The organism is Novosphingobium sp. fls2-241-R2A-195 (assembly GCF_030209485.1).
In the GTDB taxonomy this organism is placed as follows: domain Bacteria; phylum Pseudomonadota; class Alphaproteobacteria; order Sphingomonadales; family Sphingomonadaceae; genus Novosphingobium; species Novosphingobium resinovorum.
Map to the genome: position 1 here is coordinate 1 of NZ_JARVRY010000032.1, position 57,671 is coordinate 57,671.

Below are 57,671 nucleotides of genomic sequence, written 5' to 3' on the forward strand. Positions count from 1 at the left end.
GTCTTCTCGGCGGCGTGACTGGCGGCGGCGGCACGGGCGATGTCCTTGCTCCGGTGACTGGCGTGGTCGGGGGTCTTCTCGGCGGCGTGACTGGCGGCGGCGGCACGGGCGATGTCCTTGCTCCGGTGACCGGAGTGGTCGGCGGTTTGCTCGGAGGCACTGGCACCGGCGGCTCGGGCGCAGCAGGCCTGCTCGCTCCCGTAACCGGGGTCGTGGGCAGCTTAGTGGGCGCCACCGGGTCCGGTACAGGCACTGGCACCGTCCTCGCTCCGGTCACTGGACTGATCGGGGGGCTGCTGGGGGGCGGCACGGGCAACTGAACTGAGGCCGGCGTGTCCACCGCCTTGTTGCCCTCCCCCTGGTTGGACACGCCGCAGCCCGACCTCGGATAACGAGGTGGGGGGAGGGGACGGCCCTTGCCGTGGGTCGTCCCCTCTAACTGCCGAATAAAAGAGAAGGACCTTGTGATGAGAACTAACGGGCAACAGTCAGCACGCGAATTGCTGCATACCGCGCAACGGATGCTTGAAGACGAACATGCATTCGCCGCAGCAGCGATGGTCGAAGGCGCCATCGACTGCCTCGAACACGGCACTTTTCCATCGATTGCAGCGCGCTCGCCGGCGCGTCGCTTTGGCCATGCACTGCGAGCGACTTCATATCGCAGTTGTGCTTAAGCAGGTAGCGGAAGCGCCGCTATCATGGGTCTGGTGATAACTTTTCGATTTCTAACAATGTTTATGGCTCGTTATTGATTTGGAAACGTAATGCCACCTAAGTGAATGTAATTAGACCCGGGCCGATGATGTTCGGGCTTCAGGTGAGAGAAGCTGATGGGAAACGATCAAGCTTTGGTATTGCTGATCGACGACGTGAGCGCGATCGTCGAGGAACTGCTGACGTTCATGGCGCTGCATGACATATGCGCCGTCGGCGTCGAGGATCTCGATCAGGCGATGGTGATGCTCGAACGTCACGCGTCGATCCGTGTGTTGGCTTGCGACGTGCGGTTAGGGGGCGAGTCCGGATTGTCGATCGTATCGCGTATCCGTGCGCATGCCGAGTTGAGCGAGCGTGAATTTCGCTATCTTTTCATAACCGGCGATCAGCTTCGTCCGGACCCCGACCTGGCGTTGCCACATCATCTGGTGCTCACCAAGCCGGTGCAGCCGCAACTGCTCATCAGTACGCTCACCGCTATGCTCGACGCCGGCAATGAAGTGCATGAAAACGCGGAAGGCTTCGAATGAAACCGAACGAGATCACCCAGCGCGATGTCGAGAACTGGGGCCGATGCACGCCGACAAGCCAGCTTTGCCGTGACACGGACGGCACTGCGCATCGGGCCGGTTGCGGGATCGACCCGGCCGGTGTCGAGCAATTGTTCGAGACGATCGCCGCCAAGGCGCGTCTTGCCGATCTTGGTGAGCAAAGTTCGGAACTGGCGCATGAACTGCGCCAGCCACTATTTTCCATCGCGATCGCCAACGAAAACCTGCGTCTACTGCTCGAGCGCAACGATGGTATGCAGCCACAACTCGCCAAGGCGATCGAACGGATCGCCGAGCAGGTGCAGAGGGCGCAGACAATCATCGATCATACGCTGGATTATGCCTCCGGCAACAGCAGGGGCGTGGTCAGCGCAGACTTCGGTGTGGCTGCCCGCGATGCGGTGCGGTTCCTGAGACCACTGTTCGAGAAGGCCAACATCAGGGTCGAGCAATGCCGGACGCCGATTCCCGCGAACGTGGGCTTGTGCCAGATCGAGGCGGAACAGGTGCTCGTCAACATTCTGCGCAACGCGGCGGAGAGCATCGAAGCGCGCCGGGAGGCGGGCTGGCGGGGTGTGGGACGCATTGCGATCCGTCTCTCGATCGAGGGAGAGGCACTGCGTTGCATAATTTCCGACAACGGGGCCGGACTGTCGCGAGAGCAGGCAAGGGCCGCCTTCCAGCAGTTCTTCACTACCAAACCACGTAATGGAACGGGCCTGGGCCTGCACATCTGCCGCCAGGTGCTGGGCAAGATCGGCGGCGTCGTCGAACTGTCGCCGGGCGATGTCGAAGGCGCGTGCGTGAAGATCGAACTGCCGCTATTGGTGGTAGGCTGATACCCGATCAGATGTCGTCGCGGCCGAGGCGGATTACGAAGCGCAGCGGTTTACGGTTATGTAGCACGCAGCGAAATTCGCTCGATGCTTCCTGAGCGACCTGTTCGACCAGCCAGAGTGTGGCGCCGTCGATCGTGCGCGCGGGCATGGGGTTCGCGTTCTCGTCCATGCAATCGACGGTAATCACGACGTGGGCGGGCGTGATGCTCGCGTTGAGCAGGACTTCGCCTTTGTGCTTGCTTCCGTCCTTGCCGAAGAAGCTGGAAAAAGCGCTGAGCAGAGCCGCTACCGCCATCATCTGCAGCGCACCGTACTGTCCGGGTACGAGGTAATCGAGGCCCGTCCCGCGCAAGTGGACTGCAACTCCGTGGTGTCGCACGTTGGATCGAGTGGTCGCGATCGCGCATTCCAGTGCGTTTTGGACGGTCAGCGCGCCGTCGCCTTCGCGACCGTCTCGGCCGAACCAGCGGAACAGGCTGAGGATGTGGGCGGCGCCTTCGGTATGGGTGGCGATACGGGCCACGCGCTCGTGGATCTGCTGGCGGTTGACCTCATCGATGTCGAGATGGCTGACGATGTAGTCCATGTTGGCGTTTGCCATCGATATGACGTTCAGCGGTTGGGCAAGGTCGTGCAGCATCCCGCTGGCGATGCGGCCGAGAAGGAGATCGCGGGTGACTTCGGCCATGCCGCCTTCGCCCCATGCAAGGAGCCTTGCATCGACCATTGCAAGATGACGGGCAATTCCTGCGCCGATGAACGCCGCGCATAATGCGGAAAGAATACCCAGCGTAGGGCCAAGAATCGGCCCTGCAAAGAAGTAGGCAAACAGACACAAGGCTCCCACCGTCATGGCAGCAGGCCACGACCAGCGGGGAACGCGCAGCAAAGTCGTCGTCAGTCGCCGGGGCAGCAGCGCGGCGCAGGACACCAGCACGAGGTCGGCCCAGAACATCGGCGATCCCGCAGCTTCGCCAGCCGGCAAGGCTCCGATCGCCAGTAACACTGCTGTCACGAGCGACAGGCGCGGCCTGTGCAAGACGTATAACGCGCCTGAAGACGCGGCTGAGATCACCCCGGCGCCGGGCGAATGGGGTGCGACGAGCCCAAGGGTAAGCGCTGCCAGCGCCGTTGTCGCGGCGTAGAGACGGGTCCCGTCGCTCCATCTGCGGGCCTTGCGGGACCGTTTGGTATCTCGTTCGTCCGCGTGTGCCTTCGCGTTGTCGCCGATCGCTTCCTGAACGGGGATCACTGGGTGCCCCTCTTTGATGCTGCGTTGTTCACAATGTGTGCCTCATCGTCATAGTGAGGGTCGGGAAGCGCGATCGGCGTTTCGGTTCCTGCCCTCTCATGCAAGCAAGTCCAAGCCTCTGTTGAGGAATTCGTTTGCAGAGTCCCGCAATGTCCTTGACGACGATGTGTCGGAGCATGGTCGGTCAGGACGGTCTTGAACATGTGTTCCTATTGCCTCGACTATCGACGCAAGTCACGAAAAGAACCGAAGTGAGGGTTACTTCCTGTTCATCCATTGCGGGTGATCTCCCGAATTACAGGGATGTTGCACCGCGCACTTGTGCGCAGGCCTGCAGGGAGCGACCAACTGCGGAAATCCGGGCATGCCGATCCCCTCGCATCGGCTCCTTCTCCATGATGGACTGAATTCGGCACAGGTTACCATTCACAAATGGAAGTGAACCTGTCCCGGCAAGGAACGGTTCACAATTTTCGCGGGGTGCAGGGGCAGCACTCCGTTTGCGTAAGCGCAATGGCAAAGGGGAATTGCATGCGCCTGGGTTCAAAAGCGAAGCTGACGATCACTGTCGGGCTCGTTGCGGCCGCAACGTTCGGTTTCCTGGGTGTCAGGGAACTGGGGCGTTCGGCCACCCCGCGCGGCGCGTCGGGGCCGGTGCGGGGGCTGGCAGCGGGATCGACGCAGGCTGAAGGTGCCATCCTCGCTGTTGCCACGCGCGACGTGAAGATCGGAGAGACGATCACGGCGGACATGATCCGCAATGCCTCTCTCGACCCCTCCCGTGTTCCCGGCGCGGCTACCCCCGCCGAAGTCGTCGGCCGGGTTGCTACCCGCGACATCCGGGCCAATACTCCGATCCCGCGCGAGGCGCTGCAGCAGGAAGGCAAGCTGGCGATCCGCGTGCCGGTCGGCATGCGTGCGATCAGCATCGACACGACCGCGGAGATCGCAGTGGCCGGCCTCGTCCGTCCGGGCGACCGGGTCGACGTGCAGGTGGTCTATCCCGGCGAGGATGCGATTGCAGGCGCGCGTGGCAACGGCCGCAGCCGGTCTACCACGCTGTTGCAGATGGTGCCGGTGCTGGCGGTGGGCGAAGTCGTCGTCGGTGCTCCGGTCAAGGACGGGGTGACGGGCGCGGTATCCGCGCCGCCGCCTCCCGCGCGCAACCTGACGCTGGCCCTCGATCCGCAGCAGGTGTCCGAACTCTCGCTCGCGAAGAGCACCGGCGCGCTCTACCTCTCGCTGCGCAATCCCGAGGACAAGCAGGAAGTCGCGACGGCGCAGGTCGCATCCATTCTCGAGGCTCCTTCGGCGGCGGCAAGGCCGACGCCGGCGTTTGCCGCCGCGCCTCCCCCTCGCGCGGCGGCAGCGCCTCCTGCCAGGACGGTACAGCCACGCCGCGCTCCCGCCCCCCATGCGATCGAGCTGGTGGTCGGCGGCAATCGCGAAACGATCTATTCGGGGAGTGGCGCACAATGAGGGCGCAGTATGCAAGCGGCCTGCTGGCCTGCGTCGCCGCGATGGCGCCGGCTATCGCAAGCGCGCAGGATCAACGTACGCTTCAGATCGACGAGGCGCAGACCCTGCGCTTCACCCGCTCGATCGCTCGCATCGAGGTCAACCGCGACAACGTGATTGCCGTCTCTGCGCCGACCTCGCAGTCGTTGCGGGTCAGCGGGCAAGGCGCGGGTGATGCGGCACTCAGTGTCTACGCGGCGGATGGCTCGATGATCGGGGAGACGCAGTTCCACGTCGATCCGCCGGCCCCCACGTATGCGAGCGCCAACGGACCGCTGCGTGCAGGCGAGAAGGTGGTCGCCGTCGACGTCCAGTTCGCGGCGGTATCCTCCTCGACGCTCAAGGCGCTTGGCTTCAGCTTCGCCAAGCTCTCGGGCGACATTCAGGGCGCGCTGATCCCGTCGAGCAGCCTCAACGGCTATTCGTTCAACGGCTCGGGGGCGAGCGGTAATGCAACGCCCGGTCTCAGCATCGATGCCTCGGCGCCGATCCAGAGCGCGTTCAACTTGTTTCTGAGCAGCCGCAACCGCGGCATCGGCGCGGTGCTTTCCGCATTGTCCTCGAACGGGCTTTCGCAGCTTCTGGCGCAGCCGACGCTGCTGGTGCGCTCGGGCGAGAAGGCGAGCTTCCTGGCGGGCGGCGAGTTTCCCGTGCCTGTACCGCAATCGACCGGCGGCAACGGCAACACGATCTCCATCCAGTACAAGGAATTCGGCGTGCGCCTATCGGTGACGCCCTATGTCCTGAGCGAGAATAGCATCGTCTTGAAGCTGGCGCCCGAAGTCAGCGAGCTTGACTACAACAACGGCGTCCAGCTGCAGGGCTATACGGTGCCAGGCATCCGCCGCCGTTCGACCGAGACGACGGTGGAGCTGGGCAGCGGCCAGAGCTTCGTGATCGCCGGGCTCAACTATTCGAACAGCTCTGTCACCAAGGACAAGGTGCCGTTCCTCGGCGATCTGCCGGTCCTGGGTGCCTTCTTCAAGCGACAGCAGAACCAGAAGGAGCGTCAGGAGCTGATCATCGTTGCCACGCCTCGCCTAGTCGAGCCTGAGGCGGTGAAGCCGATACTGGCTACTGCCGACAAGCCGGTGGATCCCGGGATCGGGCAGATGATCGTCGGGAACGACGGCGTCGAACAGGGCATCCGGACCTTTGGCGTGGTGAGGCGCTGACATGGCACGCATCCATCTTCTTTCCATCGACCGCGCCCTCGCGCAGCGCATCTCAGACGCGATGGGCGCACACGTGGCGGTCGAAATGGTACAGTCGCTCGACGGCGCCGAGTTCGACGGGCCTGGCATCGTCGTCATCGACCATGCCTCGATCCCCGCGGAGCGCGCCATGGCCTCGGTCATCGCCGAGGTCTCGCAGGCGGCGGCCGGACGTTCGATCGTGTTGGCGACTGAGGACATGTACGCGGGCCACGTGCTCCAGGCGATCCGCTCGGGCGCGGCCGACGTGATGCCGCGCGGCGCGGTGGCGGCGGAAGTCAGCGAGATCCTCTCGCGCGTGCTCAACACGTCGTTGACGAGCCACGGGCGGCTCGGGCGCTTCACATTGGTCCTCGGCACCGACCGCGATGCAACGGCGGTGGTAGCGACTGATATGGCGTTGGCGCATTGCCTCGACGGCACTTCGACGCTGCTGATCGACTGCACCCTGCCGACCAGTACGGCCGAGGCCTATCTCGACCTCAAGGTGGATTACGGGATCGCTTCGGCCATATCCGACATCGACCGCATGGATGCCAGCCTGCTCGGTGACGCGCTGGCCCATCACGATCGCTCCGGCCTGTCGTTGCTGACGCTCGACGGCGGCACCGGCGCGGAGCCCGTAGGCATTGGTCCGGCCGACATCGTCGGGCTGATCCAGCTTCTGCGCACCAGTTGCGGCCATGTCGTTCTGTGCGGTGGATCGCTGCGCAACGGCGGCCTGCTGCGCGAACTCGCCTCGCAGGCGCAGAGCGTCGAGGTGGTCTGCAGCCAGTCGATCCGTGAACTCGACTCCACCCGCCGCCTGCTCGACCGCGTGGCGATGGACACTGCGAGCGCGCAGCGGCTGCGACTGCTGGTGTGGGAGCACGACCCGCGCATCCTGCTCGACGGTCGCCGTATCGCCGATACGCTCGACATCGACACTGTGCTCGGCGTGCCGGTGGACCATGTGAGCCAGAGCAATGCGCTCAACGCGGGCCGTCCGCTGATGATGGAGCGCGACGGGGGCAGCTATGCCCAGGCGATCCGCCGCGCCTGCGGGATTTCGACGCAGGCCAAGAGCACGAACTTCGGCATCGACCGCATGCGCCGCGCCATCCTGCGTTCGGTGGAGCGTAGCGCATGAGCCTGCTCACCAACGACTTCGTGCCCGAGGAAGCGCTGACCGAGCCCCGCCGCAAAGCGCCGATCGCGCAGCCGGCCGCCCAGCGGATGAGCGACAGCTATCAGGCGGTCAAGGCACTCACCTGCGCGCAAGTGATCGAGCAGCTCGAGACGCAGGGCATCACCGCCGAATCCCTCGACCGACGTACGCTGCGGCAGGAGATCGAGCAGGTCATCAGCAGCCGCAGCCGCCGCGGCCAGCTTGCGCTCAACAGCGCCGAGCGGTTGCTGCTGATCGAGGATATCGAGGACGAGGTGGTCGGCCTCGGCCCGCTCGCGCCTTTGCTGCGCGATGCGAGCATCGACGACATCATCGTCAACGGCGCCAACACCATCTACGCCGAGCGCGCGGGCATCCTGGAGCGGGTCGAGACCCGTTTCCGCGACGACGCGCACCTGATGAACATCATCCAGCGCATCGTCGGCCCGATCGGCCGCCGCGTGGACGAGGCGACGCCTTTCGTCGATGCACGCCTCGCCGACGGTTCGCGCGTCAACATCGTCATCCCGCCGATCGCGCTCGACGGCCCGCTGGTTTCGATCCGCAAGTTCCGGCTCCAGGCGCTGAGCATCGAGGACTGCGTCGCGGGCGGCGTGATGAGCCCGGCGATGGCCGCGTTCCTGACCAGCGCCGTGCGCTCGCGGCTCAACATCCTGATCTGCGGCGGCACCGGCGCGGGCAAGTCGACCCTGCTCAACGTGCTGTCGAGCTGCATCAGCAACAAGGAACGTCTCGTCACCATCGAGGACGCGGCCGAACTGCAGTTACGGCAGGAGCACGTCGTCCGCCTCGAAACTCGCCCCCCCAACGTCGATGGCAGCCGCGAGGTCAGCGCACGCGACCTCGTGCGCAATGCGCTGCGCATGCGTCCCGACCGCATCATCCTGGGCGAAGTGCGCGGGGTAGAGGCGGTGGAAATGTTGCAGGCGATGTCCACCGGTCATGACGGCTCGATGGCGACGCTGCACGCCAACACGCCGCGCGATGCGCTATCCCGTCTGGAGATGTTGCTCGGCTTCGCGGGCCAGCAGAACGACGTGCGCGCGGTTCGCCGCTTCGTCGCCAATTCGATCCACGCGATCGTCAACATCCAGCGCCTCGCCAACGGTTCGCGCCGGATTACCTCGGTCGCCGAAGTGACCGGCGTGGAGGGCGAGGCCTATACGCTCAACGAACTGTTCCATTTCGAGGAGCAGCCGCCGATGTCGGGCGAGGGGCTGCACCGTACCTTGTCGCCGCGCCCCTACCATGCCGCGCGGCTCAAGGACTACGCCAGCCCGGTCGTGGACAAGGATGGCCCGGCATGGTGAAGGGCGGCGCCTATCTCCTGCTGGCGCTGCTGATCGTCGGCGCGGTTGCGTGGCAGTGGTTTGCCCAGCGCATGCGGGACCGTGTGACGCTCGACCGCCGGCTGGAGGCCATCGCTTCGCCCGGGAAGATAATCGTCCGGCCGCTGGTGGCGGTGACGGTGCCTGAGCGCATTGCGCCACTGCTCGCGCAGGCGCAGGTCGAACTGACGGTGCCTGCGCTCCAGACCCTGATCGGCGTCATGTTGGTGCTCACGCTTATCGTGCTGCTGCTGTTCGGCCCTGCCGCTGCACTGGTGCTGATCGTGGGCGTGCCGATGCTGGCGCTGTCCTGGCTGAAGGGCCGCGCGCGCAAGCGGGTGGACGCGCTGACCGAAGCGTTGCCGCTCTATCTCGACGGGGTGCGCCAGCTTCAGTCGGTGGGCAATTCGCTTTCTCAGGCCCTGACGCGCGCGCTGGCGGATGCGCCCGAGGCGGTGGCCAGCTACTTCGCGCCGGTCGGGCGGCGCCTGGCGATGGGTGCTCCGGTCGCGGAAACCGTGCAGCACCTCGCCGACCGTTTGCGGATTCCGGAAGTCTCGATGATCGCCGCGGCCATCCGCACGAACTTGCGCTACGGCGGATCGATCGCGACGGTATTCGGCAACCTTGCCAATATCCTGCGTGAGCGCGTTCGCATCCGCCGCGATCTGCAGGCTGCGACGTCGGAAGCGAAAGTCAGCGCGCGGGTGCTGATCGCGATGCCGCTGCTGGCGATGACGCTGCTGGTGGCGATGAACCGGGCCTACATCGATTTCTTCATCTCCGATCCGCGCGGGCGCAACATGTCGATGGTCGCGATCGGGCTGGAATTCATCGGCATCATGATAATCCGCCGGATGATGAGGCTGTCGTTCTGATGGCCGGGTTCCTCGCCTCGATCTCGCTCATCGCGGCCGTCTCGGGCCTCGCCGTGGCGCTGATCGGGCTGCGCTGGCTGCAGACCGACGCGCGGCTGCGTGCGCGGGTCGATGGCAAGGCGACGTCCGGGACCTCAGGCGCCGCCGCAGGGCGCAACTGGCGCACGATGCGCGCACCCCGCGCGCTGCTGGCGCAAGGGCGTGACAAGGCCGAGATCGAGAAGCGCCTGCGCGCGGCAGGCTATTTCGAGGCGGGTGCGCTCGATGTCTTCGTGGCGCTGCGTCTGGGTGCGACGCTGGCGGTCATGGTCGCATCGATGGCGACCTGCTTTGTGGTCACCGGCAATCCGCTCAAGCCGATCTTCCCGACTTTCGCGCTGACCGGGCTTACCTATATCGGCGCCAAGTACGCGCTGCAGATGCGCGCCGCCTCGCGTGAGCGGATACTGACGGCGGAATTCCCGTTCCTGCTCGACCTGATGCTGATGATGCTGGAAAGCGGCGTCTCGCTCGACCAGTGCTTCCGCGGCATCGCCCGCGACGAGCAGGTGGCAGTGCCCAACCACGCCCGGCTGGTCGCGATGCTGGTCGATGATCTCGACCGGGGGCAGGACTATCAGGTCGCGTTCGACCGCTGGGCCACGCGTGTCGGCGTCAGCGGCGCGCGCGAACTGGCGGCGCTGTTCCGCCAGTCGCTGTTCCAGGGCATGGAACTGGTGCCTGCCCTGCGCGAATATATCCGCGAGTTCTCGCAGCGCCGCGTCGCCCGCGCCCGCGAGGCCATCGGCAAGATCACCGTGCGCATGGTCGTGCTCATGCTGGTGTTCTTCATGCCTGCGCTCTTCATCGTCCTGGCGGGGCCGCCGGTCGCCGCTATCCTCGACACGCTGCGGAGTTCCGGGAAATGATCCGTCATCTGTTGCCCGCGACTGTGTTCCTTTTCGCCGCCGGCCCCGCTTTCGCAGCCGATCGCGCTGCCGAAGTGCAGGAGGAAACCTCCACCCGCACCTTGTACCTGACGCTGATCCAGCAGGCGCGCGCGGACGGCCGTGCCCGCGCCGCGCTGGCCTATCTCGACGATTTCGACCGCAAGCATCCCGACGATCCGCAGGCCCGTGTCCTGCGCGTCAACTGCCTGCTGGACCTCGGGCAAGTCGATGCCGCGCGCACGGCGCTGGGGCGCATTCCGGGTAACGATCGCAGCGGCGCCGCGCTTGCCGTGCGGGGCCATGTGCTGGCCGCCGAAGGACAGTGGCTGCAGGCGGTGACGCAATACGCGGCGGCGTCGCAGGCCAGCCCCGCCGATGCCTTCATCACCAATGCACTTGGCTATGCGCGCCTGCGCGCTGGGCAGACCGCCGAGGCGGTCGAGACGCTGCGCGCGGCTCACGACCTTGCGCCGGGTGATGAAGTGGTGCGCAACAACCTCATCCTCGCGCTCACTCTCAACGGGCGGCTGGGCGAAGCTGACGCGCTGCTTTCCGGCATGACGGACACCAAGGCCAAGTCGCAGCTGCGCCAGCAGGTGGCGGGCGAGGCAGCGCGGATCGCGGCGGCAGGCAGCGGCATCAAGGTGGCCGGGTCATGAGCCGTCTAAGAGCAACCATCCGCCGTCTGCGGCGGGACGAGCGCGGCGTGGTGGCGCCCGCCGTGGCCGTGCTGGGCGTGCCCCTGCTCCTCTCGGCCGGTCTCGCGCTCGATGTAGCGCTTTACTACAGCGGCAATCGCGAACTGCGCATTGCGACCGAGGCGGCAGCACTTGCGGCTTCCATGCGGCCGGATGATGCCCGCTCGCTGGCCGAGACTTACCTTCAGCACAACGGTTACGATCCTTCGGTAATTCGCAACGTCGAAATCGGTTACTACTGCGCGAACGACGACAGAAAAGCGGCGGACAACGCCGGTTCGCGCTTCTTCCTTCCGGGCGCCCTGCCTGCCGATTGTGCCGGCAGCGCGGTACGCCCCAATGCAGTCCGCGTGACCACGAGCAAGGGTAGCCGCCAGTTCCTGACCGGTGTGCTGGGGGACATGAGCCCGATTCCCGAGCTCGCCGCCACCGCCAGCGCGGCGCGCATCGACGAGGCCGGGATTTCTGCCACATCCGGCCTGCTCGACGTCAGTACCATGGGCGTCGGCGGGCTGCTGCACGCGGTCAACGGCGTGCTTGGCGGCCTGCTCGGCATCTCGCTGAACTTGTCTTCATCGCAGATCGAGGCGCTGCTCGGCGGCAATGTCGATGCCGGGCTGTTCTTCGACGAATTGGCCGAGCGTTCGGGCTTCACCGGTACTTACGGCGATCTCGTCAAGGGGACTTACGACTTGCGCGACATCGTCGCGGCCGCGGCCGAGGCGGCTGGCCCGGGCGATACGCGCAATGCCCTGAACGCCTTCAACAGCTTCGTGCCGGGCGGCCACCGGGTGCCGCTGCGGGGACTGTTCAAGGTCGGCGTGTGGCGCAACATGAAGGTGGGCGAAGCGGACGTGGCGCCTGCGCTCCGTGCGGGACTCAATGCCTACCAGTTGATCAGCTACGCGGTGCAGGACGATCCCGCCGCGCTCGATCTTTCGCAGGTCATCGCCGCCGTGTCTCCTCCGCCACTGCTGACCGGCAGCCAGGTGACGATTGCCGCCGCAGCGTCGGGGCCAGTCAACCGTCCGCGCTTTTCGTTTGGCCCGGCAGGTGAGACCGAGGTGGGCACCTCGATGCTGCGGCTCAAGGTACAGGTGACGCTGCTCAACCTGCCGCTTAACATTGCGCGCGCGAACGTTCCGGTGATCATCGACATCCAGTCGGCCGACGGTTCGATCGACCGCATCGACTGCGCGCCGGGGGTGGACCAGCAGACGAACACCACGGTGCGCGTCGTCGGCCACTCGGCGCTTGTCAGCGCCTATATCGGCGACATGCCGGGCTGGGCGATGGACAAGCCGCTGCTGCCGATCAAGGCATCGGATATTACCAAGACCGAGATCGTACACGCAGGTATCCCGATCAAACTGCCGCTGCTGACCCAACTCGTCGACGTGACGATCAAGGGCCGCGCGATCGCCGAGCCGGTGCTGGGCGGCGAACCCCAAGGTAACACGCTGGTCTTCGGGCCGGGCACGATCGGCGGTCCCACTCGGGCCGGTATCCCGCAATCGGTGCTCAACGGCGCGCGCGTAGGCAATACCGTGCAGGGTCTCGTCAACAGTCTCACGGGGCCGGGCGGGCTGGAGATCAACTGTCTGCTTGGGCTTTGCTCGCTGGTACAGCCGCTGCTCGACAGCCAGTTGATTCCGGCCGTTACCCAGCCCGTCACTGGCATCGTCACCGCCGTCGTCGATCCGCTGCTCACCAATGTCCTCGTGGCCCTCGGCATACAGCTGGGTCACGGCACCTTTTGGGTGGGCGGTGTGCGCTGCGGAGTGCCGGTGCTGATCTAATCGCAATGCATGGCGCCACGGGAGCCCCTCCGCTCCCCGGTCGCCTCTTCAACACGGAGGGAAATGGGGAGTGTAACTATGATGAATTCGATCCTTAATCTCGTGACCCGCCTGCGCACCGATGAGCGCGGCCTGACTGCAGTTGAATACGCGGTGCTGGGCGGCATCGTAGTGGCCGCGATCGTCGCAATTGGTTCGCAGTTCAACGACGACCTCTCGGCCGCGTTCACCAACCTGTTCAACCAGACCTGATCGGGGAGGTTGTGCCATGCGCATGACGGCAAGGACACCGCTCCGACTGCTGAAGTGCGAAAAGGGCCTAGCGGCGCTGGAGTTCGCCCTCCTAGCTCCGGCGCTGCTTGCCCTGGTGTTCGGAGTGATCGTCTATTCGATCTACTTCACGGCGCTGATCGGCGTGAGGCAGGCGGCGGCCGAGGGGGCGAGGGCGGCAGTCGCCGGCCTGTCCCTCAGCGAGCGGGTCACGCTCGCGCAGGACCGTGCGCAGGCGGTGATCGACAATTACGGGTCGCTGCTTGGCGGCAAGTCGCAGCCGCAGATCACAGCGGGGGTGGGCGATACCAGCGGCACGTTCCGGGTGGAGGTGCGCTACGACATGAGCGGGAGTCCGATCATGAAGTACGGAGCCTTCGTGCCGCTTCCCGACAGCAACGTCGAAGCCAACGTGACGGTGACCAACGGAGGATACTGACATGGAAGCTGCAGGATATTTCTATCTTGCCTTTCTACTGCTCGCACTGATCCCGGTAGTGGTCCTTCCCTGGGAGGGAAGGACCACGCCGGACTGGCTCTATATCGTGCTGGCCACGTTCGGATTGCTTGGAGCCACGGCTTTCGGCGGCGTTCCAGGACTGGTCCGGGCCTGCGCGGCAGGCGCAGGAAGCCTGGCGGTCGCGAGTCTCGCGGTGGCTCTGCTGCGGGCATATACCGGCGCTCGCGTGCTCACCGGAGGCCAGATCAAGCTACTGGCGGCAGGGGCGACGTGGCTTGGCCTTGCCGGAACCTTCGCCATGGTCACGGTGGCGCTACTTACCCTTTTCGCCCTGGCGGCATTCCAGAAAGCGGGCGCCGTGCGACGGCGGCCTGATGCATCGGCAATTTTAGCGGTAGCAATCGTGTCGGTTGCCATGCAACAACATCTGCCGGGAATGTGACAGGGCGTTCTGTAGAAAATAACGGAATTGGAAGAAGCGATGCCGAAGAATTGGCGGATACGCATTGGGGCGCTTCTTGGTCCACAGACTACTGAATCAGAAGACGACGGTGCGGAGATCTCGCAAGGAGCAACGCGTATGTCTGAAATTCCCTCGGCAATGGAAGCCGGCGTGTTTCGGCAGGTATCGCCGGTACTTGTCGTCGATGACGATACCGACTGGGGCATGGAATGCGCCTTCGCGCTGCGGCAGATGGGATACGAGCCTTTCGTCGCTTCGAACGCGGATGAAGCGCAGACGCTGTTTCGAGCGCATGACATTTCGATTGCGATCGTCGACTACAACTTGCCCGGGTTGGACGGCATCGCCTTGATTCGCGAGCTTTCGCTTTACGCTGAAGAGCATGAGCGCCAGTTGCGCTTCATCATCGCGACGGGCCATGCCACCAAGGACGTAGCCATCGACGCGATGCGTGCTTCGGCTGCAGACTTTCTGGAAAAGCCGATCAGCCCCGTCGATCTGCGTCGTGCCCTTCAGCGCGTGCAGGGGCTTCCCGAGGCTGTTGGCGAACGCAAGGTGCTGCTGGACAGGATGTCGCAGCTTAGCGGCGAATTGCAACGTCTGGCGGGGCTGATCGATGAGCCCGTGCCTCCGGCGTTTCGCGATCGAGCGGCGGAAAGCAGCGTTCCCCCAGTCAGCGCCGAGGCCGTGGAGCCAGTCCACTTGCGCCAGTTCATCAAGGATCTGCTGCGCAAGGAAAGCAAGCGGCGGGAGATCGGCGGCGGTGAACTCTTCGGCGATCCGACCTGGGCGATGCTGCTCGATCTGCTGCTGGCCAAGATCGAGGCGAGGCGTGTGTCGGTATCCAGTGCCTGCATCGCTTCCGGCGCCCCGATGAGCACGGCTCTCCGTCTGGTCCGCCGCCTGGTCGATGAGGACGTCCTATGCCGACTGCCGGATGAGCAGGACAAGCGCCGACATTTCCTGGTCATCAACTCAAGGTTCGAGCAACCACTGATGAACTATCTGACGGAGCAACTGCGCAGCGGGGGCTAGAGCATTTTCTCATCAGGCGGAATTATTTAATGTATCAGAAAATACGTTAAAACAATAATTTAGAAAAGTTTCGCCGACGCAGTCAGGTCGCGAATTGCCGCAGGATGGCAGCGTCGGCTGAACGTACCACGGTTCGGCTCTCAGATGGCGATGCTGACGTGCCTTGTCGCACGGTCAATAGTAAAGCCGAAATCTCCGGCGTTCGACTTGCAACCCAGCCAGTCGGCGTCCGGACGTTCCCAATCCTCGACGCTCATCGGGTCGCCATCGCGGGTCTGCCAGACTACCGGTTCGGGGAACCGCTCGAACAGCGCGCGTCTGGCCGCTCTTGCGGCGGACAAGGTGACGACATGGTCTTCCAGTCCTTTGTCGCGGGCTTCCCAGTCGATCCAGCCGATCGCGTTGTCCTGACAATAGGCGTTATTGTTGCCGTACTGGGTGCGTCCGAACTCATCCCCGGCGGTCAGCATTATCGTACCTGTCGATGCGAACAGGGTGCCAAGCAGGGCTTCGAGATCGCGACGCCGGGCCTGTGCGATCGTCAGATCCTCGGTCGCCCCTTCGACGCCGTTGTTCCAGCTGAAGTTCTCACCGTGGCCGTCGCGGTTGTCCTCGCCGTTAGCCTCGTTGTGGCGATGCTCGTACGCCACCGTATCGGCCAGTGTGAACCCGTCATGCGCTGCGAGGAAGTTGATCGAGCGACAGCCTTCGGCCGGCGATTGCGGGCCGAAGATGTCGGTTGATCCCGCCAGGCGCGTGGCCAGTATGCCGATGGCGGTGTCGCCTTTCCAGAAGCGGCGCACGTCGTCGCGAAAACGGTCGTTCCACTCGAGCCAGGTGGCGGGGAACTGCCCGAGCTGATAGCCGCCGGGGCCAATGTCCCAGGGTTCGGCGATCAGGACCCGGTCGCCGAGCACCGGGTCGCGGGCAATCTCGGCGAAGATCGGCGCGGCGGGATCGAAGCCGGGGCCGCGGGCCATGATCGGAGCGAGGTCGAAACGAAACCCGTCGATGCCGCAACGTTCGACGAAATGCCGCATCGTGTCGAGCGTCAGCCGCCGCACGGCGGGATTGGCGAAATCGAGTGTGTTCCCGCAACCGGTATCGTTGATGAGCTGACCGCTGGGGGCGTGCGCATACATTGCATCATCAAGACCGCGCAACGACAGGACGCCGCCGTGAATATCGCTCTCGCCGGAGTGGTTGAACACAAGATCCAACAACACGCCGATCCCCGCGTCATGGAGCGCCGCAACGGTCCGGCGCAATTCTTCTACGCCACCGGGGCAGAGGCCGGGATCGAGCGCCATCATCGCGACCGGGTTGTAGCCCCAGGAATTGACCAGCCCGAGCGGAGGCAGGTGCCGTTCGTCGACCCAGGCGACGATCGGCATCAGTTCCACGGCGGTAACGTTGAGCTTGGCGAGGTGCGCCAGCACGGCCGGATGCGCGAGTGCGGCTACGGTCCCGCGCAGGACCTCGGGCACTTCGGGGTGAAGCATCGTGAAAGCGCGGACGTTAAGCTCGTAGATTAGCCCGCCGCGCGCGAAGCGGGGTGCTTCTGTTGGTCCGGCAGGGTTAGGCTCGGGGACGACTGCGCGCGGAACGATGTCGGCGGTATCTTCCCCCAACGCAGCGAGGCGCGGGCTCTGCACGAAGCGGCGGTCGAGCTCGACGGCGTAGGGGTCCACAAGCAGCTTGGCCGGATCGAACCAATGCCCTTCCATTGGTGCCCAGCGGCCCTCCGCGCGATAGCCGTAATGCGTGCCGGAAAGGTCGCCTGGCAGCGTGAGCGTCCAGTCTGCGGCAGTTCTCACCATTCGATGGCGGGTTTCCCGTTCTCCGTCGAAGAGGCAGAGCCAGAGCGCCTCGGCCCGGGGAGAGCGCACGGTAAAGCAGGTTTCGCCCGCCTCCACCCGGGCGCCGAGGGGCTTCATGCCGCCAGCGTGCGATAGAGGTCGGCGTAGGCCTTGCCGCTGGCCTGCCATGAAAAGTCGCTCTTCATCGCATTCTTCTGGAGGCGTTCCCACACTTCGGGCTGGGCGTGCAGTTGGACGGTGCGGGTGATCGCGGCGGCGAGGGCATCATAGTCGACGCCGTCGAACTGGATGCCGGTGGCGCAGCCTGCGGCCAGAGCGGCCGGATTCGCGTCGATCACGGTGTCCGCCAGCCCTCCGGTACGCGCGACGACCGGCAGGCAGCCATAGGCAAGGCCGTAGAGCTGCGTCAGGCCGCAAGGCTCGAAGCGCGAGGGGATGAGGATCGCGTCGCCGCCCGCCTGCATGCGGTGGGAGAGGGCTTCGTCGTAGCCGATGCGGATGCCGACGCGGCCGGGATGGCGGGCGGCGCCTTCGATCAGGGCGCGCTCCAGCGCAGCGTCGCCGGAGCCCAGAAGTGCCAGTCTTCCGCCGATTCCGACGAGGTGGTCGAGGATGTCCGGGAGGACGTCCATGCCCTTCTGCCAGGTAAGGCGGGTGACGACGATGAAGATCGGGCCGTCGCCTTCTTCGATGCCGAATTCGGCCTCCAGGGCGCGTTTGTTGGCGCGGCGTTTGTCCAGCGTGCGGTGGCTGTAGGGGGCCGCCAAAGCCGCGTCGGAGGCCGGATTCCACACGTTTGCGTCGATGCCGTTGAGGATGCCGTGAACCGCCGCGCCGCGCTCCACGATCAGCCCTTCGAGGCCCATTCCGAACACGGTGGAGCGGATTTCGCGGGCATATGTCGGGCTGACGGTGGTGATCGCATCGGCGCTGGAGAGGCCCGCTTTCAGCATTCCCAAGCCGCCGTGGTATTCGACCCCGTCGAGTGCCCAAGCGCTCTCAGGAAGTTCAATGCGATCAAAGACTTCCGGCGCGAACCAGCCCTGAAAAGCCATGTTGTGGATGGTGATGACCGAACGGCACTCAGCGGCACTCAGCGGCACGTAACGCAGGTATGCGGGCGCCATGGCGGCCTGCCAGTCGTGCGCATGGAGCACATCGAAGCCCTGTGGCTTGCCCCGCTTGACGATCACCCCGCCTGCGATCTCGGCAGCGGCTTTTCCGAGAGCGGCGAAGCGCTGCCAGTTGTCCGCCCAGTCGATCCCGGCAGCGTCGGAGTAAGGGCCCCCCTCCCGCGAATAGAGAGCGGGGGCATCGAGCACCAGCAGCGGGTGGCCATCGGGCAAGCTGCCCGCCAGCAGCCGCGCCGGGGTGCCGAGCAGCGCGTCCCATGCGTGGACCACCTTGGGCCGCCGTCCCAACGCCGCCAGCACCGAGGGGTAGCCGGGCAGCAGCGTGGTCATCTCCACCCCGTGCGGGGCGAGGGCGCCGGGCAGCGCGCCCGCGACGTCGGCAAGGCCGCCGGTCTTGACCAGCGGCACCGCCTCGGAGGCAACGGACAGGACTTTCAGCGAGGTCACGGTTTCACCATCACAGTTTCACCATCACAGGCCCAGCCGGTCGATCATCGGCTTGGTGATCAGGCATACGCCGTTCTCGGTGCGGCGGAAGCGGCGGGCGTCGAGTTCGGGGTCCTCGCCGACGACCAGCCCCTCGGGGATGCGCACGCCGGAATCGACGATCACGCGCTTGAGCTGGGCGCTGCGGCCGATGTTGCAATAGGGCAGGATCACGCCCTCTTCCACGCTGGAGAAGCTGCCCATCTTCACGCCCGTCATCAGCAGAGAGCGCCGGGCCAGAGCGCCCGAGACGATGCAGTCGTTCGAGATCAGCGACGAGATCGCATGGCCCCGCCGCCCGTCTTCGTCATGGACGAACTTGGCCGGCGCGGCGACCACCGAGTCCGACCAGATCGGCCATTCGCGGTCGTACATGTCGAGCTTGGGCACGGTGTCGGTAAGGTCGAGGTTGGCGTCGAAATAGGCGTCGAGGGTGCCCGCGTCGCGCCAGTATTCCTCGATCTCCTCGGCCGCACGGATGCAGCTGTTGGTGAAGCGATGGGCCTGCGCTTTGCCGTGCTTGACGATGTAGGGGATGATGTCGCCGCCGAAATCGCGCTTGCTGTCGGGGTCGGCGGCGTCGCGGCGCAGCTGCTCGAACAGGAAATCCGTGTTGAACACGTAGATGCCCATAGAGGCCAGCGCCATGTCCTCCTGCCCCGGAATGCCCGGCGGATCGGCGGGCTTCTCGACGAAGGCGGTGATGCGGTCCTCGGCATCGACGTGCATGACGCCGAAGGCCACCGCTTCCATGCGCGGCACCACGAGGCAGCCCACGGTCACGTCCGCACCCGAGTTGACGTGCTCCTGCAGCATCAGCTCATAGTCCATCTTGTAGACGTGGTCGCCCGCCAGGATAACCATGTACTTGGGCGCGTGCGGCTGGATGATGTCGATGTTCTGGTAGACCGCGTCGGCGGTGCCTTCGTACCACAGCAGCTCGGAAATGCGCTGGCTGGCGGGGAGGATGTCGAAGCTCTCGTTACGCTCGGGGCGCATGAAGTTCCACGCGCGCTGCATGTGGCGGATCAGGCTATGCGCCTTGTACTGCGTGGCGACGCCGATGCGGCGGATGCCCGAGTTGATCGCGTTCGACAGTGCGAAGTCGATGATCCGGGCCTTGCCGCCGAAGTAGACGGCGGGCTTGGCGCGATTGTCGGTCAGCTCCCTCAGGCGGCTGCCTCGTCCGCCGGCCAGGACATAGGCCATGGCATCGCGCGCGAGCGGCGAGCCGGAAGCTGGTCTCATTTCGTGTCTCTCCGTAGTTATGTGTCTGATTGGAAACTTGATGAGGTAATTCAGGGTATTCCCGCATCAGCCCCCTCGCTCGTCATTGCGAGCGCAGCGAAGCAATCCAGGGCGGCGTAAAACGGCCCTGGATTGCTTCGCTGCGCTCGCAATGACGAACAGGTGAGGCGGGTTCATCGTCTTATCCGGCGTATTCGAGCATGATCGTGGCCAATGGCGGCAAGGTTACCGTCGCCTGCCCGTCCAACGCCTTCACCTGACCGAGGTTGCCCTTGCCGGTGCCGCCGTAGTGGACGGAATCGCTGTTGAGCACTTCGCTCCACTTGCCGTCGATCGGCAGGGGGATGCGATACCCGACGCGCATCGTGGGCGTCATGTTGGCGATCACCGCGACAGGCTTCGCCCCCGGTGCCTTGCGCAGCCAGGCGAAGACGCAGTTCTCCTTGTCGTCGACGATCAGCCACTCGAAGCCCTCGGGATCGCAATCCCCCGCGTGAAGCGCGGGCTTGGTGCGATAGAGGCGGTTGAGGTCCTTCACCAGATTGCGCACGCCTTCGTGCGCGGGGGCATCGCGCAAGTCCCAGTCGAGCGCGCGCTCCTCGCTCCATTCGCGGCGCTGGGCGAATTCCTGCCCCATGAACAGCAGCTTCTTGCCCGGATAGGCCCACATGAAGGCGTAGTAGGCGCGCAGGTTCGCGAACTTCTGCCAGTCGTCGCCGCTCATCTTGCCCAGCAACGAGCCCTTGCCGTGAACCACTTCGTCATGGCTGAGCGGCAGGACGTAGTTTTCCGAGAAGGCGTAGACGAGGCCGAAGGTCAGGTCTTCATGGTGATACTTCCGATGCACGGAATCGCGCGCCATGTAGCGCAGCGTGTCGTGCATGAAGCCCATGTTCCACTTGAACCCGAAGCCCAGCGCGGTCTCGCGCCCCTTACCGTCGCCTTCGTAGGCGGGCTGGGTGACGCCGGGCCATGCCGTCGATTCCTCGGCGATGGTCATGAAGCCGGGGTGCTCGCGGTAGACGGCGCGGTTGACTTCGCGCAGGAATTCCACCGCCTCCCAGTTCTCGCGGCCACCGTCCTGATTGGCGATCCACTCGCCCGCCTTGCGCGAGTAGTCGCGGTAGAGCATCGAGGCGACGGCATCCACGCGCAGCCCGTCGACGTGGTAGCGCTCGGCCCAGAACAGCGCGTTGTTGAGCAGGAAGCTGGCGACCTCGCGGCGGCCGAAGTTGTAGATCAGCGTGCCCCAGTCGGGCTGCTGGCCCAGCTTCGGGTCGGCATGTTCGTAAAGCGCGGTGCCGTCGAAGCGGCAGAGGCCGTGCTCGTCCTTGGGGAAGTGCGCGGGCACCCAGTCGAGCAGGACGCCGATGCCCGCCCGGTGCGCGCCGTCGACGAAGCGGGCGAAGCCGGCGGGCTCCCCGAAGCGCGAAGTCGGGGCGTAGAGGCCGGTCGTCTGGTAACCCCACGAAGGATCGTAGGGGTGCTCGCTGATCGGCAGGAACTCGATATGGGTAAAGCCCATCTCGACCACGTAGGGGATCAGTTCGTCGGCCAGCGCATCCCAGTCGAGGAACCAGTTCCAGCGGTCGCGCTTCCACGAACCGGGGTGGACCTCGTAGATCGAGACCGGCACCTTGCGGGCGTCGACGGTGGCCCAGTGCTCGCGGTGGGCCTTGTCGCCCCAGTCGAGCTTGGCCGGAACGGCGGTGACCGAGGCGTTGTCCGGCCGGATTTCCGACATAAAGGCGAAGGGATCGGCTTTCAGCGGCTGCACCATGCCGTCGGCGCCGACCACGTGGTACTTGTAGGCGCGGTAATCGCCGATGTCGGGGATGAAGATTTCCCACACGCCGATATCGGCGCGGGCGCGCATGACGTGGCGCTTGGCGTCCCAGTCGTTGAAGTCACCCACCACGCTGACCTGCCGGGCGTTGGGCGCCCAGACCGCGAAGTGGACGCCGTGTGCGCCCTCATGCTCGATCAGGTGCGCGCCCAGCTTGTCGAACAGGCGGTAATGCGTGCCTTGCGCGATCAGCAGGTCGTCCACCGGGCCGAGCACCGGGCCGAAGGTATATGGGTCGGTTACAAGCCAGTCATGCCCGTGCGCTGTGCAGCGGTAGCGGATCGGCTGCGGCTTGATACGTAGCCGTCCTTCGAACAGGTAGCGCGGATCGACCTTGTCGAGCTTGCCGAGCCAGTGACCGTCGAGGCTGAACGCCTCGACGGTCTCGGCGCCCGGAAGGATCGCCCTCAGGTGCGTCCCGTCCGGCCCGGCATGGGTGCCGAGCAGCGAGAACGGATCTGCGTTGGTTCCTAGAAGCAGGGATTCGAGAGCGCTTTCCGTTGGCTTCACAGAACTTTCCAGATGTCCTTGGCGTACTCGGAGATAGTACGGTCCGAGGAGAACCAACCGACGTTGGCGATGTTCCGGATTGCCGAGGCGCGCCAGCCCGCCTTGTTCTCCCACCGCGCGTCGACTTCGCGCTGGGCGGCGGTGTAGCTGTCGAAATCGGCGGCGCACATGAACCAGTCATGCTCGTAGATGCCGTTGACCAGCCCTTCGTAGCGGTGCGGATCGTCGTGCGAGAACACGCCCGAGGCGATGGCCGACAGGGCCTGCCCCAGCTCGCGCGATTCCTCGATGATGGCGCGGGGGTTGTAGCCCTCGGCACGCTTGGCGGCGACTTCCTCGGCGGTGAGGCCGAAGATGACGATGTTCTCGTCGCCGACGTGTTCCTTGATCTCGACGTTGGCGCCGTCGAGCGTGCCGATCGTCAGCGCGCCGTTGAGGGCGAATTTCATGTTGCCCGTGCCCGAGGCTTCCATGCCCGCGGTCGAGATCTGTTCCGACAGGTCGGCGGCGGGGATGATCCGCTCGGCCAGGCTGACATTGTAGTTGGGCACGTAGACGACCTTGAGCAGCCCGCCCACCGAGGGGTCGGAATTGACGCGCCGGGCGATGTCGTTGGCCAGTTTGATGATGAGCTTGGCGTTGTGATAGCTCGACGCCGCCTTGCCGCCGAAGATCTTGACGCGCGGCACCCAGTCGCGCTCCGGGTGGCTGCGGATCTGGTCGTAGAGCGCGACCGTCTCGATCAGGTTGAGCAGCTGGCGCTTGTATTCGTGGATGCGCTTGATCTGGACGTCGAACATCGCGTCGGGATCGAGGCGGATGCCCATCGTGCGCTTGATGTAGTCCGCCAGCGCGACCTTGTTCGATCGCTTGACCTCGGCGATGCGCTCACCCAGCGCGGCGTCGTCCGCCAGCGGGTTGAGGTCGGACAGCTTCGCCGCGTCGTCCAGGAATTCAGGGCCGATGGCGTCCCTGATGACCTTGGTGAGCCCGGGATTGCATTGCTGCAGCCAGCGGCGCGGGGTGACGCCGTTGGTCTTGTTGTTGATCCGGCTCGGGTAGAGCGCGTGGAGATCGGCGAAGACCGTCTCCTTCATCAGATCGGTATGCAGCGCGGCCACGCCGTTGATCGAGTGCGCGCCCACGAACGCGAGGTTCGCCATGCGCACGCGGCGCTCCCCGCTCTCGTCGATGAGGCTGATCGCGGCGATCTGCGCGTCGGTCAGGCCCGCCTTGCGCGCTTCGCGCAGGACGCGGCTGTTGATCGCGTAGATGATCTGCATGTGGCGCGGCAGCAGGCGCTCGAACAGCGGCAGCGGCCAGGTTTCCAGCGCCTCGGGCAGAAGGGTGTGGTTGGTGTAGGAGATGGTCTTCTTGGTGACCTCCCACGCCTCGTTGAACTCCAGCCCTTCGAGGTCGACCAGAACGCGCATCAGTTCGGCGACGGCGACCGAGGGATGCGTGTCGTTGAGCTGGATCGCGGCCTTGTCCGGCAGCGTGCGGATATCGCCCTCGTACTGGACGTGGCGGCGCACGATGTCCTGGATCGAGGCGGCGGTGAAGAAATACTCCTGCCGCAGCCGCAGTTCCTGGCCCGCCGGGCTGGAGTCGGCCGGATAGAGCACGCGCACCAGCGCCTCGGCCCGCACCTTCTCCGCCAGCGCGCCGAAGTGGTCGCCGGCGTTAAAGGCGTCGAGCTTCAGCGGGTCGATCGGGTTGGCGGTCCACAGCCGCAGCGTGTTGACGCGCTTGCCGCGCCAGCCGACCACCGGGGTATCGACGGCGGTGGCGTCCACTTCCTCGGCCGCGTTCCACATGACACCGTCGCCCTTGGCCACGACCTCGCCGCCGAAGCCGATGCGGTAGGTGCTCTCCAGCCGCTCGAACTCCCAGGGATTGCCGTGAGCGAGCCAGGTCTCGGGCAGTTCGACCTGCCAGCCGTCGTCGATGCGCTGGCGGAACATGCCGTTCACGTAGCGGATGCCGTAGCCGTAAGCCGGAATGTCGAGCGTCGCGAGGCTCTCCATGAAGCACGCCGCCAGACGCCCGAGGCCGCCGTTGCCGAGCGCCGCGTCGGGCTCCAGCTCCTCCAGTTCGGCAAGGTCGAGGCCGAAGGAGGCGAGGGCCTTCTCCATGTCGCGCGTGACGCCCAGGTTCGAGAGCGCGTCGCGCAGCAGGCGACCGATCAGGAACTCCATCGAGAGGTAGTAGACGCGCTTGCCGCCCGCCTCGTACGTCCGCTGGGTCGATTCGATCCATGCGTCGATGATGTGATCGCGCAAGGTCAGGATCGAGGATGCGTACCAGTCATGCTGCTTGGCCGCGCGCTGATCCTTGCCGATGCGGCGACGCAGGACGCGCAGGATGTCCTTTTCCATCTGCGAGACGGCGTCTTGCTTGATGTCGGACACGGGTTCGCTGGCCATGAGCACACTCCATAGCAGGCCATGCCGACGTACCGAATACGGCTCGACGGGACGGGCCGGTTGATGCCAGGACGAAGGCGACGCCCCCTTCCCGTTCCTAAGGAGTAATGGCTAGCACAGGCTTGCGATGCGGCAAGAGAGATTGTGCAGTGCGGCAATGATTTTCCTGCCCGGGAAAGACCGGAGCCGCGCAAGGCAGCCCCGGCCTCCTGCATGGACCTAGCGGTCCTCCTCCCAGGTGCAGTCCTTGATCTCGATGCCGAGGTCGGCGACCAGCTTGCGCATGCCGAGGACGTCGAACAGCACTTCGCCCTCGCCGATACGGCGGCGGAACTCGACCTCGTTGGCTGCGCGGGCCTCGGCATTCGTGACGGCCAGTTCCAGCAGCGCGCGCGGGATCACCAGAACGCCGTCCGAATCGCCGACGATCAGGTCGCCCGGCTCCACCAGCACGCCATCGACCACGATCGGCACGTTGACCGCCGCCGGGCCGCGCTTCTTGGGGTGTTCGGGAGAGACGGCGGTAGACCAGACCGGATAGCCGAGGTCCCGGATCGCATCGACGTCGCGCGTGGCGCCATGGACGACGGTGCCGACGAGGCCCTTCTTCTGCGCGAACGTGCAAGCAACGTCGCCCCACAGCGCGCCCTGATGCCCGCCACCGTTGGTCAGGACCAGCACGTCGCCCGCCTCGGCGGTATAAAGTGCGGCATGGATGGCGAGGTTGTCGCCCGGGAAATTCCACGCCGTCACCGCCGGACCGCAGACCTTCTGGCCGGGCGCGATGGGGACCATGGCCGGGCTCATCAGGCACATGCGCCCGGCGATCTCGCCAAGGCCTTCGTGCAGGTCGGCGATGCCGAACTTCGCGGCGCGGGCGATGAGCGCCGGGTCGGGGCGGTGCACCCTGGCATAGATCACGGACTTGGTGGGCACGGTCACGGCAGAACCTCCGGGTTGAGCAGGGTGGCGGGGACTTCGCCCCGGCTGACGGTGTCGATGACGGCGGCGACATGAAGCGCCATGTCCTTCATCCCCGCCTCGGTCACGCCCGCGACGTGGGGCGAGAGCAGGCAGTTGGAGAGGCCGAACAACGGGTGGTCGGCAGCGGGCGGTTCGGCCTCGAACACGTCGATACCCGCGCCCGCGATCTGGCCGCAGCGCAGCGCCTCGGCCAGCGCTGCCTCGTTGACGATCCCTCCGCGAGAGCAGTTCACCAGCAGCGCGTGCGGCTTCATCATGCCCAGCTCGACGGTATCGATGAGGTTGCGGGTGCCCTCGGTCAGGGGCACGTGAATGGATACGATGTCGCAGCCGAGCACGCCCGTCAGGTCTGCCGGTTCGACACCTGCGGCGCGCACTTCAGCATCGGACACCACAGGATCAAAGGCCAGCACCTCACACCCGAACCCGGCGCCGCAGATCTTGGCGACTTGCCGGGCGATCCGGCCGAAGCCGATCAGACCGACGCGGGCACCGGTGAGGTCGCCGAGGCGGATGCCCCATCGTTCGTCCCAGCGCCCCTCGCGCACGAGGGCATCCATGTCGCGCGTGCGGCGCAGCAGGCCGAGCATCAGCGAAACCGAGCCCTCTGCCACGGCGGTGGAGTTGTTGCCGCCCGGCGTGTTGGCGACCATCACCCCTTGCTGGGTAGCGGCAGGAATGGCGATGTTGTCCACCCCCGCGCCATGCTTCACGATGGCCTTGAGGCCGCGCATCGCGCCGAAGATATCCGGCCCCAGCGGGCTGGTGCGGATGACGAGCACGGTCGTTTCGGCCACGCTGGGATCGTCGAGTCCGATGACATCATGCGCCGCCGCGATGCGCTCCATTCCTGACGGATGGATCGGATCGACGATGCAGACGCGCTCTCGGGAGGGGGTAGGAGTGTCCTTGGACATTGTTCTTGATGTATACCATCGGGGCGATTTTGGAGGGCCTGACGGTGAAAGGCCTTTGGCTTAGGGTCAAGCTGCAATACGGTTGGCGGCCTATAACATGTATCCGATCCGGGCACTTCCCGTCCGGGCGATCAATCGAAGGAGAGGACGATGTTCGCCGCCCCGCCCGCCGTCACCGCGGAAGTGTTCTGCCGTATTCCCGACAAGTTCCGCCGCTTCGGCGAAAGTACGCAGTGGGCGCAGGTCCAGCTTCACGGCGCCGCCGCGCCGGTGTTCCTCGAAGGCCCGGTCTTCGATGCGGCGGGCAACCTGTGGGTCACCGACATTCCCTGGGGGCGACTGTTCCGGATCAGCCCGGATGGTGAATGTGAAGTCGGCTTCGAATACGACGGCCAGCCCAACGGCATGAAATTCCTGAGCGACGGGCGCCTGCTGGTGGCCGATCACCACAAGGGCATGGTCATCTGCGACCCTGCCAGCGGCAAGGCGGAGACGTGGTTCGACCGCTATCTGCTCGAACCGTTCCTGGGCTGCAACGACCTGACGATCGCGAAGAACGGCGACATCTGGTTCACCGATCAGGGTCAGTCGGGCTGGCAGAACCCCAACGGCCGCCTGTTCCGCGTCCGCGCCGGGACCGGGCGGCTGGAATTGATGCTGGACGGCATTCCCAGCCCCAACGGCCTCGTGCTCAACAAGGCGGGGACCGCGCTTTACCTTGCCGTGACGCGCGCCAATGCGGTGTGGCGTTGTCCTCTCGTCAATGCCACGGGTAATGAAGGAGGCGAGGTGATCTCCAAGGTCGGGACCTATATCCAGCTTTCCGGCGGCTCCGGTCCGGACGGGCTGACCATCGACGAGAACGACAACCTCGTCGTCTGCCATGTCGGCTTCGGCGCGGTGTGGCTGTTCTCCGACCGGGGCGAGCCGATGCTGCGGATCGATGTTCCGGAAGGGCGCTACACCACCAACGCGGCCTACGGCGGGCCTGGGAACAGGTGGCTGTTCTTCACGGAATCGAGCACCGGAACGGTCTACAAGGTCGAGATGCCGGTAGCCGGGCGGGAGATCTACGAGGCAACGATTTAAAGATCCTCCCCGAGCTTGCTCGGGGAGGGGGACCGCCGCCGCAGGCGGTGGTGGAGGGGGAGAGTTCGAACATTCCCCCTCCGTCAGCCCTGACGGGCTGCCACCTCCCCGAGACAAGCTCGGGGACAAATTAGGCGGCTGTCAGGCCTGCCGCCGCAATCCCCGCGAAGGCCGCTTCCTCATCCTTGTCCGAGAGGTCGCCGCTCACGCCGACCGCGCCGAGCAGCGCGCCCGCCTCGTCACGCACCAGCACGCCGCCTGCCGCCGGGATCAGCTTGCCGTGCCACGCGGCCGACAGCGCCGCCATGAATTGCGGGCGTTCCGCCGCCATGTCGCCGAGCTTGCGGCTGGACACGCCCATCGCCAGCGCGCCCGCTGCCTTGCCTGCGGCAATGTCGGGGCGGCCGTAGCCCGAGCCGTCCTCGCGCTCCATCGCGACGAGGTGGCCGCCGGCGTCGAGCACCACGACGGTCAGCGGATTGAGCCCCATTTCGCGCCCCTTGGCACGAGTGGCGGCGATAAGGCTGCGGGACTGGTCGAGGGTAATCATGCGCACAGGTTCTCCTGAATCGGTGGGCGAACCTTGGGGAAGGCGGCCCCTGCCTGCCCGTCCTGCGCGGCTTTTACAAGCGCCCGCTCACTCCGCTGCGAGCGGCATCGCCCCGCCGTCGCCGATCAGGTGCCCGTAGCGCAGCAGGCTGGTGCGGGTGCGGCGGATGTGCATGACGAGGGCGGCCTGCGCGGTCTCGACCTCGCGCTTGGCGATGGCGTCGTAGAGCAGCTGGTGCTCCAGATCGTGCGTGCGTCCACCCGGGCTTTTCGCTCCCGGCGTGGCGCTCGCCGCTGCCCCTGACATCGCCAGCTTCATGTAGGCGCGGCGATAGCTTTGCGTCGTGTCCCAGACGCGCTCGACGATCTGCGCGAGCAATGGCGTCGAGTGGCGGCGATAGGTGATCCAGTGGAATTCGCGGCCGAGCGCGATCGCTTCGTCGATGTCGGCGGTCTGCTCGTTGCGCTCCATGACGGCGCGCAGGTCGGCGAGGTCGGCTTCGGTCAGGTGCGGGACGCTGTCGGCAAGGAGCAGCGGCTCTATCCTTTCGCGGATTTCGTAAGATACCTCGAGGTCGCGGCGCGTCAGGCTGGTGACCCGCGCGCCCGCATTCGCGCGCATGGTGACCAGCCCGCGCGCCTCGAGGATGCGCAAGGCATCGCGCACCGGAATGCGGCTGGTGGCCAGTTCGTCTGCCAGTTCGTCCTGCTTGATCCGTGCACCGGGAGGCAGTGCTCCCGATAGGATACGTTCGGCTAGAATATCGGCGACGCGCTGGCTGGCGACGCCCTGGGGAACGGTAAGGTCTCTGGTCATGGCGTCGCTTCGCGTTTTGGATACGATCAGCGGCATAGACCGTTACGAAGGGGGCGCAAAGAGGTACGTGACGGCGCTCAAGAGAGATGAAGTCGCGAAGGGAGGACGGCGTAGACGTCGCCGCGTCGTCCTCCCTGCGCCGTCCTCCCTGTCTTTCGGGATCAGAACATGGTTCGCAGGCCGAACACCACGTTGCGCCCGCGTAGCGGGGAGGCGTCCTTGATGAAGGATGCGTGGTTGAAGGCGAGGGCATTCGTCAGGTTGGTGCCGCGCACATAGAGTTCGGCCGACTGCTCGCCGAGAGCCAGCTTGTAGGAGACTGTGGCGTTGACCATGTCGTAACCCGGCGTGCGCGTCTCGTAGGAGGAGATGCGGCTCTGCTCGAAGACGCGAAAGTATTCTGCGTTCACGGCGAAGCCCGCCACCGCGACGTCGCCGCGCGCGCCGAGACGTCCCGCCGGGATGCGGGGCAGGTTACCGCCTTCATCCTTGAACTTCGCGCGCACGTAATCGCCGAAAACGGCAAGCCCGATGGTCGGCGAGAACTGATGGTGGACCTCGCCGTCGATGCCGGTGAAGGTGGCGTCGTGCGCGGTGTACCTGATGAGGCGGAAGTCCTCGAAGCGGTCCAGCGTCTCGGCGTAGATGTAGCCGTCGAAGTCCTGGTGATAGGCGCCCAGCGTGAAGTGCGTGTCGCCCAGCGACTTGCGCAGGGTCACGTCGATGGAGTGTGCCGTTTCCTTGCCCAGCGTCGCGTCGCCCAGTTCATAGGTATTGGTCGCAAGGTGCACGCCGCGCGCGAACAGTTCCTGTGCCATCGGCGCACGTTGCGACCGGGCGAGCGAGAGCGCGACCGAATAACCGTTGCCGGCTTCCCAGATTGCCGCGCCGGAGAGCGAGAACGGATTGTGCTCGGCGCGGCGGTTCAGCGTCGTCTCGATCCTCTGCCACTCCTGCCGCACGGCGCCTTCGAAGCGGACGGGACCGAACTGGAGCGTTTCGAAGAGGAACAGGCCGGTGTTCGTCGTCTTGCTCTCGGGCAGATAGGCCTCGGTGCCGATGGCGCTGAAGTCGCTCCGGGCGTGCTGGACGCCGAAAGTGCCGCGAAGTCCCGCCAGCGGCTTGTGCGTCAGTTCAAGGCGGACATCGTGCGCCTTGTTGCGGAAAGTCGTCGCGACCTCGTCATGTTCCAGTTCCTCGTGGCGGTACGTGGTCATGCCCGCGCGGAAGCGCACCCGCTCGAAACCGGGAAGCGGCTCTTCGTAGTCGCTGCGGATGTCGATTCGCTCGCTGCGCAGGCGCACGTAGGGCACTTCGTCATGGCCCTCTTCGTCGTGGTCGTGGTCGTGATCGTGGCCATCATCGTGATCGGCGTGGTCATCGTGGCCGCCGCAGTGGAGGCTGGCGCCGTGCGGGTGGCAGTCCTCGTAGTCGTGGCTGTGGCCGGGCAGTCCGTATTCGCTGGCCTGCCGGGTATAGGCTGCGCCGATATATCCCCGCTCGCCGACCCAGGCGCCGCCGACGGACCACGTCGAGGTGTCGTTGTAGGAGCCGTCGACGCGACGGTCGCCGAAGCGCGAGGGAACGCGATAGTCGTCGCTGGAACGGGCGACGCCTTCCACGCGAACGGCGAAGTTGCCGATGGCGCCGGTCATGCCGCCCACCAGTGACTGTTCGTTGTCCGCCGTGCCGAGACGCGCTTCCGCGACCGCTGCGACGCCATTGGCCGGCAGGGCCGTGGGAATCCTGCTGTCGAGCACGTTAACCGCGCCGCCGATCGCACCGCCGCCGTAAAGCAGCGTCGCCGGTCCGCGCAGAACCTCGATTCCGCGCATCAGCAGCGGCTCGGCCACGACCGCATGATCCGGAGAGACCTGCGAGGCGTCCTGGATCTGCGAGGCGTCGGACAGGACCTGCACGCGCGGCGCGGTCTGGCCGCGGATGACCGGGCGGCTCGCACCGCCGCCGAAGTTGTCGAAGTTGACGCCGGGCTGCCCGGCCAGCGTCTCTCCCAGCGTCGCCTGACGGCGGTGGACAAGCTCGTCTCCGCCCAGCGTCAGGACCGGCGTGACGGTCTCGTCCGCGCGCTGCTGCAGCGCCGTCGCCGTGACCACGATGTCATCGGCGCGGTGCGCCTTCGTCGATTGCGCGAGGGCTGCCGGAGCGACGATGCAAGCGGTCGCGACCGAGGCCAGAAGTATTCCGTGTTTCATGCCGAATTGTCCCCTCTAGGCTTGAGGGGTGGCCGTTAGATCATAATGAGATGATATAACATTATATTTATATTTCAAAAAGTTTCCGGCGGCATCGGCGAGGGCAGGGCCGGGAAGGGCAGATCCAGAACCAGCAGCAGGCGCGATATGCCCGTTCCGGCGATCGGCGGCGAGCGATGGAGGATCGCCGGTTCTTCGGCCCAGATACGGCCCTTGAACAGTCCGAGGTTCCCTGCACGCAATCGCCTGACGGATGCGTCCTGTCCACAGGCCACTTCGATCCACTCCGTGCCGGGTTCGGTAAGGGGTATGATCATCCGCGCCCGGACGTTGTCCATGTGGAACTTGCGGCAGGCATCGGTCTCGACGATCTCCAGCCGTATGCGGACTGCGTCGCTTTGCATGATGCGGGCGAACAGGCGTGCCTGGGTGCTGATCTCTTCTGCAAGCGTGGCGGCGCGCCCATCGTCCGGGTAGCCCGCATCCCGCAGCGCGGCGGGGATGGACACAGTCAGGTCTACGACCGGAAAAGTCTCCTGCAGATCGTCGATTTCGTCGAGGTCGAGCGCATCGAGCCAGTCGAGCGACGCCGGCCGCGCGCGCTGCCACAAGGCGAGGTGGACGGCCTCGTCGTGGATGCAGTCCAGCACCAGCGGGATTTCGGCCGCGATCCATGCCGCTCGTGGGTGCGACAAAGAACCGCAGGGCATTGCGCTTTCGTCGGCGCCGGGCGAGACAGGAATGTTCATGGCTGGGATGTGCGTGACCCCTGGTCTCTCGGTTCAGGCCGGCGGTCGTTCCCGATGCCTGACCGGTTTTCCGGGGCGACGTGGCCGTCGCCCCGGAAGGTGATCCGTCGGAAGCCGGTTTTTAGAAGCTGACCCGCGCGCTGACGCGGATGTCCCGCCCGGCGAGCATCGAATAGTCCTTGAGGAACGACGATGCCCGGCGTGCCACGACGTCGAAGATGTTGTTCGCCGACAAGGCGAAGCTGAGTGGACGTTCGTTGCCCCAGGGACGGATGTTCACTTCGGCGTTGACCATAGTGTAGCCCGGCGTGCTCGTCTCGAATTCGGACGTGCGGTCCTGCTTGGTGACGCGCTCTACTTCGCCGCGGATGTCGAACTTGGGCGCCTGATAGCTCAGCCCGCCCAGAACGCGCAGCGGCGGTATGCGCGGCGCGGGGCCGACGCCGCTGATCTGGGCGTGGACATAGTCGCCCAGCGCATCGGCCACCACCTTGCCGTCGCCGAACCGGGCGAGGGTGAATGACCCCTGCGCCTCGAAGCCGTAGTAACGCGCGTCGGTCTGGCGGAACTGGTAGACGGGAAGGCCATCCTCTTCCGCGCCGGTCAGGTCCTCGTAAATGAAATTCGAGAACCAGGTGTGATAGGCCGATGCCTCGAAGGTGTAGTTCTCGCCGCTGCCGCGCAGGATCGCCTCGATGCTGTTGGCCTTCTCCAGTTTGAAGTCGGGGTTGCCGACCTCGTAGGCCTGTGTGCCTGCGTGCGGGCCATTGGCGAAGATTTCCTCCGCCGCCGGTGCGCGTTCCGTGTGCGAAAGGTTGAGGCCGACGCGCCAGTTGTCGCTGAGGCCGTAGGATGCGCCCAGCGAGCCGGAGAACGCATCGTAGCTGCGGCTGCCGTCGAAGAACTGTTCCTGATCGCTCAGGGGGCTCGCGGACAGATAGGTGTGCTCGTAGCGGCCACCGGCCTCGAACTTGAGCGCGCCGTAGTCAAGCTGCTGGAGCGTGAAGAGGCCGATCTGGGTGGTGGTGTTCTTGGGCAGGAAGGCTTCGTCGCCGATGACGTTGAAGTCACGGTTGTAGAACTGCAGGCCGGTGACGCCGTGCCAGGCGCCGTGCTTCGCCTGCGTGAATTCGAGGCGGCCTTCCATGCCCTTGTTGTAGAACGCGGTGCCGACCGAACCGTCTTCCTCCAGTTCGGCGTGCGTGTAATCGGCATAACCGAGGCGCAGCGATACCTTGTCCAGCACATTGCCGTCGCCGTCGAGTTCGGCGCGCATGTCGATGCGGTCCTGCTTCAGGCTGAGGCGGGGCGCCTCCTGTTCGTCGCCCGGCTGGGTGGCGAAGCGGATCGGTACGCCGTAAAGGCTGTCGTAGTGGCTGTACGACACGCCGATGTTGCCGCCGGTGCCGATGTAGGCAAGGCCGGCCCCGGCTGTCCAGGTCTTCGACGCCGAATTCGGCAGCTTGCCGTTCACGGCAGCGTTGGCGGCGTAGTCGATCGTTTCCTCGCCATCTGCCGGCTCTTCGGCAGGCAGCAGGCTCGTTGCGCGGGCCTGTTCGCGCAGTGCCGGGGTGAGGGCGTGGCCGCCGATCCGCACGTTGTCGCTCTTCAGGTAGCTGCCGTCGGCATGGGCGACCCAGCCGCCGTCGGGGCCGTTGCTCAGGGGTACGTCCACCGAGGCCGAGCCCGAGCGCTCATTGGAGGCAGATCCATAAGTGCCCATGGCATCGACATGGACCGCCTCGTCCGGGACCGAAGTGGGAATCCGCTTGTCGATCACGTTCACGACGCCGCCGATCGCCGATGAACCGTACAGCAGCGACTGCGGCCCACGCAGCACCTCGATGCGCTCTGCCAGCAGCGGATTGACGACGGCGGCGTGATCGACGGACGTGTTGGAGACGTCGATCGAACCGAGGCCGTTGGTCAGCACGCGCACGCGCTCGCCCTGAAGACCGCGCAGCACCGGACGCGAGGCGCTGGGGCCGAAGGACGTGGCCGAGACACCGGGTTGATGCTCCAGGGTCTCGCCGATCGAGGGACGCATCGCCTGCGCCAGATCTTTGCCCTGCACTACCGCGACGCTCGACAACATGTCCTGGCGGCGGGTGGACAGCACGCCGGTCACGACGATCTCCGACCCTGCCGACTGATGATAGGTGTCGGTGCCCGAACTGGCGGTCTGCGTAGGCGCCGGTTGCGTCTGGGCGATGGCAGGGGAGGCGAGAACAGCCAATGCGCAGCCGGAAAGAAGCTGGAGTTTCATTCGGTTGGGTTCCTGAAAGGACATGATGTAACGTATCTCTGCTCGTCAACGGGCGACCCGAAGGACGATGACGCACCGCACCTAATGGATTTCAGGAGATGTTACAACATCATTTCCGGAAGATTGCCGATCGGTGTTCTTGCCGGGAGCCCGAGCCCGGATTCCGACCCTAGAACGCGGCCATCGAAAGTGAGGCTCGAACCAGGTCGGGCACCGAGCGCAGGGCCATCTTGCGCATCAGGCTGGAGCGGTGGAGCTTGACGGTGATCTCGCTGATCTCCAGTTCCCAGGCGATCTGCTTGTTCATCAACCCCCGTACGACGCCCTCCATAACCTGCCGCTCGCGTGGGGTGAGGGTGCCGAAACGTTGCGAAATGGCCTGGTTTCGCCGAGCGACCGAGCGCCGCTCGGTGTCGATTTCCAGCGCGTGCTCGACGGCGCCCAGCAGGTCGTGCTCGTCATAGGGGCGGGGCAGAAAGTCCACCGCCCCCGCTTTGATCGCGCGTACCGAGAGCGGCACGTCGGCATCGTCGGTCAGGAAAATGACGGGAATGGGCTCGCCGCGGCCCTTGAGGCGCTCAATCAGTTCGAGGCCGTCGATGGTGGGCATGCGTACCTCCGCGACGATGCAGCACGGCGCTTCGGGCAGCGCCGCGTCGAGCAAGGCTCCAGCCCAGGCGAAAGTCTCGACGACATGGCCCTCCGCGTCCAGCAGGGCGTGCAGCCTCGACCGGGCCTCGCCGTCGGCATCGACGATCAAAACCTTGCCGGGGCGGGCGTGGTCGTCGGCGGGATTGCGCGTCGGCTGGTTGGTGGGATGGATCATTGCTCAACTCCTTCTGGCGGAGCGGGAATGATGCAAAGTGCACACAACCGGCAATCCCCTCTTTCGGGGGGCTTTCCCCCGAGCGCCCTGCCGGATTACACGCATCACATGGACAACAGCGATTTTCAGGCCACTATCCGCATCGCCGTGGTCGATGACCACCCGCTGCTGCGTGATGGGATCGTCGCCGTCTTCGCGACCCAGCCCGATCTGGAACTGATCGCGGTGGGCGAGGATGGCGAGGCGGCGGTGCGCATCTATCGCGAGGCGCGCCCCGATATCCTGCTGCTCGACCTGCAGATGCCCAATGTCGACGGGGTGGAGGCGATGACGCGCATCCTCGCCGAATTTCCCGAGGCGCGCATCCTGGTGCTCACGACCTATTCGGGCGATGGCCGCGCGACGCAGGCGATCAAGGCGGGGGCCTCGGGATACCTGCTCAAGAACAGCCTGCGGACCGAACTGCTCGATGCGATCCGCTCGGTCCATCGGGGCGGCACGCACTTCGACAGGCAGGTGTTCGGCGCCGCCGACCGCGAGGCCAAGCGCCTGACCGCGCGCGAGAGCGACGTGCTGGAACTGGCGGCGGCGGGCAATTCCAACAAGCAGATCGCGGCGCGGCTGTCACTGTCCGAGGACACGGTGAAAGGCTATATGAAGGCGATCTTCGCGCGGCTCGGCGCGATGGACCGCACGCATGCCGTGGCGATCGCCGTGCGCAACGGGCTGATCGAGCTTTAGATTCTCCCCCTCGTCATTGCGAGCGAAGCGAAGCAATCCAGGGCGGTTTACCTGGCCCTGGATTGCTTCGCTTCGCTCGCAATGACGAAAGAGGTGCGGGTAAAGCCATCAGCGATACGCGATCTTCGCGGGCAGGCTCAGCCGGATCGAGGTGCCCTGCCCCGCCGCATTGGCGATCGCGAAGGCGCCGCCCAGCCGCTCGATCCGCTCGCGCATGCCGGTGAGGCCGAAGTGTCCCTCTCGCCCGCCGGCTGCGCGCACGTCTTCGGGCAGGCCGACGCCGTCGTCCACCACCCGCAGCGAAAGCCGGTCGCGGCCGTGGTGTATCTCCACCCGCACCATGCCTGCCCGGGCATGCTTTACCGCATTGGCCAGCGCCTCGCCCACCGCGAGTTCCAGTTCCTCGGCGACCGGAGCGCCGACCAGCCGTTCGGGGCCGTCGACCTTGACCTCCCACGGCAGGGTATCGCCCACCACGCGTGCGGCGCAGGCGCGCAGGGTTTCGGCGATGCACTTGGGCTCGGCATCCTCGCGCAGGCCCCGCACGCGCTCGCGGCCGTGGAGCAGGACGTCGTCGGCACGCTCCAGCGCTTCCTCGATGGCGGCGTGGGCAGGGGTGCCCGGCGTGGTCAGGTGCAGCACCGTCTGGAAGCGCAGCATCAGGCCCTGGAAGCCCTGCAGCAGCGTATCGTGCAAGTCCTGTGCGATGCGCTCGCGTTCGGCCACGCGTTCCTCGATGCGGTCGCGCAGGGACTGCATGGCGGCGCGCATGCGCCAGCGAAACAGCGCGTAGCCACCCAGCACCGCCGCCGCCAGCACCGCGAGGCGGAACCACGCGGTCTGCCAGAAATGCGGGGCGATGACGAAAGTGGCGGTCGCTTCCCGCTTCGCCCACGGCCCGTCGCCGGTGGCGGCGGTGACGTGGAAGCGGTACGTACCGGGGCCGAGCCCCGCGTAATCGACGCGGCGGCGCCCCTGCGCCTCCACCCAGTTCTCGTCCATCCCGTCGAGCCGGTAGCGATAGCGGTTGTTCTCCGCATCGGCGAGGCCGAGGCCGACGTAGGACAGGCTGACGCGCGTGGTGCCCGCAGGCAGGCGCGTGTTCGCGAGCGGATAGGCGTGGCCGTCCACTTCCAGCCCGGTGACCGCGATCGGCATGTCGGTCCGGCGCGGAGCGATACGCGAGGGATCGACCTGCACCACTCCGGTGCTGGTGACGAACCACAGCCGTCCTTGTGCATCGACGGCGGCGTCGTTGGCGGAGTAGGATTCGGTGCGCGCGCGGATCACGCCGCTCTGGCCGAAGCGGGCGAGCGGGATCGGCGTGCCGGGCTTCGCGAAAGCCGCATCGAGGTCCGCCTCGGCCACGCGGATGATGCCGCCTGACGAGATCAGCCAGTAATGCCCGGCGACGCGCACGATGCCCATCACCCCTGCCAGCCACGGATACGTCCGCGCGCTCAGTTGCTGCGCGCGGCGGCCGTCGTAGCGGGCGAGGCCCGCCTCGCCGCCGATCCATGTCTCGCCGTCCATCTGCTTGAGCATGCGCACGAAGCCGACGCCGCCCTTGCTGCCTGCGCCGTCGCCTTCGGGCCAGATGGGCGTAGTCTTGCCGTCATGGACGCGGGCAAGCAGGCGCAGCGGCTGGTTGACGATGAAGGTATTGGGCCCCGGCGCGATGAAGGTCGTAGCGGGCGGCAGGCGCTCGTCCTTGGTCCAGCGGGTGCCGTCGAGCCGGAACATGCCGGAGGCCGATACCGATTCCCACAGCCGTCCCTGCGGATCGGAGGCGCAGGCCTGGGCGAACTGGCGCTCATGCTCCAGCGGACCGACGATCCGCGTCACGGCGGCGCCGCGCACGAGATATTCGTTCTTGTACGTGAGCACATAGGCGCCGACGCCCGAAACCGAGCAGACCTCGGAAACCAGCCCCGACCGCAGGATCAGCTGCGCCTTGCCATCGACGATGCGGTAGAGGCCCTCGTCCCCGCCGATGTAGAGAGAGCCGTCCGGGCCGGTGGCGATGCCGGTGCGCACTCCCTTGATGGCGGCGTAGCGCACCACCGGCGTACGCACGAAGCGGTGAAGGCCGTCCGGCGCGCCGCCCCAGATGGTGCCCTCGCCGTCGCGCATCAGGGTGAACATGCCGACGGGATAGGTGTGCGCCTGTTCCATGCTCAGCGCGCCGCGCGGCACGGTCGCGAGGCCCGAAGCATTGCCGGCGATCCACAGCAGGTCATCGTCGTCGAACAGCATCTCGCGCCAGCCGTCGCCGCCGTTCAGCGGCTCGCCGAAACCGACGCCGGTTTCCGCAAAACCCTTCGCGATCAGGCGCTGGAGGCCGTCGCTCGAATAGAACCACATCGCGCCGGTGCGGTCCTCGCGGAAGGCAGGGCCGAGGTTCATGAGCGCGGGCACCGTTTCCAGCTTGCGGCTGCCGGGGGCCAGACGGCGCAAGTCGGGATTGGAGGCGATCCAGATGGCGCCGTTGCTCTGGCGGTACATGCGCAGCAGCGGGCCGTCGACGTCGATCACGTCCCAGCGGCCGTTCACCCAATGGCGCAGCTGCGAGCCGAAGCCGCTCCAGGTGGAAACCCAGATCGAGCCGTCAGGCGCGGCGATGATGTCGGTGATGCGCCCGCGCGGCTTTTCCGGGTTGGCGCCGCGCAAGTGCCCATCCCTGAGCCGGGCGATGCCGCCGAAGGCATAGCCCACCCATAGGCTGCCGTCCGGCCCTGCAGCCAGCGCGGTGACCTGCCGGGCGCGGAAGTTGTCGAAGTCCTCGGGCTCGACGCGCAGGAAGTTCAATCCGTCGAAGCGGTAGAGCCCGTCGCCCGAGCCGAGCCACAGGAACCCGTCGCGGGTGCGGGCGATGGCGCGGATATCGGGCGGGGCGCCGTCCGCCAGCGACCAGTAGCGGCTGGCGTAGCCGGGGATCTCGGTCGCGGGCGAGGCCAGCAGCGCGGGCGCGCAGAGGCTCGCGCCGATGAGGGCAGCGATGGCGCGGAAAAGCGGGCGGGCGACACGGACGGGACGCATCGCCCGCGCATTGCATGCGCCCGCGCGGGCGACAAGGTAACCTTTCGTTTGTCTTCCCAAGGTTCGTCATTGCGAGCGTAGCGAAGCAATCCAGGGCAGTCTTGAACCGCCCTGGATTGCTTCGCTGCGCTCGCAATGACGAGGTGTTGTCAGGGCCGGTGCGGCGTGGTGGCGGCGGGGTCGCGAAGGAACACCAGCGTGCCGCCCAGTACGATGGCTCCGGCCAGCGTGAGCGGCAAAGCCAGCCCGCCGTGCATAAGCAGCAGCGCGCCGACCGCCGCGCCCGCGAAGATCGAGAGCACCGCGCCGAAGCGGCGGGCGAAGTTGGGGGTGCGCCCGCCGACCTGATCGGCCGCGATGCCGGTGATGGTCAGGGTCAGCACGGTGGTCGTCAGGTCCGGCACCTTGAGCTGGCGCACGGTGGCGTTGCGCAGGCCCATCGCGAAGCCGGTCAGGGCGATCACCGCCATCACGCCCGCTTTGGGTGCCTGCGCGGCAACGTCGATGTCGAGCGCGATCAGCGCCGCGATCCACAGCAGCGCGGCCTCGGCGACGGCGGCCCACATCAGCCAGCGGCCGAGCGCTCGCTCGACATGCGCGCGGGCGAGGTGCCCGGCGCCCCAGGCCCCCGCCATGAACGCGAGAAGCGCGAGCACCGAGGGGATCACCTTGAACCCCGGCGTCCCCGCAGCGGCAAAGCCGAGGAACACCACATTGCCGGTCATGTTGGCGGTGAAGACCTTGCCCAGCCCCAGCACCGAGGCTGCGTCGACAAGGCCGGTCGTGGCCGAGAGCAGCAAGAGCAGGCATGGGAGCAGGGTGGACTTGGGGGGAACGGAAGCGGGGGGCGGGGTAGACATGATGCGATCTCCTGAGTGATGCGAAAGGGTCTACCGGGTGAAGACCTGTCGGTTTATCCGAATAAATTGGTTCGTTACGTTCGATGATCTGGAAAAGATCTCAGAACCGGAAATTGCTTTCGAGGCCCAGCATGTGGATGGTCTTGGTGGTGCCGGTGTCGCGGATGAAGGCCCCCGGCGCGAAGGCGGAGACCGACATCGACAGCTCCAGTTCCGCCGTCGCCTGCCAGGCCAGCGTGGCTTCTACTTCCTTGCCGATGAATCGGGCGCGACTGTCTCCGGCGGCGCGCACGAGGTTGCCGGGAATGTCGTAGATCCCGTCTTGCCGCGACTGGCGCCAGTAGGCCGCCGCCGCCACGCCCGCCGAGACCGTGGGCGCCAGTTGCAGCCCGATCGCCGGATGCAGGTTCATGATGTTGTACGGGCCGACCGGCGAGAGTTCGCCGAAGTACTTGCCCTTTGGAAACAGCGCGTTGAATGTGCCGAGCCGGGTGTCGGCGGGGTCATGGTCGCCGCTCACCACGTTGGCGCGCAAGGTCAGGTCGGGCGAGAGCGGCAGGTCGGGGAAAGCGCGGCCGAACTCGGTGCCCACCGTCCAGGCGGAAATCGAACCGCCTCCTGAACCCTTGGCAAAACGGCCGAACTGATAGGCGCCCTCAACGTTCCAGTGCCAGTCGCCGCGCTTCGCGTGCCAGCGTGCGCCGAGGGTGTGGCGCGTCTCGCCGCCTTGCCGCTCTCCCCAGCGCGCGGCGTCGTTGCGGTAGCCGAGATAATAGAGGTCCAGTTCGGGCATGGCTGCATAGGCGCCCCACAGTGCCTTCCGCGAGGAAGTGCGGTCGTCGAAGCTACCCTTGCCGGGCTGGACCGGGCGCACCGCCAGCAGGCTGACTTTCGCCGTTCCCACCGTCACGTTGGCGCGGAGCCCGTCGAAGGCCAGCGGCACGTTGGGGCCGTAGCGCGTGCCGACCAGCCGCTCGGTGCCGAGCGAGAGCATCTGCCGCCCGGCGCGCAGGGTGACGGGGCCGAGGTCGGCCTCGACGAAGCCCTGCAGCAGGTCGACGCCGGTCCCGTCCACCGGCCCGGGCGAGGGCGCGACACTGACCGAGGTGGCGAGGATCGGCTGGGCGAAGGCGCGCAGCTTGCCGACGTGGAGGTCCGCGTAAGGCAGCGCGCGCAGCCAGACATAGCTGTCGTTCGGCGCGTCGGCGCTGCCCCACAGGTTGTTTTCGTAGTTCTCGCTGCGGGCGCGCAGTTCGATGCCGGTGGAGAGCCAGATGTCGTCAGCCAGAGGGATGTACTTGAAAGGGCCGGTCCAGTGGTGATCGCGCTTTTCGGCGCTTTCGAGGTCGGACCAGTCCTCGTCGTAGCGGGTGATCGTGAGGGTCGGGGCCTCCCATGCCTCCTTCGGCGCGGCGAGGGCGGCATGGGGCAGCAGCGCGCCCACCGCCGTTGCCGCAAGCGAAGCGAGGCTGCAAAGCCTAGGCATCGCCCTGCCCCCTGCGCGCCAGCACCGCGACCAGCACGAAGCCGCCGACGAGGCCCATGTGCTCGAAGAAGGCGTTCATCGCGCCGAAGCGCTCCGGTCCTTCGGGCATGGTCCAGAAGGCGTTCGCCACCAGCGCGGCGAAGAACGTGAACACGCCGAGCATCCCCGCGCCCAGCCAGACCAGACGGCCCAAGAGGATCAGCAGCGGGCCGACCAGTTCGACCGCGATGGTCAGCGCCGCCCACAGCGCGGGCGGGGTCAGGCCGAAGTGGGCCTGCTCCGCCAGCGCCGAGGGCCAGTCGCCCAGCTTGGTCACGCCGCCTACGAGGTAGGCGCTCACCAGCGCGAGGCGGGCGAGGAAGGCGGTGGGAGTGAAGTCCAGCACTGCCCCGACGAATGAAGGCGTGCGGTTCATCGGGGGCAGGCTGGCCATGGCTCAGGCTCCCTGATGGATCTCGGCGACGTAGCCGCCGGGGAAGCGCACGATGGCGGTCTGGCGCTTGCCGACCTCGAAGGGCGCGACGAGGGTTTCGACGCCTGCCGCCGTGGCCTTCGCCAGCGTGGCGGAAAGGTCGCTCACCGCGTAGCCGGTCATGTCGCGGCCATAGGGCCAGGGCAGCTGCCCGTCCGAGACGAAGACCACCATCCTGCCGTAGCCGCTCTCGATCGAGACGCGGCGCACGGTCTTGCCGGGCTCGCCGATCTCGGCGCCGGAGGCGGCCTTGTCGTCGGCGATGATCTTGCCTTTGGCGTAGCCGGTCCAACTCTTGACGAAGGCGTCGGCGGCGTCGGGCGTCAGGTAGACGCGGTTTTCGGGCACGGTGGTCAGCGGCGCGTAGTTCGGCTTGGCGGTGTGCCAGTAGATCTGCATGTTCACGCCGCCCGGCCACTGGACCACGGAATCGCGGCCGATGGGATCGGGGAAGGTGGCGATGCGGCGTACCGCGCCGTGCTTCACGGCCGAGGCCACCGCCGCGTCGATGTCGGTGACGAGGTAGCCGGTCCGCTCGTCGCCGAAGGGATAGGGGATCGGCGTTTTGAAGCCGAACACCGAGACGGTGCCCGAAGGCGTCAGCACCAGCTGCGATTTGGTGAGGCTCTTGGTGGGCGTCACCTGGAATTCGCCCTGCTTGCTGGTGGTGCCGCCGAAAGTGGCGACGAAGCTGGAAACGAAGGTGTCGAACTGCTCCTGCGGCACGTAGACGTGGGTGGTGTCGTACTGCGGGCCGACCGAATAGTCGGCGGTCTCGGCAGCATGGGCCGGGGCCGCAGTGAGGACGGCGGCGGCGATCAGGAAGGTGAAGCGCTTCATCGGGGATGCTCCTTTTTCGATACGAGTTTCCCCACCCCGCTCGTCCTGAGCTTGTCGAAGGACGCGGGCGCTGCGCTGTGGTCCTTCGACAAGCTCAGGACGAGCGGAGGTGGGTGTATTCGTCATCGCGAGGCCCGAAGGGCCGTGGCGATCCAGAGGTCGGGGCGCTGCTCTGGATTGCTTCGCCACGCTCGCAATGACGGGGGGTAGGTATATTCGCAGCGTTACGTCATACCGCCCAGCAGCCGCAGCCGAGCGATCCCCAGAACGTCTGGACATCGGCGGCGGGGACGTTGGCCCCGAGCGCAGCCGCATGGTCGTGGCCGTGGACGCCGCAGGAACTGGCGCAGCCGCAGGCCGAGGCCAGCTTCTGCTTCGCTTCGGGCGTCTGGTAATAGCCGCCGAAGGTGGCGACCGGCGACCAGTCCGGCATCGGACGCGGCAGCTGCGGCGCGAGCGGGGCGAAGTCGCCGTCGCCGTGAACCACCTTGCCGCCCAGCATCGTCAGGATCGAGCGGATGTGGACGATCTGGTTGTCCGGCACGGCGAAGTAGTCGTCCGAGAGCAGTGCGAGGTCGGCCAGCTGGCCTGCCTTGATCTGGCCCTTCTTGCCCACTTCGGTGGAGAACCAGGTGTTCTCGTGCGTCCACATGCGCAGCGCCTTCTCGCGGCTGACGCGGTTGTCGCCGCGATAGAGCGAAAGGCCGCCCACGGTGCGCCCCGTCACTAGCCACGAGAGCGAAACCCACGGGTTGTAGCTGGCGACGCGGGTGGCGTCGGTGCCTGCGCCCACCGGGATGCCGGCGGCGATCATGCGGGCGATCGGCGGGGTGCGCTCGGCCGCCTTGGCGCCGTAGCGTTCGACGAAGTATTCGCCCTGATAGGCCATGCGGTGCTGGACGGCGATGCCGCCGCCGAGCGCCGCGATGCGGTCGATATTGCGGTCGCTGATGGTTTCGGCGTGGTCGAAGAACCAGTTGATGCCCTGCAGCGGGATATCGGCGTTGACCTTCTCGTAGACGTCGAGCGCGCGGCCGATCGTCTCGTCATAGGTCGCGTGGAGGCGCCAAGGCCAGCGGTTTTCCGCCAGCAGGCGGATGACGGGTTCGAGGTCGCCCTCCATGCTCGGCGCCATGTCCGGGCGGGGCTGGCGGAAGTCCTCGAAGTCGGCGGCGGAATAGACGAGCATCTCGCCCGCGCCGTTGTGGCGATAGGTGTCGTCGCCCTGGCCCGGCGTGACCTGCTTGGCCCACCCGGCGAAGTCGGCGAGTTCCTCCTTCGGCTTCTGGGTGAACAGGTTGTAGCTGATGCGGACGGTCAGTTGGTCGTCCTGATGCAGCTTCTCGATGATGTCGTAGTCGTCGGGATAGTTCTGGAAGCCGCCGCCCGCGTCGATCACGCCGGTGACGCCCAGCGCGTTGACCTCGCGCATGAAGTGGCGGGTGGAATTGAGCTGGTATTCGGGCGGCAGCTTGGGGCCCTTGGCCAGCGTCGAATAGAGGATCGTCGCATTGGGCTGGGCCAGCAGCAGGCCGGTGGGATTACCCTGGCTGTCGCGCATGATCTCGCCGCCCGGCGGGTTCGGCGTGTCCTTGGTGTAGCCCACCACGCGAAGGGCAGCGGCGTTGAGCAGCGCGCGGTCGTAGAGGTGGAGGATGAACACCGGCGTGTCAGGGGCGACGGCGTTGAGTTCCTGGATCGTGGGCAGGCGCTTTTCGGCGAACTGGTGCTCGGTGAAGCCGCCGACCACGCGCACCCACTGCGGGGCGGGGGTGTTGTCGACTTGCTTCTTGAGCATCGCCATCGCTTCGGACAGGCTAGTCACGCCGTCCCAGCGCAGCTCCATGTTGAAGTTGAGGCCGCCGCGGATGATGTGCATGTGGCTGTCGATCAGGCCGGGGATCAGGCGGTGGCCCTTCGCGTCGATCACCGTGGCTTTGGGCGCGGCGGCGCGCACTTCGGCCTCGCTGCCGACCGCGAGGAACTTGCCGTCGCGGATAGCCACCGCTTGCGCCTGCGGGTTCTCACGGTCGAGGGTTGTCACCTTGGCGTTGATGATGATCGTGTCGGTCATGCTCGTATCCTTGGTTCGACCCGCTCGGGCCGCGAGAGTTTGAGGCAGGAGCGACGCGGCGGCGGCTCCCAGAAACGTGTGGCGACGCGAGATCATGCGTCGTGCTTATCGGCGTCGCCCGGCAGGCGGCCGAGGACGTGATCGCGGCACTCGGTCATGACGAACTGCGCGACGTTGTTTTTCGTCACGAACCGGCTCGCCAGCGGCACGATCTGCTCGCCGAGCAGGATTCCCAGCAGGCCGACCAGCGCGATCATCGGCGGCGCGGGCGAACGGACGCCGAGGAGACTGTAGACGACACCCACCAGCAACCCGGCGGCGATGGAGAGAAGGTAGGCTTTCATCGGGAGTCTCCTTTTCCCCACAGTTCGTCATTGCGAGGGCCGAAGGCCCGCGGCAATCCAGCGCTGCGTGGGTCGCCCTGGGTTGCTTCGCTTCGCTCACAATGACGAACGGGGAGATATCAGCCCTGCACGAAGGCGAGCAGATCGGGGTTGATGGTCTCGGCGTTCACCGTGAGCATGCCGTGCGAGAAGCCCTCGTAGATCTTGAGCGTCGCGTTCGGCAGGATCTCGGCCTGCAGCACACCAGCGTTTTTGTAGGGCACGACTTGGTCGTCATCACCGTGCAGGACGAAGGTGGGGACGGTGATCGCCTTCAGGTCTTCGGTCTGGTCGGTTTCGGAGAAGGCCTTGATGCCGTCGTAATGGGCCTTGGCGCTGCCCATCATGCCCTGGCGGCACCAGTTGTCGATGACGGCTGGCTTCACTTCGGCGCCTTCGCGGTTGAAGCCGTAGAAGGGACCGGCTGCGACATCGCGGAAGAACTGCGCGCGATTGGCGGCAAGACCGGCGCGCAGGCCGTCGAACACCTCGATTGGCAACCCGCCCGGGTAGGCTTCGGTCTTGAGCATGATCGGCGGCACGGCGCTGACCAGCACGGCCTTGGCGACGCGGCCCTGCGGGATGCCGTAGCGCGCGACGTAGGCGGCCACTTCGCCGCCGCCGGTCGAGTGACCGATGTGGACGGCGTTCCGAAGGTCGAGGTGTTCCATCACCGCGGCGGCGTCGGCGGCGTAGTGGTCCATGTCGTGCCCCTCGCTGACCTGTGCGGAGCGGCCATGGCCACGGCGGTCATGGGCGACGACGCGGAAGCCCTTGGACAGGAAGTACAGCATCTGCGCATCCCAGTCGTCCGACGAGAGCGGCCAGCCGTGGTGGAAGACGATAGGCTGCGCGTCCTTCGCGCCCCAGTCCTTGTAGAAGATCTCGACGCCGTCAGTGGTGGTTACGTAGGCCATGATGCTGATCCTTCGGGTGAGAATTGGGCTTTGTACTGCGGGGGCTTCGACAAGCTCAGCCTGAGCGGGAACAGGACTGTACTATGAAACCGCTCAGGCTGAGCTTGTCCAAGCCCCCTCCTGAAGAGGGGGTGGAACCGGCGGCCCGATGAGGGTCGGGGGGTGATAAGCCGCCGGTTCCGAGCTTAAATTCAGTGACCGCCTTCGGACGCGCCGAACATGGACTTGGCGTACTTGATGCCCAGGCCGTAAGCGCCGCCCCAGACCTTGGCGATGCCGGTGGTGCTGTCGTACGTCTCGGTACGCGCCCAGTCGCGCTGCAGTTCGAGCAGATACTGCAGCGAGGTCATCGGCACGGCGCCAAGCTGGATCATGCGCTGCACGGCGCGCTCATGCGCTTCTTCCGAGATGTCGCCGCAGGCGTCGGTGATGACGTAGGCTTCGAAGCCCTGCTCGATCGCCGATGCCACCGGGCCGACGATGCACACCGAGGTCCAGAGCCCCGCGAAGACGATGCGCTGCTTGCCGATGCGGTTGATCTCGCAGATCACCGCTTCGTCTTCCCAGGTGTTCATGCTGGTGCGGTCGAGCAGTTCCTGGCCGGGGAAGGCGTCGGTGATCTCGTCGAACATCGGGCCGGAGAAGCTCTTCTCGGCGACGGTGGTGAGGATGGTGGGAACGTTGAACGACTTGGCCCCGCGCGAGATCAGCGCCGCGTTGTTGCGCAGCAGTTCGGGCGCGATCGACTTGGTCGCGAAGCTCATCTGCGACTGGAAATCGATCAGGACGAGCGCGTGATTGTCGGGCGAGATCAGCGACTTTCCGGGGGTGGCTGTGGCGGTGATCGTCATTGGTAAGTCCTCCTGTTGCTGGGCGTCCTTGCCCGTCGAGATGCATTCTGAAGCCAAGCCATGTTTTCAGAAAGGCGTATAAAATCGATCCAAGTTTTCGATAGAATTGAAAAGTGGAAATGGATCAGGTCGGTTATGGCCGGCTTGGGAAAGGCTTATGGGCGGAACCGCCGCGGGTCGAAATCAACCCTTCGTATTACACCCTATCGAGGGGATAGCTTCGGTTCGGCGGTCGGTCGCTGCGACGCCTGATTACAATTTCTCACGATTTGCGGATGGGCTGCGTGCGATCGTCGTCGTAGCCGGATGGCATGACATTCGCGTCTCCCATCCCGCTCCGTCACCGCGCATTCGGCGCCCTCCTGACCTCCGCCGCGATCATGGCGCCGCAGGGAGCCGAGGCGCAGCAGCAGGCTGCTCAGACGGGCGGGGGAGCGCCGGCTCAGGTGAGTTCCGGCGACGGGGATGACATCGTCGTTACCGGCCAAGCCCTGCCGGGCGCTGTGATCGGCGACATTCCGCCGGAGAACAAGCTGGGCCAGGCCGAGATCGCCTCCTACGGGGTCGATTCCATCGCCGAACTGCTCGACGAACTGGCCGACCAGACCACCAGCATCGCCGGGCGCGATGCCTCGAGCGGGCCGGTGGTGCTGGTCAACGGCAAGCGCGTTTCGGGCGTCAACGAAGTCGGTGACCTGCCGGTGGAATCCGTGCTGCGCGTGGATATCCTGCCCGAGGAAGTCGCGATCAAATACGGCTACGACGCGCAGTCCAAGGTCGTGAACATCATCCTCAAGCGGCGCTTCCAGTCCAAGGTCGTGAACCTGGGCGGCGGCATGTCGGGCGAGGGCGGCGGCGGGCAGGGCACGGGGGCCTTCACCTATACCAAGATCCGTGACAACGACCGCCTCAACATCACCGGCAAGGCCACCAGCCAGGCCGCGATCCGCGAAAGCGACCGCGACATCACCGCCGATCCGGACAGCACTGTCACCCCCGTCGATTCCATTCCGGGCGAGAGCGACTACCGCACTGTCCAGGCATCCACCCGCAGCTATGCGCTGGGCGCCAGCCTTGCACACCAGTTGAGTTCGAACGCGACCGCCTCGTTCAACGTCAAGGGCACGTACCAGACCAGCCGCTCGCTCGACGGGCTGGCGACCGGGGAGCTGACGGTCCCGGCGGACAGCCCCTATGCGGACGGCACCGAGAACACGTTCACCCGCTATCTGTCGCAGGACCCGCTGCGCAAGGCGGTGAATAGCGGCGGTGTCTCGGCGGGCGGCACGGTCAACGTCGATCTTTCGACCCGCTGGAAGCTCTCGGTGATCGGCAGCTACGCGCATTCGGAATCGGAGACGCGGGCCGACAACGGCTATGACGTGACGAGCCTGCAGGACGCGCTCGATGCGGGAAGCGCGGGCGTCGATCCCTATGGCACGCTTTCGCCCGCGCTGCTGGGGAACATGATCGCCAATCGCGCGAAGTCGAACTCCGACACCGGCAGCGCCAGCATGCTCGTCTCGGGCAAGGTGCTGCCGCTGCCTGCGGGCGATCTCGGCGTCAGCCTGAAACTGGGCGGCGACTTCACCGCGCAGTCCTCCACCAGCGTGCGGGACGGCATGGCGAGCAGCGGCGATGCCGACCGCACCAACGGCAGCGCGCGCCTGAGCGTCGACATTCCGCTCACCAGCCGCAGCAGGGGCGTGCTCGGCGCGATCGGGACGCTCAGCGTCAACCTCAATGCGGGGGTGACGCAAGTGTCCGACTACGGCAGCCTTGCGACTTTCGGCTATGGCCTCAACTGGCGCCCGCGTGACGGGATCACGGTGATCGCGGCGATGAACCAGGACCGCAGCGCGCCCACCGTCGCCAATCTTGGCGATCCGACGGTGACCACCAGCAACCAGCGCATCTACGACTACGTGACCGGCCAGACCGTGCTGGTGACCGCGATCACCGGCGGCAACCCGAACCTCAAGGCCGACGACCGTCGCAGTTTCAAGCTGGGGCTCAACGCGCAAGTGATGAGCACGCCCAAGCTCAATTTCAGCGCCACTTACGTCAACAGCCGCAACCGCAACGCGGTGCTATCGCTGGGCGGCGTGACGCAGGCGGTCGAGGACGCCTATCCCGATCGCTTCATCCGCGACGAGGACGGCAATCTGCTCTCGGTCGATGCGCGGCCGGTCAACGTCTACCGCCAGCGCAGCGAGCAGGTGCGCTGGGGCTTCAACCTTTCGGCGCAGCTGCGCAAGCCTACGCGTCCGCCGCGCCCGCCTGCGGGTACGTGGGGCAGGCGAGGGCCGGGCGGCCGGGCCGAAACCGGCGGAGAGACACCGCCCGCACCGCCCGCCGGCGAGGAGCGTCCGGCCGATGGGCACAGCCCCGAAGACGGCACCGGCAACGAAATCACCGTCAACGGCGATCGGGAGCGCGGCGCCGAGATTCCGGGCTTCGGCCGACCGCCGGGCGATCGGGGCTTCGACGAGGGCAGGGGACCGCCCGATGGCATGGGGCCGCCGCCTGACGGCATGGGGCCTCCCCCGGGAGAAGGTCCCGGCGGCGGTCCGGGCGGCTTCGGAGGTGGTCCGCGCGGTCCCGGCGGCAGGGGCTTCGGCGGAGGCGGCGACAACGGCGTGCGTCTGCTCGCCTCGCTCTACCACACCTGGGTGCTGCGTCAGGACGTCCAGCTGGCCGAGGGCGGGCCGACGATCGACCTGCTTGACGGCGGCACGATCACCGGCTCGTCCACGCCGCGTCACAAGGTGCAGGGCAGCCTCGGCCTGATCGACAACGGCCTCGGCCTGCGTCTGGAGGGCAACTGGCAGAGTTCGGCGGACGTCACCGGCAGCACCTCGGCCTCGGGCAACCTGCATTTCGCCTCGCTGGCGACGGTGGACCTGCGTGTGTTCGCCAATCTCCAGAACCGCTTCCGGGGTAAGGACTGGGCACGGGGCACGCGGGTGAGCCTGTCGGTGGAGAACCTCTTCAACCAGCGCCAGAAGGTCACCGACGACACCGGCGCGACGCCTTACGCCTACCAGCGCGATTATCTCGATCCGATGGGCCGGACGGTCCTGTTGTCGCTGCGGCGCATCTTCTGAGAGATGGGCTTGACAGATATTCTCAATCAAATAACTTGAGAATATCTCAGATCGTCATCTCGTCGCAGTCGCGCGGCTGGATTTCGATCGAAAATATGCGAAAGGAGGCTCGGATGACCACATCCCGCAACGATTTCCATGTTTTCCGTCGCGGTCTCGAATGGGCCGTCAGCCTGCACGGGGTCGCTCTCGACGTCTTCGCCAGCCAGAAGGCCGCGCTCAACCGCGCGATCGACGCCGCGCACCAGATCGGCATGCAGGGCAGCGAGGCGCAGGTCCTTCTGATCGAAAACAATAGTTCGCCCCGGCCGCAGTGGGTCTTCGGCCATCATCCCTATCCGCCGACGGCCTGATCCATAAGGCCCGCCGCGCCTGAACTAGCCGACACCAGATAGGCGTGGCAGGCTCGGGGCAGTTCCCGGCGCAGACTGGCGAAGGCGTCTTCGGAGCCTTCCGCCTCCATCACCACGCGCACCGAACCGCCCAGCAGCGCGGCGAGCATGAATGCGGCTGCGCCCGGGTCCGCGAACATCGCGCCGGGAGCGGCGGCCAGCAGGTCCTCGATCATCCCCGTCATGCATGTCGCGGCTCTTTTCATGTGCTGCGACATGTCGAACTCGGCCGCTATGCCGTAGATGGCGCGGGATGCGACCCGGTCCGCCATCTTGGCATCGAGCCAGGCGATGGCGAGGCCGTTGGCGATCGTCTCCAGGTCGCTTCCGGCAAGGCGCTCGGCCGCGTCCCGCATCGCGCTCTCGATCATCGCGAACTGGCGCTCGACGAGGGCGAACAGCAGCGCCTGCTTATGCGGGTAATACTGGTACATCGTGCCCACCGACACCCCGGCGCGCTCGGCGACCCGCGTGGTCGTCAGCCGCCCGACTCCGTCCGCCAGCAAAACCTGAATGGTGGCGACGTGGATCGCCTCGATCGTCACGGCAGAGCGCGCCTGTTGCGGGGTTTTCCGGGGCTTGAGAAGGTCGGGTGCGGGACGGTTCATATGCGAATTCCGAAACTGAAGGATCGTTCATATCTTGGGGTCTCCCAACCGTCCCCGCAAGGAGCTTCATGATGAACCGAGTTCTCGTTACCGGCAGTTCGACCGGGTTCGGCCGCGACATTGCCGAGTATTTCCACGCAGAGGGCTGGCATGTCGCCGCGACCATGCGCAATCCCGCCGCCAGCACCCTGCCGGTGTCCGAGAGGATGCAGGTGCTGGCGCTCGACGTCACCGATCCGGCCAGCATCGCCGATGCCGTCGCGCAGGCCGGGCCGATCGACGTGCTCGTCAACAACGCGGGCATAGGCTGGCTCAATGCGCTCGAGGGCACGTCGCTGGATACGGTGCGCGGCATCTTCGAGACCAACCTGTTCGGCGCGATCGCGATGATGCAGGCGGTCCTGCCCGGCATGCGCGAGCGGCGCTCCGGCATGATCGTCAACGTCAGTTCCAGTTCGCTCTACAAACCTCTGCCGCTGCTTTCGGTCTACCGCGCGAGCAAGGCGGCGATGAATGCGCTGACGGAATCGGTCGCGCTCGAACTGGCGCAGTTCGGGATCAAGGCCCGGACCGTCATGCCCGGCATGGCCCCCTCGACCGCCTTCGCGGCGACGGCGCAGGAGCAGATCGCCGCAGCGGGCGGCTTTCCCGAGGCTTACGCGCCATTCGCGGGCGAGACGCTGGCGATGATGCAGAGCGCGGGGCAAGGCCCGGTCACCACGGCGCGGGACGTGGCGGAGGCGGTCTACCGCGCCGCGACCGATGCGGATTGCCCTTTGGTGCTGCCGGCGGGCGCCGATGCCTTGGCTTGGGCGAACGGGGAATAGGCGAATCGGGCGGGAGCGGGCATTCTCCAAGTTGCTTCACCCAGATTTGAAGCAGATTTGAAAATGCCGTTTTCCTAGGCATTCGGTGCCTTGCCAGTCGGCCCCGGTTGGCGTACCGGGGCGCCATCAGCCACTAGGCCGGTCAACGATACCTGTCATGGTGGCTCCCGCCCACTCCATGACGTAGGGATCACGATGAGCCTATACCTAGATTACCTCGCCGAAATCGAAAGCAGGAAAAATCAGGGGCTCGCGCCCAAGCCGATCGACGACGGCGCGCTCATCGCGGAAATCATCACCCTCATCGAGGATACCGGCAGCGAATACCGCGCCGACGCTCTCAAGTTCTTCATCTACAACACGCTTCCCGGCACCACCAGCGCGGCCGGCGTGAAGGCGGCGTTCCTCAAGAAGATCATCCTCGGCGAAGCCACCGTCGCCGAAATCACCCCGGCCTTCGCGCTCGAACTGCTCTCGCACATGAAGGGCGGTCCTTCGATCTCGGTGCTGCTCGACATCGCGCTCGGCGATGACGCGGCCATCGCCGCCGAGGCGGGCGAAGTGCTCAAGACCCAGGTGTTCCTCTACGACGCGGACATGTTCCGCCTGCGCGACGCGCTTCTGGCGGGCAACGCCGTGGCGAAGGGCGTGCTGGAAAGCTACGCCAAGGCCGAATTCTTCACCAAGCTGCCCGACGTCGAGGACGAGATCGAAGTCGTCACCTTCATCGCCGGTGAAGGCGACATCTCGACCGACCTGCTCTCGCCGGGCAACCAGGCGCACTCGCGTTCGGACCGCGAACTGCACGGCCAGTGCATGATCTCGCCCGAAGGCCAGCAGGCGATCGTGGCGCTCAAGACCGCGCACCCGGGCAAGCGCGTGATGATGATCGCCGAGAAGGGCACGATGGGCGTCGGCTCCTCGCGCATGTCGGGCGTCAACAACGTGGCGCTGTGGACCGGCAAGCAGTCCAGCCCCTACGTTCCCTTCGTGAACTACGCCCCCGTTGTCGCGGGCACCAACGGCATCTCGCCGATCTTCGCGACCACCGTGGACGTGACCGGCGGTATCGGCATCAACCTCAAGAACTGGGTCAAGCAGATCGGCGAGGACGGCAAGCCGATCCTCAACAACGACGGCAACCCGGTGCTTGAAGAGAAGTTCTCGGTCGAGACCGGCACGATCCTCAAGATCGACGTCAAGAACAAGAAGCTGACCGACGAAGCCGGCAACGAACTGGTCGACGTCGCCGCCGCCTTCACCCCGCAGAAGATGGAGTTCATGAAGGCGGGCAGCTCCTACGCCATCGTCTTCGGCAAGAAGCTCCAGACCTTCGCGGCCGAGACGCTGGGCGTCGAGGCACCCACCGTGTTCGCGCCGAACAAGGAACTCACCGTCGAGGGCCAGGGCCTGACCGCCGTTGAGAAGATCTTCAACCGCAACGCCGTGGGTGTGACCCCGGGCAAGGTGCTGCACGCCGGTTCGGACGTGCGCGTCAAGGTGAACATCGTCGGTTCGCAGGACACCACCGGCCTGATGACCGCGCAGGAACTGGAAGCGATGGCGGCCACCGTCATCTCGCCGCTGGTCGACGGTGCCTACCAGTCGGGCTGCCACACCGCTTCGGTGTGGGACAAGAAGGCCCAGGTGAACATCCCGAAGCTCATGTCCTTCATGAACAACTTCGGCCTGATCACCGCGCGCGATCCCAAGGGCGTGTATCACGCGATGACCGACGTGATCCACAAGGTGCTCAACGACATCACCGTGGACGACTGGGCGATCATCATCGGCGGCGACAGCCACACCCGCATGTCGAAGGGCGTCGCCTTCGGTGCGGACTCGGGCACCGTCGCGCTGGCGCTGGCCACCGGTGAGGCGACCATGCCGATCCCGCAGTCGGTCAAGGTGACCTTCAAGGGCAAGATGCAGCCCCACATGGACTTCCGCGACGTCGTCCATGCTACCCAGCAGCAGATGCTGGCACAGTGCGCGGGCGAGAACGTGTTCCAGGGCCGCATCATCGAAGTCCACATCGGCACGCTGCTGGCCGACCAGGCCTTCACCTTCACCGACTGGACCGCAGAGATGAAGGCCAAGGCCTCGATCTGCATCTCGGACGACGAGACCCTGATCGGCTCGCTGGAAATCGCCAAGTCGCGCATCCAGATCATGATCGACAAGGGCATGGAGAACGCGGCAGGCACCCTTGCGGGCCTGATCGCCAAGGCCGACGCCCGCATCGCGGAGATCCGCTCGGGCGAGAAGCCGGCGCTGTCGCCGGACGCTTCGGCCAAGTATTTCGCCGAGGTGGTCGTGGACCTCGACATCATCGATGAACCGATGATCGCCGACCCGGACGTCAACAACCCGGACGTCTCCAAGCGCTACACCCACGACACGATCCGCCCGGTCTCGTACTACGGCGGCACCAAGAAGGTGGACCTCGGCTTCGTCGGCTCGTGCATGGTGCACAAGGGCGACATGAAGATCATCGCCCAGATGCTCAAGAACATCGAGAAGACCGAGGGCAAGGTCGAATTCAAGGCGCCGCTCGTCGTCGCCCCGCCGACCTACAACATCGTCGACGAACTCAAGGCCGAGGGCGACTGGGAAATCCTCCAGAAGTACTCGGGCTTCGAATTCGACGACATCAACCCGAAGACCGCCAACCGCACCGAGTACGAGAACATCCTTTATCTCGAGCGTCCGGGCTGCAACCTGTGCATGGGCAACCAGGAGAAGGCCGCGAAGGGCGACACCGTCCTCGCCACTTCGACCCGCCTGTTCCAGGGCCGCGTCGTCGAGGACACCGCAGAGAAGAAGGGCGAATCGCTGCTCGCCTCGACCCCGGTGGTCGTGCTCTCGACCATCCTCGGCCGTACGCCGAGCGCGGACGAGTACAAGGCGGCCGTCGAAGGCATCGACCTGACCAAGTTCGCGCCGCAGCAGGCCGCAACCGCCGCCTGACCGGAACGGACCGGTTGAGAAAATGGCGGCGTATGCACTCTGCATGCGCCGCCATTTTCATTTTGAGGCGAACTTTCTCGAGCGATCGTCTCAGGCAGCGTCGACGAGGACGATTTCGCTGTCTTCGATGGCGGTGACACGAATTACGTCGATGTCACGGATTGCAGCGCCGTCGCGGGCATTGACGCGCACGTCCTCGATCTCCACCGCGCCGGTCGCAGGGACCAGATAGGCCTTGCGGTTGGCGCCGATCGGGTACTCGGCCGTCTCGCCAGCTTGCAGCGTCGCGGCGACGATACGTGCATCGGTGCGTATCGGCAGGGCGTCGCCGTCACCTTCGTAGCCCGAGGCCAGCGTCTCGAAGTGCCCGGCACGCTCACCCTTTGGGAAGGGTCTTGCGCCCCAGCTTGGGGCTTCGCCGTTGCGAGTGGGCAGGATCCAAATCTGGAAGATCTTCGTCGTCACGTCCTCGAGGTTGTATTCGGAGTGACGCACGCCGGTGCCCGCACTCATGACCTGGACGTCGCCCGCTTCGGTGCGACCCTTGTTGCCCAGGCTGTCCTCGTGAGTGATCGCGCCTTCGCGAACATAGGTGATGATTTCCATGTCGCGATGGGGGTGGGGCGGGAAGCCGGTCTTCGGCGCGATGGCGTCGTCGTTCCACACGCGCAGGTTCCCCCAGTGCATGCGGGCCGGATCGTGGTAGTCGGCGAAAGAAAAGTGATGCTTGGCGTCGAGCCAGCCATGATTGGCGCCGCCGAGGCTGTCGAAGGGACGCAGTTCGATCATCTTGGGTCTCCGGTAAAGCGGCGGTGAGTGAGAGGGGCCGCTTCGTTGAGCCTTTTGTATGGGTTGCGATCTTTTCCGTTCAGATAGATAAAACCCATCGTTCTTTTCGAGGAAATGGAAAAGTGAGTAATCCAGGCACGCCGACGCTCGATCAGTTGACGATCTTCCTGACCGTCGTGGAAGTCGGCAGTTTCGCGGGGGCGGGACGCAAGCTCAATCGCGCGGTCTCGGTTATCAGCTACGGGATCGCCAATCTGGAGGTGCAGCTTGGCGTCATGCTGTTCGAGCGCGAGGGCACCCGGCGGCCGCAACTGACCGAACAGGGCCGTGCGGTGCTGGCCGAAGCAAAGGCGATTTCGCAGGGTGTGGACGGGCTGCGCGCCAAGGTAAAGGGCATGCTCGACGGGCTCGAGGCGGAGGTGAACCTGGCGGTCGATGTCATGCTGCCTGCCGAGCGGGTCGGTCAGGTGTTGCGCGATTTCGCCGCGACCTTCCCCACGGTGCAGCTTCGTCTCCATGTCGAGGCGCTCGGCGCGGTTACCGCCCTGGTGTTGGACAAGGAGGCCGTGGTCGGGCTGTCCGGGCCATTGTCCGCCGGGGTCGAAGGCATCGACAGCCGCTCGGCAGGGTCTGTGCCGATGGTGCCTGTGGCGGCTCCCGACCATCCACTCGGTCGCATGATGGCAATCGCGCCGGGAGCAGGCCGGGACTATACGCAGCTGGTGCTGACGGACCGCTCCCGTTTCACCGAGGGCAGCGATTATTCGGTATTCAGTCCCAAGACCTGGCGCCTGGCCGACCTAGGCGCAAAGCACGCCCTGTTGCGGCAGGGAATAGGCTGGGGGAACATGCCGCTGCCGATGATCGAGGCCGATCTCGTAGCCGGGACGCTCGTGCGGCTGGCTATGCCGGACCATGTCGGAGGCACGTACCGCTTCTCGGGGATATGGCGGCGTGATACGCCACCAGGGCCAGCGGCGAGCTGGCTTCTGGACAGCTTCGTCACTCTTGGCCGGGATGACCGTGAAATGGAGGGATTGGGCGACCTCTGACGGACGCCTTCGTCAAGCCGGGTATTATGCGCTGCATACGCGAGTATTTCTCAGGCCGCGATCGCCTTGCGGCCGATCGCAATGGTCAGTGCGCCGAGCAGTATGCCGGCGGCGAGATGGCCGGCGAAGTCCATCGCCGACATCGCAATCGGGTGGCAGAACGCCAGCAGTCCGAACGACAAAAATGCCGCTCCCGCCCCGGCGAACGTCAGGGAACGGACCGGATGGAGCGACCGCGTGCGGCGCAGCGCGAGCACGGTGACCGCGATCATGGGGGCTCCGGCGACCAGCACGAAGGTGAAGCAGTAGCTGCCGTGGCCCAGCTGCCCGACGGGATGGCGGGCTATGCCGATGCTATAGACTGCCAGTCCCAACCACATAGCGAGGCAGGCCACGAACCAGCCGCTTACCCGCGCGACCCGGCCCGGCACGCTGACCGACAGGGCGGCCATGAGCGCGGCGATCCCCAGGCCAAGCGAAAGCAGGATGTTCGCGGCCGCGACCCCGGCAAGGGGGCCGGTCCAGTCGGTGCTGGCGCGATGGAGCAGTTGCGTCATGAGCCAGCCGACGCCCAGCGCAACCGGGGTCCAGCCGAGTGCCCGGCGCCAGGCCGGAGCCACGCGCCGTACCGGCGCTGCCTCGTCGCAAAGCGTGTCGATAAGGGTGTCATGGTCAACCATGTGTCTGCTTTCCATGTTCGCGCAGTCTGGTGATCGCGCGGTGCAGCAAGGACTTTACGGCGGAGACGGAGAGCCGGCTTTCCTGCGCGGCGGCATCGAGCGTCATCTCCTGCAGCTTCACCAGCTCGATCATCTGGCGCTGGCGATCGGGCAGGATGTTGAGCATCCCCGCGAGTTCCCGTTCGGCGCCGATGGCGTCGAAAGCCGCCGCAGCGCCGGGATCGACGGTGCCGGAAAGGGTTTCGTCCCGGTTGATCTCCCTTCCGCGCGACCTACCCTGCCGCCGCAGCGCATCCACCGCCCTTGCCGAGACGATGGCCGAGACCCACGGCAGCAGCGGCAGCGCCGGATCATAGGTATGGCGCAGGCGATGCAGCGTCATCAGCACGTCCTGCACGACGTCCTCGGCCAGCGCGTCGTCGAAGATGCGGCGGCGCACCCTGGCCCGAACGACCGGCACCAGCGCGCGCAGGACCAGCCGGTAGGCGCGCTGGTCGCCGTCCTGCGCCCGCCGCATGAGGGCGGGCCATGCATCCTGCGGCGCGGCATTCTCCGGCGCCACCTTCTCCGACGACAGTGTAT

The 57,671-nt window shown here is 66.0% G+C and carries 48 protein-coding genes and 1 pseudogene (1 of these 49 running past the window's edge); 22 read left to right on the forward strand and 27 right to left on the reverse strand.

Translation table 11 applies throughout. The features are described from left to right. The 3 genes and pseudogenes from QRN25_RS22675 to QRN25_RS22685 all read left to right on the forward strand — a co-directional run. Positions 1 to 320: pseudogene (locus QRN25_RS22675) on the forward strand (hypothetical protein); the annotation flags it as partial. Positions 321 to 833: 513 nt separating this feature from the next. Next, positions 834 to 1,250, forward strand: a complete 417-nt coding sequence (locus QRN25_RS22680) for a response regulator (RefSeq protein WP_271184377.1) — start codon at positions 834 to 836, stop codon at positions 1,248 to 1,250. Further along, positions 1,247 to 2,110 (forward strand): sensor histidine kinase, encoded by an 864-nt coding sequence (locus QRN25_RS22685; RefSeq protein ID WP_285021552.1) that lies wholly within the window; start codon positions 1,247 to 1,249, stop codon positions 2,108 to 2,110. Before QRN25_RS22680 ends, QRN25_RS22685 begins: the two co-directional genes overlap by 4 nt. Positions 2,111 to 2,117: 7 nt before the next feature. Here the strand turns inward: QRN25_RS22685 and QRN25_RS22690 are convergent, their stop codons facing one another. Beyond that, positions 2,118 to 3,095 (reverse strand): sensor histidine kinase, encoded by a 978-nt coding sequence (locus QRN25_RS22690; RefSeq protein WP_285021554.1) that lies wholly within the window; start codon positions 3,093 to 3,095, stop codon positions 2,118 to 2,120. A 798-nt stretch (positions 3,096 to 3,893) separates the two neighbouring features. On the opposite strand from QRN25_RS22690, the gene cpaB reads away from it, so the two are divergent. The 12 genes from cpaB (at position 3,894) to QRN25_RS22750 (ending at position 15,122) form a co-directional block, all read left to right on the forward strand. Beyond that, the gene (cpaB, locus tag QRN25_RS22695) at positions 3,894 to 4,841 is read left to right on the forward strand and encodes a Flp pilus assembly protein CpaB (protein WP_271184380.1); all 948 of its coding nucleotides are present in this window, start codon (positions 3,894 to 3,896) and stop codon (positions 4,839 to 4,841) included. Continuing rightward, complete coding sequence (locus tag QRN25_RS22700) at positions 4,838 to 6,055, forward strand: type II and III secretion system protein family protein (protein WP_285021555.1); 1,218 nt, start codon at positions 4,838 to 4,840, stop codon at positions 6,053 to 6,055. The genes cpaB and QRN25_RS22700 overlap by 4 nt, the downstream gene beginning before the upstream one ends. 1 nt (position 6,056) lies before the next feature. Next, complete coding sequence (locus QRN25_RS22705; RefSeq protein WP_285021556.1) at positions 6,057 to 7,223, forward strand: CpaE/TadZ family protein; 1,167 nt, start codon at positions 6,057 to 6,059, stop codon at positions 7,221 to 7,223. Next, on the forward strand, positions 7,220 to 8,572 hold the full coding sequence (locus QRN25_RS22710; RefSeq protein WP_271184383.1) for a TadA family conjugal transfer-associated ATPase: 1,353 nt from the start codon (positions 7,220 to 7,222) through the stop codon (positions 8,570 to 8,572). Before QRN25_RS22705 ends, QRN25_RS22710 begins: the two co-directional genes overlap by 4 nt. Beyond that, entirely contained in the window at positions 8,566 to 9,468 is a 903-nt protein-coding gene (locus tag QRN25_RS22715) for a type II secretion system F family protein (protein ID WP_285021558.1), read from the forward strand. Before QRN25_RS22710 ends, QRN25_RS22715 begins: the two co-directional genes overlap by 7 nt. Then, positions 9,468 to 10,376 carry a type II secretion system F family protein gene (locus tag QRN25_RS22720; RefSeq protein ID WP_285021559.1) on the forward strand — a complete coding sequence of 303 codons (909 nt, stop codon included), beginning with the start codon at positions 9,468 to 9,470 and terminating at the stop codon, positions 10,374 to 10,376. The genes QRN25_RS22715 and QRN25_RS22720 overlap by 1 nt, the downstream gene beginning before the upstream one ends. Continuing rightward, positions 10,373 to 11,056: a tetratricopeptide repeat protein gene (locus tag QRN25_RS22725; RefSeq protein WP_285021560.1), complete on the forward strand. Its 684-nt coding sequence runs from the start codon at positions 10,373 to 10,375 to the stop codon at positions 11,054 to 11,056. Before QRN25_RS22720 ends, QRN25_RS22725 begins: the two co-directional genes overlap by 4 nt. Then, entirely contained in the window at positions 11,053 to 12,894 is a 1,842-nt protein-coding gene (locus QRN25_RS22730; RefSeq protein WP_271184387.1) for a TadG family pilus assembly protein, read from the forward strand. Before QRN25_RS22725 ends, QRN25_RS22730 begins: the two co-directional genes overlap by 4 nt. 78 nt (positions 12,895 to 12,972) lie before the next feature. Next, positions 12,973 to 13,146, forward strand: coding sequence for a Flp family type IVb pilin (locus tag QRN25_RS22735; RefSeq protein WP_285021562.1), 174 nt, complete (start codon positions 12,973 to 12,975; stop codon positions 13,144 to 13,146). Positions 13,147 to 13,162: 16 nt separating this feature from the next. After that, positions 13,163 to 13,603, forward strand: coding sequence for a TadE/TadG family type IV pilus assembly protein (locus tag QRN25_RS22740; RefSeq protein WP_370425189.1), 441 nt, complete (start codon positions 13,163 to 13,165; stop codon positions 13,601 to 13,603). Position 13,604: 1 nt separating this feature from the next. After that, entirely contained in the window at positions 13,605 to 14,066 is a 462-nt protein-coding gene (locus tag QRN25_RS22745; protein WP_271184389.1) for an A24 family peptidase, read from the forward strand. A 138-nt stretch (positions 14,067 to 14,204) separates the two neighbouring features. Next, positions 14,205 to 15,122, forward strand: a complete 918-nt coding sequence (locus QRN25_RS22750) for a response regulator (protein ID WP_271184390.1) — start codon at positions 14,205 to 14,207, stop codon at positions 15,120 to 15,122. A 140-nt stretch (positions 15,123 to 15,262) separates the two neighbouring features. Here QRN25_RS22750 and glgX read toward each other — a convergent pair whose 3' ends face one another. The 7 genes from glgX to QRN25_RS22785 form a co-directional block, all read right to left on the reverse strand. Then, a complete protein-coding gene (gene glgX, locus QRN25_RS22755; RefSeq protein ID WP_285021563.1) occupies positions 15,263 to 17,059 on the reverse strand; it encodes a glycogen debranching protein GlgX in 1,797 nt (598 codons plus the stop codon). Next, positions 17,056 to 18,522, reverse strand: a complete 1,467-nt coding sequence (glgA, locus tag QRN25_RS22760) for a glycogen synthase GlgA (protein WP_285021564.1) — start codon at positions 18,520 to 18,522, stop codon at positions 17,056 to 17,058. Before glgA ends, glgX begins: the two co-directional genes overlap by 4 nt. Before the next feature lie 24 nt (positions 18,523 to 18,546). Then, a complete protein-coding gene (gene glgC, locus QRN25_RS22765; protein WP_008831502.1) occupies positions 18,547 to 19,809 on the reverse strand; it encodes a glucose-1-phosphate adenylyltransferase in 1,263 nt (420 codons plus the stop codon). A 181-nt stretch (positions 19,810 to 19,990) separates the two neighbouring features. Beyond that, positions 19,991 to 22,165, reverse strand: coding sequence for a 1,4-alpha-glucan branching protein GlgB (gene glgB, locus QRN25_RS22770; protein WP_285021566.1), 2,175 nt, complete (start codon positions 22,163 to 22,165; stop codon positions 19,991 to 19,993). Beyond that, positions 22,162 to 24,591: a glycogen/starch/alpha-glucan phosphorylase gene (locus QRN25_RS22775; protein WP_285021567.1), complete on the reverse strand. Its 2,430-nt coding sequence runs from the start codon at positions 24,589 to 24,591 to the stop codon at positions 22,162 to 22,164. The genes glgB and QRN25_RS22775 overlap by 4 nt, the downstream gene beginning before the upstream one ends. 219 nt (positions 24,592 to 24,810) lie before the next feature. Beyond that, a complete protein-coding gene (locus tag QRN25_RS22780; RefSeq protein WP_036527857.1) occupies positions 24,811 to 25,533 on the reverse strand; it encodes a 4-carboxy-4-hydroxy-2-oxoadipate aldolase/oxaloacetate decarboxylase in 723 nt (240 codons plus the stop codon). Next, complete coding sequence (locus tag QRN25_RS22785) at positions 25,530 to 26,492, reverse strand: hydroxyacid dehydrogenase (RefSeq protein ID WP_285021574.1); 963 nt, start codon at positions 26,490 to 26,492, stop codon at positions 25,530 to 25,532. Before QRN25_RS22785 ends, QRN25_RS22780 begins: the two co-directional genes overlap by 4 nt. A gap of 150 nt (positions 26,493 to 26,642) precedes the next feature. Here QRN25_RS22785 and QRN25_RS22790 point away from each other — a divergent pair, with 150 nt between their 5' ends. Then, positions 26,643 to 27,581: an SMP-30/gluconolactonase/LRE family protein gene (locus QRN25_RS22790; RefSeq protein WP_285021575.1), complete on the forward strand. Its 939-nt coding sequence runs from the start codon at positions 26,643 to 26,645 to the stop codon at positions 27,579 to 27,581. 130 nt (positions 27,582 to 27,711) lie between these two features. Here QRN25_RS22790 and QRN25_RS22795 read toward each other — a convergent pair whose 3' ends face one another. The 6 genes from QRN25_RS22795 to QRN25_RS22820 all read right to left on the reverse strand — a co-directional run bounded on the left by QRN25_RS22795 (position 27,712) and on the right by QRN25_RS22820 (position 35,001). Further along, positions 27,712 to 28,131, reverse strand: a complete 420-nt coding sequence (locus QRN25_RS22795) for a GlcG/HbpS family heme-binding protein (RefSeq protein WP_285021577.1) — start codon at positions 28,129 to 28,131, stop codon at positions 27,712 to 27,714. Positions 28,132 to 28,218: 87 nt separating this feature from the next. After that, positions 28,219 to 28,947, reverse strand: coding sequence for a GntR family transcriptional regulator (locus QRN25_RS22800; protein ID WP_285021579.1), 729 nt, complete (start codon positions 28,945 to 28,947; stop codon positions 28,219 to 28,221). 161 nt (positions 28,948 to 29,108) lie between these two features. After that, the gene (locus QRN25_RS22805) at positions 29,109 to 31,160 is read right to left on the reverse strand and encodes a TonB-dependent receptor domain-containing protein (protein ID WP_271184400.1); all 2,052 of its coding nucleotides are present in this window, start codon (positions 31,158 to 31,160) and stop codon (positions 29,109 to 29,111) included. Positions 31,161 to 31,234: 74 nt separating this feature from the next. After that, positions 31,235 to 31,909 (reverse strand): DUF1826 domain-containing protein, encoded by a 675-nt coding sequence (locus tag QRN25_RS22810; RefSeq protein WP_285021580.1) that lies wholly within the window; start codon positions 31,907 to 31,909, stop codon positions 31,235 to 31,237. Between the two features lie 121 nt (positions 31,910 to 32,030). Next, positions 32,031 to 34,175, reverse strand: coding sequence for a TonB-dependent receptor (locus QRN25_RS22815; protein ID WP_285021581.1), 2,145 nt, complete (start codon positions 34,173 to 34,175; stop codon positions 32,031 to 32,033). Positions 34,176 to 34,344: 169 nt separating this feature from the next. Then, positions 34,345 to 35,001, reverse strand: coding sequence for a response regulator transcription factor (locus QRN25_RS22820; RefSeq protein WP_285021583.1), 657 nt, complete (start codon positions 34,999 to 35,001; stop codon positions 34,345 to 34,347). A gap of 108 nt (positions 35,002 to 35,109) precedes the next feature. Between QRN25_RS22820 and QRN25_RS22825 the strand changes: the two genes are divergently transcribed. Continuing rightward, the gene (locus tag QRN25_RS22825; protein ID WP_285021586.1) at positions 35,110 to 35,742 is read left to right on the forward strand and encodes a response regulator transcription factor; all 633 of its coding nucleotides are present in this window, start codon (positions 35,110 to 35,112) and stop codon (positions 35,740 to 35,742) included. A 108-nt stretch (positions 35,743 to 35,850) separates the two neighbouring features. Here the strand turns inward: QRN25_RS22825 and QRN25_RS22830 are convergent, their stop codons facing one another. The 9 genes from QRN25_RS22830 to QRN25_RS22870 form a co-directional block, all read right to left on the reverse strand. After that, complete coding sequence (locus QRN25_RS22830; RefSeq protein WP_285021588.1) at positions 35,851 to 38,781, reverse strand: sensor histidine kinase; 2,931 nt, start codon at positions 38,779 to 38,781, stop codon at positions 35,851 to 35,853. A gap of 149 nt (positions 38,782 to 38,930) precedes the next feature. Then, on the reverse strand, positions 38,931 to 39,641 hold the full coding sequence (locus QRN25_RS22835; RefSeq protein WP_285021590.1) for a YoaK family protein: 711 nt from the start codon (positions 39,639 to 39,641) through the stop codon (positions 38,931 to 38,933). 100 nt (positions 39,642 to 39,741) lie between these two features. Then, positions 39,742 to 41,127, reverse strand: a complete 1,386-nt coding sequence (locus tag QRN25_RS22840; protein ID WP_285021591.1) for an alginate export family protein — start codon at positions 41,125 to 41,127, stop codon at positions 39,742 to 39,744. After that, positions 41,120 to 41,560: a DoxX family protein gene (locus QRN25_RS22845; protein ID WP_285021593.1), complete on the reverse strand. Its 441-nt coding sequence runs from the start codon at positions 41,558 to 41,560 to the stop codon at positions 41,120 to 41,122. The genes QRN25_RS22840 and QRN25_RS22845 overlap by 8 nt, the downstream gene beginning before the upstream one ends. Positions 41,561 to 41,563: 3 nt before the next feature. Further along, the gene (locus QRN25_RS22850; protein WP_285021594.1) at positions 41,564 to 42,439 is read right to left on the reverse strand and encodes a VOC family protein; all 876 of its coding nucleotides are present in this window, start codon (positions 42,437 to 42,439) and stop codon (positions 41,564 to 41,566) included. Positions 42,440 to 42,668: 229 nt separating this feature from the next. Further along, on the reverse strand, positions 42,669 to 44,513 hold the full coding sequence (locus QRN25_RS22855; protein WP_285021596.1) for an amidohydrolase: 1,845 nt from the start codon (positions 44,511 to 44,513) through the stop codon (positions 42,669 to 42,671). Between the two features lie 92 nt (positions 44,514 to 44,605). Next, on the reverse strand, positions 44,606 to 44,857 hold the full coding sequence (locus QRN25_RS22860; protein ID WP_008831612.1) for a DUF1427 family protein: 252 nt from the start codon (positions 44,855 to 44,857) through the stop codon (positions 44,606 to 44,608). 119 nt (positions 44,858 to 44,976) lie between these two features. Then, positions 44,977 to 45,813 (reverse strand): alpha/beta fold hydrolase, encoded by an 837-nt coding sequence (locus QRN25_RS22865; protein ID WP_285021598.1) that lies wholly within the window; start codon positions 45,811 to 45,813, stop codon positions 44,977 to 44,979. A 191-nt stretch (positions 45,814 to 46,004) separates the two neighbouring features. Then, a complete protein-coding gene (locus tag QRN25_RS22870) occupies positions 46,005 to 46,664 on the reverse strand; it encodes a hydrolase (RefSeq protein WP_285021600.1) in 660 nt (219 codons plus the stop codon). 311 nt (positions 46,665 to 46,975) lie between these two features. On the opposite strand from QRN25_RS22870, the gene QRN25_RS22875 reads away from it, so the two are divergent. Then, on the forward strand, positions 46,976 to 49,771 hold the full coding sequence (locus QRN25_RS22875; RefSeq protein WP_285021602.1) for a TonB-dependent receptor: 2,796 nt from the start codon (positions 46,976 to 46,978) through the stop codon (positions 49,769 to 49,771). Between the two features lie 113 nt (positions 49,772 to 49,884). Next, positions 49,885 to 50,124 (forward strand): hypothetical protein, encoded by a 240-nt coding sequence (locus tag QRN25_RS22880; RefSeq protein WP_285021603.1) that lies wholly within the window; start codon positions 49,885 to 49,887, stop codon positions 50,122 to 50,124. Here the strand turns inward: QRN25_RS22880 and QRN25_RS22885 are convergent. Further along, positions 50,106 to 50,771, reverse strand: coding sequence for a TetR/AcrR family transcriptional regulator (locus tag QRN25_RS22885; RefSeq protein WP_285021605.1), 666 nt, complete (start codon positions 50,769 to 50,771; stop codon positions 50,106 to 50,108). The two genes, QRN25_RS22880 and QRN25_RS22885, sit on opposite strands and share 19 nt — an antisense overlap. A gap of 71 nt (positions 50,772 to 50,842) precedes the next feature. Here QRN25_RS22885 and QRN25_RS22890 point away from each other — a divergent pair, with 71 nt between their 5' ends. Together QRN25_RS22890 and QRN25_RS22895 are read left to right on the forward strand one after the other, a co-directional pair. After that, a complete protein-coding gene (locus QRN25_RS22890; protein ID WP_285021608.1) occupies positions 50,843 to 51,598 on the forward strand; it encodes an SDR family oxidoreductase in 756 nt (251 codons plus the stop codon). A gap of 195 nt (positions 51,599 to 51,793) precedes the next feature. Continuing rightward, entirely contained in the window at positions 51,794 to 54,568 is a 2,775-nt protein-coding gene (locus QRN25_RS22895) for a bifunctional aconitate hydratase 2/2-methylisocitrate dehydratase (RefSeq protein ID WP_285021609.1), read from the forward strand. A gap of 90 nt (positions 54,569 to 54,658) precedes the next feature. On the opposite strand, the gene QRN25_RS22900 is transcribed toward QRN25_RS22895, so the two are convergent. Then, positions 54,659 to 55,357, reverse strand: coding sequence for a pirin family protein (locus QRN25_RS22900; RefSeq protein WP_271184417.1), 699 nt, complete (start codon positions 55,355 to 55,357; stop codon positions 54,659 to 54,661). Between the two features lie 122 nt (positions 55,358 to 55,479). On the opposite strand from QRN25_RS22900, the gene QRN25_RS22905 reads away from it, so the two are divergent. Continuing rightward, on the forward strand, positions 55,480 to 56,409 hold the full coding sequence (locus QRN25_RS22905; RefSeq protein WP_285021612.1) for a LysR family transcriptional regulator: 930 nt from the start codon (positions 55,480 to 55,482) through the stop codon (positions 56,407 to 56,409). A 50-nt stretch (positions 56,410 to 56,459) separates the two neighbouring features. On the opposite strand, the gene QRN25_RS22910 is transcribed toward QRN25_RS22905, so the two are convergent. Continuing rightward, the gene (locus tag QRN25_RS22910; RefSeq protein ID WP_285021614.1) at positions 56,460 to 57,089 is read right to left on the reverse strand and encodes an NrsF family protein; all 630 of its coding nucleotides are present in this window, start codon (positions 57,087 to 57,089) and stop codon (positions 56,460 to 56,462) included. Then, a protein-coding gene (locus QRN25_RS22915; protein WP_285021616.1) for an RNA polymerase sigma factor crosses the window boundary here: on the reverse strand, positions 57,082 to 57,671 show its 3' portion. Its footprint extends 7 nt past the window's final position; only the last 590 of its 597 coding nucleotides appear in the window; the start codon falls outside the window, past its right edge; its stop codon occupies positions 57,082 to 57,084. The genes QRN25_RS22910 and QRN25_RS22915 overlap by 8 nt, the downstream gene beginning before the upstream one ends.

Coding starts and splice junctions, on each gene's coding strand:
- QRN25_RS22840 (WP_285021591.1), bottom strand. CDS start 41,127: ATGCCTAGGCTTTGCAGCCTCGCTTCGCTTGCGGCAACGGCGGTGGGC.
- QRN25_RS22870 (WP_285021600.1), bottom strand. CDS start 46,664: ATGACGATCACCGCCACAGCCACCCCCGGAAAGTCGCTGATCTCGCCC.
- QRN25_RS22910 (WP_285021614.1), bottom strand. CDS start 57,089: ATGGTTGACCATGACACCCTTATCGACACGCTTTGCGACGAGGCAGCG.
- QRN25_RS22720 (WP_285021559.1), top strand. CDS start 9,468: ATGGCCGGGTTCCTCGCCTCGATCTCGCTCATCGCGGCCGTCTCGGGC.
- QRN25_RS22825 (WP_285021586.1), top strand. CDS start 35,110: ATGGACAACAGCGATTTTCAGGCCACTATCCGCATCGCCGTGGTCGAT.
- cpaB (WP_271184380.1), top strand. CDS start 3,894: ATGCGCCTGGGTTCAAAAGCGAAGCTGACGATCACTGTCGGGCTCGTT.
- QRN25_RS22730 (WP_271184387.1), top strand. CDS start 11,053: ATGAGCCGTCTAAGAGCAACCATCCGCCGTCTGCGGCGGGACGAGCGC.
- QRN25_RS22860 (WP_008831612.1), bottom strand. CDS start 44,857: ATGAAAGCCTACCTTCTCTCCATCGCCGCCGGGTTGCTGGTGGGTGTC.
- QRN25_RS22815 (WP_285021581.1), bottom strand. CDS start 34,175: ATGAAACTCCAGCTTCTTTCCGGCTGCGCATTGGCTGTTCTCGCCTCC.
- QRN25_RS22710 (WP_271184383.1), top strand. CDS start 7,220: ATGAGCCTGCTCACCAACGACTTCGTGCCCGAGGAAGCGCTGACCGAG.
- QRN25_RS22900 (WP_271184417.1), bottom strand. CDS start 55,357: ATGATCGAACTGCGTCCCTTCGACAGCCTCGGCGGCGCCAATCATGGC.
- QRN25_RS22835 (WP_285021590.1), bottom strand. CDS start 39,641: ATGTCTACCCCGCCCCCCGCTTCCGTTCCCCCCAAGTCCACCCTGCTC.
- QRN25_RS22855 (WP_285021596.1), bottom strand. CDS start 44,513: ATGACCGACACGATCATCATCAACGCCAAGGTGACAACCCTCGACCGT.
- QRN25_RS22785 (WP_285021574.1), bottom strand. CDS start 26,492: ATGTCCAAGGACACTCCTACCCCCTCCCGAGAGCGCGTCTGCATCGTC.
- QRN25_RS22885 (WP_285021605.1), bottom strand. CDS start 50,771: ATGAACCGTCCCGCACCCGACCTTCTCAAGCCCCGGAAAACCCCGCAA.
- QRN25_RS22725 (WP_285021560.1), top strand. CDS start 10,373: ATGATCCGTCATCTGTTGCCCGCGACTGTGTTCCTTTTCGCCGCCGGC.
- QRN25_RS22890 (WP_285021608.1), top strand. CDS start 50,843: ATGAACCGAGTTCTCGTTACCGGCAGTTCGACCGGGTTCGGCCGCGAC.
- QRN25_RS22680 (WP_271184377.1), top strand. CDS start 834: ATGGGAAACGATCAAGCTTTGGTATTGCTGATCGACGACGTGAGCGCG.
- QRN25_RS22830 (WP_285021588.1), bottom strand. CDS start 38,781: ATGCGTCCCGTCCGTGTCGCCCGCCCGCTTTTCCGCGCCATCGCTGCC.
- QRN25_RS22700 (WP_285021555.1), top strand. CDS start 4,838: ATGAGGGCGCAGTATGCAAGCGGCCTGCTGGCCTGCGTCGCCGCGATG.
- QRN25_RS22795 (WP_285021577.1), bottom strand. CDS start 28,131: ATGATTACCCTCGACCAGTCCCGCAGCCTTATCGCCGCCACTCGTGCC.
- QRN25_RS22895 (WP_285021609.1), top strand. CDS start 51,794: ATGAGCCTATACCTAGATTACCTCGCCGAAATCGAAAGCAGGAAAAAT.
- QRN25_RS22735 (WP_285021562.1), top strand. CDS start 12,973: ATGATGAATTCGATCCTTAATCTCGTGACCCGCCTGCGCACCGATGAG.
- QRN25_RS22880 (WP_285021603.1), top strand. CDS start 49,885: ATGACCACATCCCGCAACGATTTCCATGTTTTCCGTCGCGGTCTCGAA.
- QRN25_RS22805 (WP_271184400.1), bottom strand. CDS start 31,160: ATGAAACACGGAATACTTCTGGCCTCGGTCGCGACCGCTTGCATCGTC.
- glgX (WP_285021563.1), bottom strand. CDS start 17,059: ATGAAGCCCCTCGGCGCCCGGGTGGAGGCGGGCGAAACCTGCTTTACC.
- QRN25_RS22875 (WP_285021602.1), top strand. CDS start 46,976: ATGACATTCGCGTCTCCCATCCCGCTCCGTCACCGCGCATTCGGCGCC.
- QRN25_RS22850 (WP_285021594.1), bottom strand. CDS start 42,439: ATGAAGCGCTTCACCTTCCTGATCGCCGCCGCCGTCCTCACTGCGGCC.
- QRN25_RS22745 (WP_271184389.1), top strand. CDS start 13,605: ATGGAAGCTGCAGGATATTTCTATCTTGCCTTTCTACTGCTCGCACTG.
- QRN25_RS22775 (WP_285021567.1), bottom strand. CDS start 24,591: ATGGCCAGCGAACCCGTGTCCGACATCAAGCAAGACGCCGTCTCGCAG.
- QRN25_RS22740 (WP_370425189.1), top strand. CDS start 13,163: ATGCGCATGACGGCAAGGACACCGCTCCGACTGCTGAAGTGCGAAAAG.
- QRN25_RS22715 (WP_285021558.1), top strand. CDS start 8,566: ATGGTGAAGGGCGGCGCCTATCTCCTGCTGGCGCTGCTGATCGTCGGC.
- QRN25_RS22865 (WP_285021598.1), bottom strand. CDS start 45,813: ATGGCCTACGTAACCACCACTGACGGCGTCGAGATCTTCTACAAGGAC.
- QRN25_RS22705 (WP_285021556.1), top strand. CDS start 6,057: ATGGCACGCATCCATCTTCTTTCCATCGACCGCGCCCTCGCGCAGCGC.
- QRN25_RS22685 (WP_285021552.1), top strand. CDS start 1,247: ATGAAACCGAACGAGATCACCCAGCGCGATGTCGAGAACTGGGGCCGA.
- QRN25_RS22790 (WP_285021575.1), top strand. CDS start 26,643: ATGTTCGCCGCCCCGCCCGCCGTCACCGCGGAAGTGTTCTGCCGTATT.
- QRN25_RS22820 (WP_285021583.1), bottom strand. CDS start 35,001: ATGATCCATCCCACCAACCAGCCGACGCGCAATCCCGCCGACGACCAC.
- QRN25_RS22800 (WP_285021579.1), bottom strand. CDS start 28,947: ATGACCAGAGACCTTACCGTTCCCCAGGGCGTCGCCAGCCAGCGCGTC.
- glgC (WP_008831502.1), bottom strand. CDS start 19,809: ATGAGACCAGCTTCCGGCTCGCCGCTCGCGCGCGATGCCATGGCCTAT.
- QRN25_RS22750 (WP_271184390.1), top strand. CDS start 14,205: ATGTCTGAAATTCCCTCGGCAATGGAAGCCGGCGTGTTTCGGCAGGTA.
- QRN25_RS22810 (WP_285021580.1), bottom strand. CDS start 31,909: ATGAACATTCCTGTCTCGCCCGGCGCCGACGAAAGCGCAATGCCCTGC.
- QRN25_RS22845 (WP_285021593.1), bottom strand. CDS start 41,560: ATGGCCAGCCTGCCCCCGATGAACCGCACGCCTTCATTCGTCGGGGCA.